This window comes from Massilia sp. DD77, from assembly GCF_036961685.1.
GTDB lineage: Bacteria > Pseudomonadota > Gammaproteobacteria > Burkholderiales > Burkholderiaceae_D > Telluria.
In genome coordinates this window covers 1-57,671 of record NZ_JBAMDH010000034.1, presented here as the reverse complement: position 1 = coordinate 57,671, position 57,671 = coordinate 1, and the positions used below count along the sequence as shown (strand labels likewise).

The 57,671-nt window shown below is 67.1% G+C and carries 49 protein-coding genes and 1 pseudogene (1 of these 50 running past the window's edge); 46 read left to right on the top strand and 4 right to left on the bottom strand.

Annotated elements, in window-relative coordinates:
• The 34 genes from V7778_RS19585 to V7778_RS19420 form a co-directional block, all read left to right on the top strand.
• On the top strand, positions 1-1,857 hold the 3' portion of the coding sequence (locus V7778_RS19585; RefSeq protein ID WP_335558335.1) for an ATP-binding cassette domain-containing protein. Its footprint begins 78 nt before the window's first position; the window shows 1,857 of its 1,935 coding nt (coding positions 79-1,935); its start codon lies off the left edge, out of view; it ends in the stop codon at positions 1,855-1,857.
• Between the two features lie 39 nt (positions 1,858-1,896).
• Positions 1,897-2,625, top strand: a complete 729-nt coding sequence (locus tag V7778_RS19580) for a CAAX prenyl protease-related protein (protein ID WP_335558332.1) — start codon at positions 1,897-1,899, stop codon at positions 2,623-2,625.
• A gap of 34 nt (positions 2,626-2,659) precedes the next feature.
• Positions 2,660-3,871, top strand: coding sequence for an XrtB/PEP-CTERM-associated polysaccharide biosynthesis outer membrane protein EpsL (gene epsL / locus V7778_RS19575; RefSeq protein ID WP_335558330.1), 1,212 nt, complete (start codon positions 2,660-2,662; stop codon positions 3,869-3,871).
• A gap of 47 nt (positions 3,872-3,918) precedes the next feature.
• Positions 3,919-5,301, top strand: a complete 1,383-nt coding sequence (locus V7778_RS19570) for an undecaprenyl-phosphate glucose phosphotransferase (protein WP_335558328.1) — start codon at positions 3,919-3,921, stop codon at positions 5,299-5,301.
• Positions 5,302-5,562: 261 nt separating this feature from the next.
• Entirely contained in the window at positions 5,563-6,678 is a 1,116-nt protein-coding gene (gene gmd / locus V7778_RS19565) for a GDP-mannose 4,6-dehydratase (protein WP_335558326.1), read from the top strand.
• A 2-nt stretch (positions 6,679-6,680) separates the two neighbouring features.
• Positions 6,681-7,676: a GDP-L-fucose synthase gene (gene fcl / locus V7778_RS19560; protein ID WP_335558324.1), complete on the top strand. Its 996-nt coding sequence runs from the start codon at positions 6,681-6,683 to the stop codon at positions 7,674-7,676.
• A gap of 176 nt (positions 7,677-7,852) precedes the next feature.
• The gene (locus tag V7778_RS19555) at positions 7,853-8,911 is read left to right on the top strand and encodes an EpsD family peptidyl-prolyl cis-trans isomerase (protein WP_335558322.1); all 1,059 of its coding nucleotides are present in this window, start codon (positions 7,853-7,855) and stop codon (positions 8,909-8,911) included.
• A gap of 43 nt (positions 8,912-8,954) precedes the next feature.
• Positions 8,955-9,743: a polysaccharide export protein EpsE gene (gene epsE / locus V7778_RS19550; protein ID WP_335558319.1), complete on the top strand. Its 789-nt coding sequence runs from the start codon at positions 8,955-8,957 to the stop codon at positions 9,741-9,743.
• Positions 9,744-9,911: 168 nt separating this feature from the next.
• A complete protein-coding gene (gene epsF, locus V7778_RS19545; protein WP_335558318.1) occupies positions 9,912-11,321 on the top strand; it encodes a chain length determinant protein EpsF in 1,410 nt (469 codons plus the stop codon).
• Between the two features lie 15 nt (positions 11,322-11,336).
• Positions 11,337-12,206, top strand: coding sequence for a chain length determinant protein tyrosine kinase EpsG (epsG, locus tag V7778_RS19540; protein WP_335558316.1), 870 nt, complete (start codon positions 11,337-11,339; stop codon positions 12,204-12,206).
• Position 12,207: 1 nt separating this feature from the next.
• Positions 12,208-13,188 (top strand): exosortase B, encoded by a 981-nt coding sequence (gene xrtB / locus V7778_RS19535; RefSeq protein ID WP_335558314.1) that lies wholly within the window; start codon positions 12,208-12,210, stop codon positions 13,186-13,188.
• Entirely contained in the window at positions 13,185-13,925 is a 741-nt protein-coding gene (epsI, locus tag V7778_RS19530) for an exosortase-associated protein EpsI, B-type (RefSeq protein WP_335558312.1), read from the top strand. The genes xrtB and epsI overlap by 4 nt, the downstream gene beginning before the upstream one ends.
• 22 nt (positions 13,926-13,947) lie before the next feature.
• A complete protein-coding gene (locus V7778_RS19525; RefSeq protein ID WP_335558310.1) occupies positions 13,948-15,411 on the top strand; it encodes an O-antigen ligase family protein in 1,464 nt (487 codons plus the stop codon).
• Positions 15,411-16,937: a lipopolysaccharide biosynthesis protein gene (locus tag V7778_RS19520; RefSeq protein ID WP_335558308.1), complete on the top strand. Its 1,527-nt coding sequence runs from the start codon at positions 15,411-15,413 to the stop codon at positions 16,935-16,937. Before V7778_RS19525 ends, V7778_RS19520 begins: the two co-directional genes overlap by 1 nt.
• Positions 16,938-16,961: 24 nt before the next feature.
• Positions 16,962-18,227: a glycosyltransferase family 4 protein gene (locus V7778_RS19515; RefSeq protein WP_335558306.1), complete on the top strand. Its 1,266-nt coding sequence runs from the start codon at positions 16,962-16,964 to the stop codon at positions 18,225-18,227.
• Complete coding sequence (locus V7778_RS19510; protein ID WP_335558305.1) at positions 18,163-18,936, top strand: glycosyltransferase family 2 protein; 774 nt, start codon at positions 18,163-18,165, stop codon at positions 18,934-18,936. Before V7778_RS19515 ends, V7778_RS19510 begins: the two co-directional genes overlap by 65 nt.
• 299 nt (positions 18,937-19,235) lie before the next feature.
• Positions 19,236-21,470: a DUF4962 domain-containing protein gene (locus V7778_RS19505; protein WP_335558303.1), complete on the top strand. Its 2,235-nt coding sequence runs from the start codon at positions 19,236-19,238 to the stop codon at positions 21,468-21,470.
• Between the two features lie 145 nt (positions 21,471-21,615).
• Positions 21,616-21,741, top strand: coding sequence for a hypothetical protein (locus V7778_RS19500; RefSeq protein WP_335558301.1), 126 nt, complete (start codon positions 21,616-21,618; stop codon positions 21,739-21,741).
• Between the two features lie 5 nt (positions 21,742-21,746).
• Positions 21,747-22,607: a beta-1,6-N-acetylglucosaminyltransferase gene (locus V7778_RS19495; RefSeq protein ID WP_335558299.1), complete on the top strand. Its 861-nt coding sequence runs from the start codon at positions 21,747-21,749 to the stop codon at positions 22,605-22,607.
• 88 nt (positions 22,608-22,695) lie between these two features.
• Entirely contained in the window at positions 22,696-22,830 is a 135-nt protein-coding gene (locus tag V7778_RS19490; RefSeq protein WP_335558297.1) for a hypothetical protein, read from the top strand.
• A gap of 130 nt (positions 22,831-22,960) precedes the next feature.
• Positions 22,961-24,403: an App1 family protein gene (locus V7778_RS19485; RefSeq protein ID WP_335558295.1), complete on the top strand. Its 1,443-nt coding sequence runs from the start codon at positions 22,961-22,963 to the stop codon at positions 24,401-24,403.
• 467 nt (positions 24,404-24,870) lie between these two features.
• Positions 24,871-26,103 carry a glycosyltransferase gene (locus V7778_RS19480; RefSeq protein WP_335558293.1) on the top strand — a complete coding sequence of 411 codons (1,233 nt, stop codon included), beginning with the start codon at positions 24,871-24,873 and terminating at the stop codon, positions 26,101-26,103.
• Positions 26,104-26,107: 4 nt separating this feature from the next.
• Positions 26,108-27,388 carry a phenylacetate--CoA ligase family protein gene (locus tag V7778_RS19475; protein WP_335558292.1) on the top strand — a complete coding sequence of 427 codons (1,281 nt, stop codon included), beginning with the start codon at positions 26,108-26,110 and terminating at the stop codon, positions 27,386-27,388.
• 83 nt (positions 27,389-27,471) lie between these two features.
• On the top strand, positions 27,472-28,581 hold the full coding sequence (locus V7778_RS19470; protein ID WP_335558290.1) for a glycosyltransferase: 1,110 nt from the start codon (positions 27,472-27,474) through the stop codon (positions 28,579-28,581).
• Positions 28,578-30,572 (top strand): heparinase II/III family protein, encoded by a 1,995-nt coding sequence (locus tag V7778_RS19465; RefSeq protein WP_335558289.1) that lies wholly within the window; start codon positions 28,578-28,580, stop codon positions 30,570-30,572. The genes V7778_RS19470 and V7778_RS19465 overlap by 4 nt, the downstream gene beginning before the upstream one ends.
• 30 nt (positions 30,573-30,602) lie before the next feature.
• Positions 30,603-31,709, top strand: a complete 1,107-nt coding sequence (gene wecB / locus V7778_RS19460) for a non-hydrolyzing UDP-N-acetylglucosamine 2-epimerase (RefSeq protein WP_335558288.1) — start codon at positions 30,603-30,605, stop codon at positions 31,707-31,709.
• Entirely contained in the window at positions 31,706-32,479 is a 774-nt protein-coding gene (locus tag V7778_RS19455; protein WP_335558286.1) for a WecB/TagA/CpsF family glycosyltransferase, read from the top strand. The genes wecB and V7778_RS19455 overlap by 4 nt, the downstream gene beginning before the upstream one ends.
• Positions 32,480-32,694: 215 nt before the next feature.
• The gene (gene galE, locus V7778_RS19450; RefSeq protein WP_335558285.1) at positions 32,695-33,693 is read left to right on the top strand and encodes a UDP-glucose 4-epimerase GalE; all 999 of its coding nucleotides are present in this window, start codon (positions 32,695-32,697) and stop codon (positions 33,691-33,693) included.
• A gap of 15 nt (positions 33,694-33,708) precedes the next feature.
• A complete protein-coding gene (locus V7778_RS19445; protein WP_335558283.1) occupies positions 33,709-34,872 on the top strand; it encodes an NDP-sugar synthase in 1,164 nt (387 codons plus the stop codon).
• Positions 34,869-36,287 (top strand): mannose-1-phosphate guanylyltransferase/mannose-6-phosphate isomerase, encoded by a 1,419-nt coding sequence (locus tag V7778_RS19440; protein WP_335558281.1) that lies wholly within the window; start codon positions 34,869-34,871, stop codon positions 36,285-36,287. The genes V7778_RS19445 and V7778_RS19440 overlap by 4 nt, the downstream gene beginning before the upstream one ends.
• Before the next feature lie 141 nt (positions 36,288-36,428).
• Positions 36,429-37,142, top strand: coding sequence for a PEP_CTERM-anchored TLD domain-containing protein (locus V7778_RS19435; protein ID WP_335558279.1), 714 nt, complete (start codon positions 36,429-36,431; stop codon positions 37,140-37,142).
• Positions 37,143-37,249: 107 nt separating this feature from the next.
• Positions 37,250-38,293, top strand: a complete 1,044-nt coding sequence (locus V7778_RS19430) for a TIGR03790 family protein (protein WP_335558277.1) — start codon at positions 37,250-37,252, stop codon at positions 38,291-38,293.
• A 136-nt stretch (positions 38,294-38,429) separates the two neighbouring features.
• Entirely contained in the window at positions 38,430-39,695 is a 1,266-nt protein-coding gene (locus V7778_RS19425) for a Xaa-Pro dipeptidase (protein WP_335558276.1), read from the top strand.
• Positions 39,696-39,711: 16 nt separating this feature from the next.
• A complete protein-coding gene (locus tag V7778_RS19420) occupies positions 39,712-40,149 on the top strand; it encodes a VOC family protein (protein WP_335558275.1) in 438 nt (145 codons plus the stop codon).
• 18 nt (positions 40,150-40,167) lie between these two features.
• Here the strand turns inward: V7778_RS19420 and V7778_RS19415 are convergent, their stop codons facing one another.
• Entirely contained in the window at positions 40,168-40,914 is a 747-nt protein-coding gene (locus V7778_RS19415) for a substrate-binding periplasmic protein (RefSeq protein ID WP_335558273.1), read from the bottom strand.
• A gap of 217 nt (positions 40,915-41,131) precedes the next feature.
• On the opposite strand from V7778_RS19415, the gene V7778_RS19410 reads away from it, so the two are divergent.
• The 4 genes from V7778_RS19410 (at position 41,132) to V7778_RS19395 (ending at position 46,389) form a co-directional block, all read left to right on the top strand.
• The gene (locus V7778_RS19410) at positions 41,132-44,110 is read left to right on the top strand and encodes an ExeM/NucH family extracellular endonuclease (protein WP_335558271.1); all 2,979 of its coding nucleotides are present in this window, start codon (positions 41,132-41,134) and stop codon (positions 44,108-44,110) included.
• A gap of 12 nt (positions 44,111-44,122) precedes the next feature.
• A complete protein-coding gene (locus V7778_RS19405; RefSeq protein ID WP_335558269.1) occupies positions 44,123-44,716 on the top strand; it encodes an NF038129 family PEP-CTERM protein in 594 nt (197 codons plus the stop codon).
• 175 nt (positions 44,717-44,891) lie between these two features.
• Positions 44,892-45,617 carry a winged helix-turn-helix domain-containing protein gene (locus V7778_RS19400; RefSeq protein ID WP_211521945.1) on the top strand — a complete coding sequence of 242 codons (726 nt, stop codon included), beginning with the start codon at positions 44,892-44,894 and terminating at the stop codon, positions 45,615-45,617.
• 16 nt (positions 45,618-45,633) lie between these two features.
• Positions 45,634-46,389 (top strand): LuxR C-terminal-related transcriptional regulator, encoded by a 756-nt coding sequence (locus V7778_RS19395; RefSeq protein WP_335558267.1) that lies wholly within the window; start codon positions 45,634-45,636, stop codon positions 46,387-46,389.
• Between the two features lie 29 nt (positions 46,390-46,418).
• On the opposite strand, the gene V7778_RS19390 is transcribed toward V7778_RS19395, so the two are convergent.
• Complete coding sequence (locus V7778_RS19390) at positions 46,419-46,730, bottom strand: hypothetical protein (RefSeq protein ID WP_335558265.1); 312 nt, start codon at positions 46,728-46,730, stop codon at positions 46,419-46,421.
• Positions 46,731-47,040: 310 nt separating this feature from the next.
• Here V7778_RS19390 and V7778_RS19385 point away from each other — a divergent pair, with 310 nt between their 5' ends.
• Positions 47,041-47,451: a hypothetical protein gene (locus tag V7778_RS19385; RefSeq protein ID WP_335558263.1), complete on the top strand. Its 411-nt coding sequence runs from the start codon at positions 47,041-47,043 to the stop codon at positions 47,449-47,451.
• A 297-nt stretch (positions 47,452-47,748) separates the two neighbouring features.
• Here V7778_RS19385 and V7778_RS19380 read toward each other — a convergent pair whose 3' ends face one another.
• Both V7778_RS19380 and V7778_RS19375 read right to left on the bottom strand, forming a co-directional pair.
• Positions 47,749-50,898 carry a S8 family serine peptidase gene (locus tag V7778_RS19380; protein ID WP_335558261.1) on the bottom strand — a complete coding sequence of 1,050 codons (3,150 nt, stop codon included), beginning with the start codon at positions 50,896-50,898 and terminating at the stop codon, positions 47,749-47,751.
• Positions 50,899-50,926: 28 nt separating this feature from the next.
• Positions 50,927-51,679: an NF038120 family PEP-CTERM protein gene (locus V7778_RS19375; RefSeq protein WP_335558260.1), complete on the bottom strand. Its 753-nt coding sequence runs from the start codon at positions 51,677-51,679 to the stop codon at positions 50,927-50,929.
• Positions 51,680-52,107: 428 nt separating this feature from the next.
• On the opposite strand from V7778_RS19375, the gene gspG reads away from it, so the two are divergent.
• From gspG to V7778_RS19340, 7 genes and pseudogenes are all read left to right on the top strand, one after another.
• Complete coding sequence (gene gspG / locus V7778_RS19370; RefSeq protein WP_335558258.1) at positions 52,108-52,536, top strand: type II secretion system major pseudopilin GspG; 429 nt, start codon at positions 52,108-52,110, stop codon at positions 52,534-52,536.
• Between the two features lie 42 nt (positions 52,537-52,578).
• The gene (locus V7778_RS19365; protein WP_335558257.1) at positions 52,579-53,766 is read left to right on the top strand and encodes a type II secretion system F family protein; all 1,188 of its coding nucleotides are present in this window, start codon (positions 52,579-52,581) and stop codon (positions 53,764-53,766) included.
• Positions 53,767-53,786: 20 nt separating this feature from the next.
• Positions 53,787-55,460 carry a GspE/PulE family protein gene (locus V7778_RS19360; protein ID WP_335558351.1) on the top strand — a complete coding sequence of 558 codons (1,674 nt, stop codon included), beginning with the start codon at positions 53,787-53,789 and terminating at the stop codon, positions 55,458-55,460.
• The gene (locus V7778_RS19355) at positions 55,453-56,274 is read left to right on the top strand and encodes a hypothetical protein (protein ID WP_335558255.1); all 822 of its coding nucleotides are present in this window, start codon (positions 55,453-55,455) and stop codon (positions 56,272-56,274) included. Before V7778_RS19360 ends, V7778_RS19355 begins: the two co-directional genes overlap by 8 nt.
• Positions 56,271-56,819, top strand: a complete 549-nt coding sequence (locus V7778_RS19350) for a PilN domain-containing protein (RefSeq protein ID WP_335558253.1) — start codon at positions 56,271-56,273, stop codon at positions 56,817-56,819. Before V7778_RS19355 ends, V7778_RS19350 begins: the two co-directional genes overlap by 4 nt.
• Entirely contained in the window at positions 56,816-57,415 is a 600-nt protein-coding gene (locus V7778_RS19345) for a hypothetical protein (protein WP_335558251.1), read from the top strand. The genes V7778_RS19350 and V7778_RS19345 overlap by 4 nt, the downstream gene beginning before the upstream one ends.
• A pseudogene (locus tag V7778_RS19340) lies at positions 57,412-57,671 on the top strand (hypothetical protein); the annotation flags it as partial. The gene V7778_RS19345 and the pseudogene V7778_RS19340, both read left to right, overlap by 4 nt.

Genomic DNA, 57,671 nt, shown 5'->3' with positions numbered 1-57,671 from the left:
GAGGCGGGCGAGCGCGTCGGCCTGATCGGCCGCAACGGCACCGGCAAGTCCTCGCTGCTCAAGATTATCTCGGGCCGCTTCAAGCTCGACGACGGCCTGCTCGTCATGCAGCAGGGCCTGAATATCGCCTACGTCGAGCAGGAGCCCGTATTCGATCCCGAGCTCACCGTGTTCGACGCCGTCGCCGCCGGCATGGGCGAGCAGCAGGCGATGCTGACCGAGTACGAGGACATCACCGGCAAGTTCGGCCAGGGCGACGACGAGGCGCTGATGGACCGCATGCACGTGCTGCAGTCGAAACTCGACGCCGTCGACGGCTGGAACCTGGCGAACAAGGTCGATACCACCCTCGACCGCCTGAACCTCGCGCGCGACGCCCGGATGGGCAGCCTGTCGGGCGGGATGCAAAAGCGCGTGGCCCTGGCCGTGGCGCTGGTCTCCAGCCCGGACGTGCTGCTGCTCGACGAACCGACCAACCACCTCGACTTTACCTCCATTAAATGGCTGGAAGGCCTGCTGCGCGATTTCCGCGGCTCGGTGCTGTTCATCACCCACGACCGCAGCTTCCTCGACAACGTGGCCACCCGCATCGTCGAACTCGACCGCGGCCGCCTGTTGTCCTTCCCGGGCAATTTCTCGACCTACCAGGAACGCAAGCGCGAGCTGCTGGCCAACGAGGACGTCGAGAACGCCAAGTTCGACAAGTTCCTGGCCCAGGAAGAAGTGTGGATCCGCAAGGGCGTGCAGGCGCGCCGCACCCGCGACGAAGGCCGCGTGCGGCGCCTGGAAGCGCTGCGCCTGCAGCGCGCGGCGCGCCGCGACCAGCAAGGCCAGATCAGGCTGGACGTGGGCACCGGCGAACGCTCCGGCAAGATCGTGGCCGAACTCGAGAACGTCTCCAAGCGCTTCGGCGAGAAGCAGGTGATCCGCGATTTCAGCGCCACCATCCTGCGCGGCGACAAGGTCGGCCTGATCGGTCCGAACGGCGCCGGCAAGACCACGCTGCTGAAGATCATCCTGGGCGAGGAAACCGCCGACACCGGCAGCGTCAAGCTGGGCACGCGCCTGAACGTGGCCTACTTCGACCAGATGCGCGCCCAGCTCAACGAAGAGGCGAGCCTGGCCGACACCATCGCACCGGGCAGCGACTGGGTCGAAGTCAATGGCCAGCGCAAGCACGTGATGACCTACCTGAGCGACTTCCTGTTCGCGCCGGAACGCGCGCGCTCGCCGGTCAAGTCGCTCTCGGGCGGCGAACGCAACCGCCTGCTGCTGGCGCGCCTGTTCGCCAAGCCGGCCAATTGCCTGGTGCTGGACGAACCGACCAACGACCTCGATATCGACACCCTCGAGCTGCTCGAGGAGTTGCTCGAGGACTACAGCGGCACCGTGTTTCTCGTCAGCCACGACCGTACCTTCCTGGACAATGTCGTGACCCAGGTGATCGTGGCCGAAGGCGAGGGCCTGTGGCGCGAATACGTCGGCGGCTATACCGACTGGGAACGCGTCCGCGCGGCCGGTCCGGTCGTACAGCCTGCCAAGGCGCCGGAGGCGCCAAAGGCCGACTCGACAAAAACAGATGGTATGTCATCTACCGCACAGAGCTCTTCCGGCAAGAAGGTAAAGTTGAGTTACAAGGAACAGCGCGAACTGGAGGAACTTCCTCAGCTGATCGCGACTCTTGAAGATGAGCAGTCGGCGATTACGGCACAGCTGAATTCGCCGGACTTCTACAAGCAGAATCCCGGCGACGCGAAACGCATCAACGCGCGCTACGCCGAGATCGACGAACTGCTGCTCGACGCCTTGGAACGCTGGGAGCGCATCGAAGCTCGCGCCAGGGGAGAGCAGCAATAACGAACCAGGCAAGCAGGCCAGGCGCCTGCCATTGAATACATGACCGAGAACAACGAACCTCACATCGTTTCACAGCCGCCCGCGGCGCTCTCGGTCGATGCTCCTTTCTTCAGCCGCGCCGCCTGGGCGCGGATCCTGCCTTTCGGCACCTATATCTTCTTCATCATCCTTGGCGACATGCTCGAGCGCGCCGGCTTCGCCCGTGCCGAACTGCGCTGGCTGTACCCGGTCCAGATCGCTGCCGTCGCGATCCTGCTCGCCGTGTTCTGGAAACAGTACGCGGAGCTGCGCCGGCCCTTCGTCCCCTTGAAGCAGGCGGCCATTGCGGTCGCCGTCGGCGTGCTGGTGCTGGCGCTCTGGATTCATCTCGACGCGCCCTGGATGGTGGTCGGTTCCAGCCCCGGCTACGACCCGCGCACGGCGGGCGAGATCGACTGGCTGCTGGTCACGATCCGCATCGCCGGCGCGGCCCTGGTCGTGCCCGTCATGGAAGAACTGTTCTGGCGCGCCTTCCTGATGCGCTGGGTCGAAGCCGCCGACTTCGAGCGCGTCGATCCCGCACGCATCGGTCTCAAGGCTTTCCTGGTCCCCGTCGTGCTGTTCGGCTTCGAACACAACCTCTGGCTGGCCGGCATCGTCGCCGGCGTCGCCTACAGCCTGCTCTACATGCGGCACCGCAACCTGTGGTCGCCCGTGCTGGCCCATGCCGTCACCAATGGTTTGCTGGGGATCTGGGTGGTGGCCACCGGCAGCTGGGCGTTCTGGTAATCCGACTGGCGTCACTTTCGAGAAGACAAATAATATGCTGAGTATCCGCTACCGTCCCCTGGCCGCCCTGATCGGCGCCTTGTTCACCCTGCCCGCGGCGACCGCGCTGGCGGCCCCGCCGGAAGAGGGCATGCGCCTCTACGGCGGCATCGGCTGGGCCTACGACGACAACCTGCTGCGCATCCCGGACAATGCGCGGCCTTTCCAGGGCAAGCGTGGCGATTCCTACCGCACCGCCGAGGCCGGTGTCGTCTACAACAAGCGCATCAGCCGCCAGCGCATCGCCGCCGTGGCCAAGGTATCGAAGGTCAAGTTCGACCACTTCGACCAGCTCGACTACGACGGGCGCGACCTGAGCGCCACCTGGAACTGGGAACTCGGCAACAAGCTGGAGGGCAGGGCGGAGGCCAGCTACGCCCAGGTGCTGGCGCCCTATACCGACTTCTTCAGCAACGAGCGCAACCTGCGCCAGCAGCGCCGCCAGTTCTTCGACGCCGGCTACAAGATGCACCCGAGCTGGAAGCTGCGCGCCGGCATGGCGCGCGACAAGTTCACCTACGAACTGCAGGCCCAGCGCTTCAACAACCGTACCGAAAAGGCGGCCGAGGTCGAACTGATCTACCAGCCCAAGAGCGGCAGCTCGGTCGGCCTGGTGGCCCGCCGCGTGGAAGGCGACTACCCCTTCCGCCGTCCCAACCGCATCAACCCGCTGCTGACCGACGACTTCACCCAGGACGAGCTGAAGGCGCGCGTGAACTGGCTCGCCACCGGCTCGACCACCCTGCAGGCCCTGGTCGGCTACGTGCGGCGCGAGCAGCCGTCCTTCGGTGAAGGCAAGACCAGCGGCGTCAACGGACGGGTCACGGCCCTGTACCAGCCACGCGGCAAGATCACCTACAGCGCCTCGGTGTGGCGCGAGTTCGCCCCGATCGAAAGCACCATCGTCAGCTACACCCTGAACAAGGGCGCGATGGTGGGCGCCACCTGGGCGGCCACCGGCAAGATCAAGGTCGACGCCAGCGCCATCTACGAAAAGCGCGACTACAACGCGCGCCGCGAATTCCTCGGTTCGAACGACCTGAGCGACGCGATCCGCTCGGCCAATGTGCGCGCCACCTGGCAGGTCAAGCGCAAGATCCAGGTCCAGGCCGGCTACTCGCACCAGGCGCGCAGCGGCTCGGCGTTGCTCGGCACCAGCCGCTTCGACGCCAACGTGGTGCAGGTCAGCGCCAACGTGCTGTTCTAACGGGAAACTGCTGTTCTGAATGGACACCAAGAGAAAAGACGTGAAACATGACGGTCAACGATATTCCGATTATCTCGTTCTTCCAGCGCGTGCTCGATCCCCTGATCGTCATGGGGACCCTGTATCTTGCCACGCTGGTCTACGGCGAGCCGTTCTCGGGATATTCGCTGGTGCTGATGATCCTCGCGTTCTTCATCTCGTCCTCGGTCTACCAGCACATCGACCCCTACCGCACCTGGCGCAGCGGACGCATGCTGGCCTATGCGCGCGACACCGTGTTCGGCTGGTGCGTGACGATCGCGGTGCTGTACTTCCTCGGTTCCGCGAGCGGCCTCAAGTATTACTATGACGAGCGCGTGCTGCTGGCCTGGTTCATCGCCACGCCGGTCACGATCCTGGTCAGCCACATCGCGGTGCGCCGCGCCACGGGCAGCCGCGACCGCGCCGACGAAGTGCGCTCGATCGTGGTGGTGGGCGCCAACGATGTCGGCATCAAGTTCGCCGGCGTGTGCGACCGCCACCCGAACCTGTTCATGCAGGTGCGCGGCTTCTTCGACGACCGCGCCGACGAGCGCCACCCCAGCACCCTGGTCCATCCGATGCTGGGCAAGATGGCCGACGTGGCCGCCTACGTGCGCCAGCACAACATCAAGATGATCTTCATCAGCCAGCCGATCTCGGCCCAGCCGCGCATCCGCAAGCTGATCGACGAACTGAAGGACACCACGGCTTCGGTCTATTTCCTGCCGGACGTGTATGTGTTCGACCTGATGCAGGCGCGCTTTGATACCGTCGGCGGCATGCCGGTGATCGCGATCAGCGAAACGCCCTTCATGGGCTTCAACAGCGTGCTCAAGCGCGGTAGCGACATCGTGGTGTCCCTGCTGGCCCTGGTCCTGCTGGCGCCCCTGATGCTGGTGATCGCGCTTGCCGTCAAGCTCAGTTCGCCGGGCCCCGTGATCTTCAAGCAGCGCCGCTACGGGTTGTACGGCGAAGAGATCTATGTCTACAAGTTCCGCTCCATGACCGTGACCGACGACGGGCCGGTGGTGGTGCAGGCCAAGAAAGACGACCAGCGCGTGACCCGGGTCGGCGGCTTCCTGCGCCGTACCTCGCTCGACGAGCTGCCCCAGTTCATCAACGCCCTGCAGGGACGCATGAGCATCGTCGGCCCGCGCCCGCATGCCGTGGCCCATAACGAGCAGTACCGCAAGCTGATCAAGGGCTACATGCTGCGCCACAAGGTGCGGCCGGGCATCACCGGCTGGGCCCAGGTGAACGGCTTGCGCGGCGAGACGGCCACCCTCGACAAGATGGAGGCGCGCATCCAGTACGACCTGGACTACCTGCGCAACTGGTCGCTGTGGCTGGACCTGTGGATCATCCTGAAGACGGTGAAGGTGGTGTTTACCCGCGAGAACGCGCATTGATTGGGGCGCCAAGGCAGGGCGCGGCGATACTTCGGTCAATTGCTAAAAGTAATTAATTTGCGCTAAAGCACGCGCATTTTCGTGTGAACACACGCGAACGTACGGCAGGGAAACGTTTTACTTAAATCCTACTTAAATGTGGTGCGCACGATTGCCAGTTCCTTTGCATGACCATGCGTGCTGCGTAAAATCGTTGATGAGTTTGCAAGTTTCCGGCGGGCCGCCTGCCTCTCGGTAAAACAAGAACGAGGACACAAGAACATGAAGAAGGCACTGATCACCGGTGTGACGGGGCAGGATGGCTCCTATCTTGCCGAACTGCTGCTTGCGAAAGGTTACGAGGTCCACGGCATCAAGCGGCGCGCCTCGCTATTCAATACCGAGCGCATCGACCACATCTACCAGGACCCGCATGCGGACAACCCGCGCCTGATCCTGCACTACGGCGACCTGACCGACACCTCGAACCTGACGCGCATCATCGCCCAGGTCCAGCCGGACGAGGTGTACAACCTGGGCGCCATGAGCCATGTGGCGGTGTCCTTCGAGTCGCCCGAGTACACGGCCGACGTCGACGCGATCGGCACCCTGCGCCTGCTGGAAGCCATCCGCTTCCTGGGCCTGGAAAAGAAGACCCGCTTCTACCAGGCCTCCACGTCCGAACTCTACGGCCTGGTGCAGGAAACCCCGCAGCGCGAGACCACGCCTTTCTATCCGCGCAGCCCTTACGCGGTGGCCAAGCTCTACGCCTACTGGATCACCGTCAATTACCGCGAAGCCTATGGCATGTATGCCTGCAACGGCATCCTGTTCAACCACGAATCCCCGCGCCGCGGCGAGACCTTCGTCACCCGCAAGATCACGCGCGCCCTGGCCAACATCGCCCAGGGCCTGGAGCGCGAACTCTACCTGGGCAACCTGGACGCGCTGCGCGACTGGGGCCATGCGCGCGACTACGTCCACATGCAGTGGCTGATGCTGCAGCAGGACAAGCCTGAAGACTTCGTGATCGCGACCGGCCGCCAGTATTCGGTGCGCCACTTCGTCGAGGCCGCCGCCGACGAGCTCGGCATCGAGATTGCCTGGCAAGGGGAGGGCTTGCACGAGCGCGGCCTGGTGGCGCGCGTCCACGGCCACAAGGCGCCCGGCGTGGCGCCCGGCCAGCCGATCGTGGCGATCGATCCGCAATATTTCCGTCCCACCGAGGTGGAGACCCTGCTGGGCGACCCCAGCCGGGCGCGCGAGCGCCTGGGCTGGGAGCCGACGACCAGTTTCGAAGCGATGGTGCAGGAGATGGTGGCGCACGACCTGGAAACGGCGCGCCGCCACAAGCTGCTCGCATCGCATGGCTACAACGTTGCACTTTCACTGGAGTAAACGTGTCGAATTCTTCGCAGCCCCGTATCTATGTCGCCGGCCATCGCGGCCTGGTCGGCTCGGCCATCGTGCGCGTCCTGCGCGCCCAGGGCCACACCAACATCGTCACCCGCACCCATGCCGAACTGGAACTGACCGACCAGGCCCAGGTGCGCGAGTTCTTCCGTACCGGGGGTATCGACCAGGTCTACCTGGCGGCGGCCAAGGTAGGCGGCATCCATGCCAACAACACCTATCCGGCCGAGTTCATCTACGACAACATGATGGTGCAGGCCAACGTGGTGCACGAGGCCTGGCGCGCCGGCGTGCAAAAACTCCTGTTCCTCGGCTCTTCCTGCATCTATCCGCGCCTGGCGGCCCAGCCGATCCGCGAGGAATACCTGATGAACGGCATCCTCGAGCCGACCAACGAGCCCTATGCGATGGCCAAGATCGCCGGCATCAAGCTGTGCGAGAGCTACAACCGCCAGTACGGCACCGACTACCGCAGCGTGATGCCGACCAACCTGTATGGCCCAGGCGACAACTACCACCCGGAAAACAGCCATGTGATCCCGGCCCTGCTGCGCCGCTTCCACGAAGCCAAGACGGGCGGGGCGCCGGAAGTCGTGATCTGGGGCAGCGGCAAGCCGATGCGCGAATTCCTCTACGTCGACGACATGGCCGCCGCCAGCGTCTATGTGATGAACCTGCCGCACGAGGTGTACGCGGCGAACACCGATCCGATGCACTCGCACATCAATGTCGGCACCGGCCAGGACGTCACCATCGCCGAGCTGGCGCGCCTGGTGGGCGAGACCGTCGGCTACCACGGCCGCATCGTGTTCGACGCCGGCAAGCCGGACGGCACGCCGCGCAAGCTGCTCGACGTGTCCAAGCTCGAGGCGCTGGGCTGGCGCGCCAGCACGCCGCTGGCGGAAGGACTGCGCCGGGCCTACGACGCCTATCTGGCGCAACAGGAGGAGAACGCGCCGGAGCCGGCAATGGCCGCGGCCTGACTGTTTGGCAGAGTGTTAATTGACGTACAGAGGCCCAATCGTGCGCTCCCCAGAATGGATGAGTCCAGCGCGCTCAGGCTCGATGAGGGACCAACGAGCGGCAAAACGAGGTTCTTGAATTACGGATACGAATAAAAACAGGGCGGCGGCGCCGCCCATTACGTCGAGGAGTCATCTTGAAAACCTTCCACTTGGCAGCCATGCACACCATCCCATCCACTCCCAAGCGCGCGCTGTGTGCGGCGCTGATCCTGGCGACGGCCGCGCTGGCCGGCTGCGGCGACAAGGAAAAGGCGGCCAAACCGGGCCAGGCCCTGGCCAGCGTCAACGGCGAGGAAATCACGGTGCTGCAGCTGAACGAGGAAATGCAGCGCGCCGGCGTGCCCGCCGCCCAGCAGCAGGTCGCCAGCAAGCAGCTGCTGCAGGCCCTGATCGACCGCCAGCTGCTCGAGAGCGAGGCCGCCAAGGAAAAGCTCGACCGCGATCCCAAGGTGATGCAGGCGATCGAACGCGCGCGCTCGCTGATCATCGCCCAGGCCTACATGCAGAAGCGCCTCGGCGAGCCGGTCCGCCCGACGTCGGCCGAGGTCGAGGCCTACTTCAACAAGAATCCGCAGTTCTTCGCCAACCGCAAGCAGTTCGCCATGAACCAGCTGGTGGTGCCCGCCGCCGCCCTCACGCCCGAGCTGCGCAGCGCCGTGGACAGCGCCAAGTCGCTGGAAGAAGTGGCCGTGCTGCTGGATGCGCGCAAGGTCCAGTACGGCCGCGCCCAGGTCACGCGCAGCACCGCCGACCTGAATCCGCAGGTCGCCTCCAAGCTGCTGTCGATGCCGAAAGGCCAGATTTTCGTGGTCAAGGAAGGCGATCGCGCCCTGATGATCTCGATCGCCGACGTGCGCGACGCGCCGGTCACCCTGGCCATCGCCGCGCCCCAGATCACCAAGTACCTGACGAACCAGAAGAACAAGGAGCTGGCCCAGGCCGAGATCCAGCGCCTGCGTTCGACCGCCAAGATCGAGTACCTGAACAAGGACATGGCCCCGACCGGCAAGGAACCGGGCCTGCCCACCACCGCCCCCGGCGTGGGTGGTCCGGCGGCCGCGCCGGAACCGGCCTCGCTGGCCAATGACGCAGCGCCGGCAGCCGATGCTGCGGCAGCCGGTGCTGCGGCCGCGGGTGCGGCAAACACGACCGACGAAGCCGCGGTGAGCCGCGGCGTGGCCGGTCTCAAGTAAATCAATGATCCGGACGACACAAACTGAACAACAAGGAGCAATCATGAAACGACTCGTGAAGTGGATGATGGCCGCCGCACTCGTGCTGAGCTTTGGCATGGCGGGCGCCCAGGAAGTCAAGCTGGGCGCAGGCGACGTGGTCAAGATGTCGGTCTACGGCAGCCCCGACCTGTCGGTCGAGACCCGCGTCAGCGAAACCGGCAACATCACCTTCCCGCTGCTGGGCCAGGTGGCCGTGGGCGGCCTGTCGGTCGCCGAGGCCGAGAAGAAGATCGGCGGCCTGCTCGAGAAGGGCGGCTACCTCAAGAAGGCGCAGGTCAACATGCTGGTGACCGCCCTGGCCAGCCAGCAGGTCTCGGTGCTGGGCTATGTCAACCGCCCGGGCCGCTATCCCGTCGAGGGCCGGCGCAAGGTGCTCGACCTGCTGGCCATGGCCGGCGGCATGCACGGCGAGGGCGGCGACCAGATCAGCCTGGTGCGCACCCGCGACGGCAAGACCAGCCGCGAGACCATCGACGTGGTCGAGATGGTGCGCAAGGGCGAACTCGACAAGGACTACGAGGTGGCCGGCGGCGACATCATCTACGTCGAGCGCGCCCCGCGCGCCTACGTCACCGGCGAAGTCCAGCGTCCGGGTCCGTTCCGCCTCGAGCGCGGCATGACCGTCCAGCAGGCCGTCTCGGCCGGCGGCGGCCTGAGCCCGCGCGGGAGCAACAACGGCATGAAGATCACCCGCCGCGACGCCAGCGGCAACCCGGTGACCATCAATGTGAAGGCCAGCGATCCGGTCCAGGTGGACGATGTGATTACCGTGCGCGAGAGCTGGTTCTAAATGGACGCCGATAAACCTACTGCGCGTTGCCGTGGCGCGCTGCGATGCTCGATGTACTGCTCGTACATCTGCGCTTCTCGCACGCCACGGCTGCCGCTCGCTACGGTTTCTCGATGTCCATAAGTCCGGCTCGCCGGTTTGTCCCTCTCTGTCGTAAAGGTTTAAGCCATGAACGTACAACAATTCCTCCTGATTCTTCTTGCCAGGAAGAAGATAATTCTGTCGACCCTGTTGGTCACGGTGCTGCTCGCGCTGGGCTGGAGCCTGGTGCAGCAAAAGACCTATAAGGCGACCGCGTCCGTTCTGCTGAACTACAAGGGGGTGGACCCGCTGACCGGCCTGACCATGCCGGGCCAGCTGCTGCCGGGCTACATGGCCACGCAGATGGATATCATCAGCAGCAAGAACGTGGCGCTGCGCGTGGTCGATACCCTGCGCCTGGCCTCCAGCCCGGCGGTGCAGAAGCAGTGGCAGGACGCCAGCGAAGGCAAGGGCAGCGTGCGCGACTGGCTGGCCGACCTGCTGCTCAAGAAGCTCGAGATCATGCCCTCGCGCGAGTCGAGCGTGGTCGAGATCAGCTTCAAGGGCGCCGACCCGGCCTTCGCGGCAGCGGTCGCCAACGCCTTCGCCGAGGAATACCAGAAGATCAGCGTGCAGCTCAAGACCGAGCCGGCGAAGAAAGCCTCGTCCTACTTCAACGAGCAGACCAAGCAGCTGCGCGACAACCTCGAAGCGGCCCAGGCGCGCCTCTCGAAATACCAGCAGGAGAAGGGCATCGTCAGCCTCGACAACAACCGTGTCGACGTCGAGCTGTCGCGCCTGAACGATTTGTCGGCCCAGCTGGTCGTGGCCCAGACCGCCGCCATGGAAGCCAATTCGCGCGAACGCATGGCCGGCGGCGGCGTGAACTCGGCCGACGTCGCCAACAACGCCCTGATCCAGAACCTGCGCGTGCAGATGTCGGGCGCCGAAGCCAAGCTGGCCGAAGCCGGCTCGCGCTACGGCCGCAACCACCCGCAATACCAGGCCGCATCGGCCGAGGTCGGCAAGCTGCGCGCCGAACTCAATGCCGCCCTCGGCACCGTCTCGCGCAGCGTGGGCGCCAACGCCCAGGTGCTGCGCCAGCGCGAAGCCGAACTGCGTTCCGAGCTCGCCTCGCAGAAAGCGCGCGTGCTCGAACTGAACCGCGCCCGCGACGAGCTGGGCGTGCTGCTCAAGGACCTCGACAGCGCCCAGCGCGCCTTCGACTCGGCCAGCCAGCGCTTCTCGCAGACCCGCATCGAGGCCCAGTCCGAACAGTCGGACATCTCGATCCTGAACCCGGCGGTGGCCCCGACCGAGCCCGCCGGCCCGCGCATCCTGCTCAATACCCTGGCCTCGATCCTGCTGGGTACCATCCTCGGCGTCGGCCTGGCCCTGCTGCTGGAACTGCTGAACCGCCCGGTGCGCTCGACCGGCGACGTCAAGGACATGCTGGGCATCCCGGTGCTCGGCACCATCGAATGGCGCCCGGCGCGCCCACGCAGCACCGGCATCCGGTCGCTGATGACGCCGCGCCGCCTGCTGCGCCTGAACTAAGGAGTGGACACGACCATGAACCCATCTGTGCTATCCGCGCTGCCCACGGGCCACGCCGCCGACTCGAGCATGGGCGCGCTGCTGCTCGACTCGGGCAAGCTCACCCCTGAAAGCGCCGAACGCGTGCTGCGCATGCAGAAGGACCTCGGGATCCGCTTCGGCGAGGCCGCCGTGCGCCTCGGCCTGGTGAGCGAGGACGACATCCAGCAAGTGCTGGCGCGCCAGTTCTCCTATCCCTACCTGCAGAAAGGGCAGGCCAACCTGTCGCCCAAGCTGGTGGCCGCCTACGAACCCTTCTCGCCGCAGGTCGAGTCGCTGCGCGCGATCCGCAGCCAGCTGATGCTGCGCTGGTTCGCCCGCGGACGGCGGGCGCTGGCCATCGCCGGGGTCAACCCGGACGACGGCTCCAGCCTGTTCGCGGCCAACCTGGCGGTGGTGTTCTCGCAGCTGGGCGAGCAGACCCTGCTGGTGGACGCCAACCTGCGCAACCCGCGCCAGCAGGAGATGTTCGGGATCAAGCCGCGCCAGGGCCTGTCCGACCTGCTGGCCGGGCGCGCCGACCTCGACGTGATCTCGCGCGTGCCGGCCTTCGTCGACCTGTCGGTGATGCCGGCCGGGACCCAGCCGCCGAATCCGCAGGAACTGCTGGCGCGCGAAGGCTTCCGCAACCTGAACACCCAGCTCGAGTCGCGCTACGACGTGGTGCTGTACGACCTGCCGCCCTTCGCGGCCGGCGCCGATGCGCTGGCGGTGGCGGGGCGCGCCGGCGGCGTGCTGCTGGTGGCCTGCAAGCACCGCACCCGCATCGCCAACATCAGCCGCATGGCGGAGCAGATGACCGAGGCCGGCGCCGAAGTGATCGGCTCGGTGGTGGTGGAGTTCTGAGATGGCGACCCAGGTGCATGCGAACGCCCCGCTGGACCGGGGCAACCCGCCAGGGGCTCACGGGAGCAACCTGCAAGCCGACCTTCGCGGAGCGCTGCCGGAATGGTGGCCCGTGATCGCCGGCCTGGCGATCCTGTTCGGACCGACCTTCTATAGCCTGTTTACCGGCGCCTGGATCGGCGAGGAGCAGGGACACGGCCCCATCATCTTCTTCCTGGCCATGTGGCTGGTCTGGCGCAAGTGGCCCGAGGTGCTGGCAGCTAGCACGCCGCCCGTATCGAGCTGGCTCGGCTGGCCCTTGCTGGCCTTCGGCCTGGCCATCCACCTGCTGGGGCGTTCGCAGAATATCCTGATGTTCGAGGTCGGCTCGATCCTGGCGGTGCTGGCCGCGGTGCTGCTGCTCAAGCGGGGAGGGTGCGCCTTGCGCATCCTGTGGTTCCCCTTCTTCTTCATGCTGTTCATGGTGCCGCTGCCGAGCGAATTCGTGGCCGCCGTGACCATGCCCATGAAGATGGCCGTGTCCTGGGCCACCGAGCACATCCTGTTCGGCCTCGGTTACCCGATCTCGCGTTCTGGCGTGGTGCTGCAGATCGGCCAATACCAGCTGCTGGTGGCCGACGCCTGCGCCGGCCTGCAGACCCTGCTCACCCTGGAAGCCCTGGGCCTGTTCTACCTGAACCTGATGCGCCATCCCTCGGCCGTGCGCAACATCGGCCTGGCGATCCTGATCGTGCCGATTTCCTTCGCGGCCAACGTGATCCGCGTGATCACGCTGACCCTGATCACCTATTACTTCGGCGATGCCGCCGGCCAGGGCTTCCTGCACGGCTTCGCCGGCATGGTGTTGTTCGTCACGGCCCTGGTGCTGATCCTGGCGGTCGACTCCGGCCTGCAGTGGTGGATCAAGCGCAGGGAAGACGGCAACGGGGGCGGCCGCGGCGAGGGCCCCGGCGCGCCCACCGTCATGAAGGAGGCCACATGAACCGCCGTTTCGCCATCAGCCTGATCCTGGGCGCGGCCATGGCCGGCACCTCGGCCCTGACCGGGGCCCTGACGCCCAAGGCGCGCGCGCCCCAGGCCCACGAGCAGTTCAGCCTGGAGCAGATGATCCCGGCCCGCTTCGGCGACTGGGTGCTGGACCCGACCGTGGTCCCGCTGACCCCCGATCCGGAGCAGCAGAGCGTGCTCGAGAAGATCTACGACCAGACCCTGTCGCGCACCTACATCAACCCCCAGGGCCAGCGCGTGATGCTGTCGATCGCCTATGGCGGCGACCAGAGCGAGTCGCTGCAGCTGCACCTGCCCGAGGTCTGCTACGTGGCCCAGGGCTTCGAGATGCTCAAGGAAGGCGACGCCGTGCTGCCGACCCGCTTCGGCGAAGTGCCGGTCAAGCGCCTGGTGGCGCGCCTGCACGAGCGCAACGAGCCGATCACCTACTGGATCACGATCGGCGACCAGACCACCCGGGCCGGCATCCAGCAGAAGCTGCGCCGCCTGGCCTATGGCCTGTCGGGCAAGATCCCGGACGGCATGCTGGTGCGGGTCTCGACCATCGGCGCCAACGACGCCGCCGCCTATACCGTCCAGGACCGCTTCGTGGGCGACATGCTGGCGGTGCTCGCGCCCCGCGACCGCGCGCGCCTGCTGGGCGCCGGCGCGGGCCAGGCCCCGGCCCAGGCGCAGGCCCCCGCTCCGGCTCCGCCTCCGGCGCGCGGCTGACGACGAAGGAAGGACCGCCACCTTGAACGAGATCCTGCCCTATATTTATTACTCGCTGCCCTGGCTGTTCGTGGTCGGCCTGTCGGTCGCGATCGTGGCCGGCTTCGGGATCGGGATGGTGTGGCCGCGCTTCCTGGTCTACCCCTATCTGTGCGTGTTCTTCTGGGTTAATTCGACCAGTTATGGCAACCTCGCCGTGTTCGCCTCGCGCAGCATCTACAGCCGCGGCTCCGGCCTGCTGTATTTCGGCGTCATCCTCTGGTACGTGCTGGGCGCCTGGTGCTGCGCGCGCGTCTCCGCCACCTTCCAGCGCTATCCGACCCCGGCCTGCAACCTGCGGCCCTGGTTCCTGGGCTGGTTCGTGCTGCTGGCCGGCCACGTGGGCGTGGCGGTGGTGTCCGGCGTCAAGCTGTCCGAGGCCCTGGCGCCTTCCGGCTTTTCCAACATCGTCTGGATGGCGCCCCTGGTCTCGCTGATCCTGCTGTCCTTCCGCACCCGCGAGCAGGTGATCGAGCTGTCGCACTTCATCATGCTGGCGGGCCTGGGCCGCGCCCTGTTCGGGCTGGGGCGCTGGGCGGCTTTCGGCGGCGATCCGAACAACGTCTACGCCAACATGAACGCGATCAAGATCCGGCTGACCTTCTTCGACATCAACGACAGCCTGTTGTGCACGGTGGCCTTCGCCATCGCCGCGGTCCACCTGTTCCAGGTGCACAAGACCGACCGGCCCAAGTTCTGGCGCAACATCGAGTGGATGACCCTGGTGTGCACGGCCCTGTGCGTGGTGCTTTCCTACCGCCGTTCGGCCTGGATCGGCTTCATGCTGGCCTTCGTGGTCGTGATGTTCCGGTTCCCGGTCAAGCGCCGCCTGCACGTGACGATGGCCGCCTTGCCCCTGATGGGTGCGGCCCTGGCCTACGTGGCCGTGCGCCGCCTGACCCAGACCAAGGGGGCGGGGGAGGGGCTGTCCGGCCTGATCTACGACATGCAGTCCAACCGCTTCGGTCCGGAAAGCTACCGGGTGCTGGAGCTCAAGCTGGCCCTGGCCGACTTCCTGTCCCAGCCGCTTACCGGCATCGGTTCCTGGGGCCGCTACAACGGCTACCAGGTCATTCCCTGGCAAAACAATCCGGACGGCGGCCTGTTCCTGCACAGCGGCGTGTTGCACATCGCGCTCAAGAGCGGGCTGCTGGGCACCGTCCTGCTGGTCGGCACCATCGCGGCCTTCGTGCTGTTCGCGCGGCGCGCCTTGCGCAACCTGCCGCCGGAACTGCTCGGGGTGGGTACGGCCGGCGTGGCCGGGATCGCCTTCATGATTCCCGACTTCCTGATCGGCACCCCCTTCCCGCAGGTGCGCACCACCCAGATGCTGGCCTTCTGCCTGGCGCTGCCCTACCTGGCGATGGCGGTGGCCAAGCTCGCGCCCGCGCCGGTGCGCGCCGCGCCCAAGTCCTTCGTGCCGCGACCTCACCTGGTGCCTGCCTGATGAACCTGCGTCTCGCCAGTAACGCCTGGGCCAACCTGCTCGGGGCCGCGATTCCCGCGCTGGTCATGCTGGGCACCGTGCCGCTGGTGGTGCGCGGCCTGGGCGAGGCCAACTACGGGGTGTACTCGCTGGTCACCGCCATCGTCGGCTATTTCGCGGTGATCGACATCAATGTCACGGCCGGCTCGGTCAAGTACATCGCCGAGCACAATGCGCGCCGCGACGACAACAAGATCGCCGAGACCTTCAGCTTCGGCCTGGCGACCTACGCCTGCATCGGCCTGCTGGGCGCCTGCGGCCTGTTCCTGGGCGCGCGCTGGCTGGTCACCGGCGTGTTCTCGGTGCCGCCGAACCTGGTCGAGGAAGCGGTGGCCACCCTGGAGCTGGCCGCCCTCGGCTTCCTGCTGGGCCAGCTGCAGAACTACCTGAACAGCGTGCCGCAATCGCTGATGCGCTACGACATCTCGAGCCGGGTCGAGATGGCCTTCGGCACCCTGGTGCCGCTGGCCACGGTAGGCATCCTGATGCTCGGCTACGGCCTGTTCGAAGTGATCCTGCTGCGCGTCGTGGCCAGCAGCCTGCATTGCACGATCCTGTGGCGCGCCATCCACGGCCTGCTGCCCGGCCTGGCCTGGCGCTGGCCGGGCGCACGCATCCGCGCCGAGCTGCTGGGGTTTTCGGCCTATTCCTTCCTGGCCCGCTTCGCCTCGCTGTCCTACGCCTATGCCGACAAGCTGATCATCGGCGCCCTGGTCGGAGTCACGGGCCTGGCCTATTTCACGGTGGCGGCCACGCTCGCCAACCGCGTGCTGAGCCTGACCTTCCGCTTATCGAGCGTGTTCTTCCCCGCCGCCAGCGCCCTGGCCGCGCGCGGCGAGCTGGCGCGCCTGGACCAGGTCTATGTCAAGGCCACGCGCTACGTGGTCTACCTGAACGCGGCCATCCTGGTGCTGGTGGCGGTGTTCGCCCACCAGATCCTGGGCTACTGGATGAACGAGGACTTCGCCCGCCACGGCGCCGTGGTGCTGGCCGTGATGGCGCTCTCGCAATTCATCGATTCGCTCACCAGCCTGCCGTCCCTGGTCAACGATGGCATGGGCCATCCGCGCGTATCGGGCATGTTCGCGCTGGCGCGCGCCGGCGCCGGCCTGGCCATCGTCTGGGCCGGCGTGGCGGGGTGGGGCATAGCCGGCGCCGCCTGGGGCCACCTGGCCGGCTCGCTGCTGTTCACCACCGCCTTCGTGCTCTACGTGCATGGGCGCACAGTGCCGACGAGCCTGGGACGCCTGCTGGCCCAGGGCTATGCGCCGGGCCTGGCGGGCGTGGCCCTGGTGGCGATCGCCGCCACCGCCGCCGAACAATTGTTCGACAACGGTTTACTCGATTTCGTATTCATTCTCGCGGCCACGGTCATGCTGCTGGCAGCCCACGGCTTCCTGTTCGTGATCGAGCGCGACGACCGCCTGCTGGCCTGGTCGCGCGCCAAGGCCATCGTCAAGGCGCGCTGGCAGCCCGCGGGAAGTTGAGAGTCGTTGAAAGAGGGAGTGGCAATGCGGATCTTGATGGTGTCGGAGGATTTGCCGGGCGAACAAATCGGCGGCTTGGGCAAGCATGTGGTGACGCTGGCCAACCGCATGCTGGCGGACGGCCACGAGGTCGAGATCCTCGGACGCGACGACCGCGGCCGCGACGACTGCGCCGGGCAGATCGGCTTCAAGGGACGCTTCCGTCCCGGCTTCGACCAGGCCCGGCCGGGCTGGAAGGAATTGCAGCTGGGCGTGTTCAACCCGCTCAAACGCCCTTATTTCGCGCGCAAGATCGGGCGCGCCATCAACGAGCATGCGCGCGGTTTCGACGTGGTCCACTACCACGGCCACCTGCCCATGGTCGGCCTGCACGTCGACCCGGACATCAATTACGTCCAGACCCGCCACGACCAGGGCAGCGAATGCCTGACCCATTTGCGCTTCCGCGACGGCGCGGTGTGCGACAACCTGGTGCCGGGCGACTGCTCGGCCTGCATCGCGCGCCAGGCCGGCCCGATGCGCAAGACCGTCACCGCGATCGCCGTCAACGGCTACCGCGAGCAGACCGCGCGCGCCTTCGCCCGCCACAAGACGGTGTTCGTGTCGGACTTCCTGCGCCGCCAGTTCCTGCGCGCCGTGCCTGGCGCCGACCTGTCGCGCTGCCGCGTGATCCACAACTTCGTCGACTACCCGCGCCTGAAGGCGGTGGCCGAGGCCGCGCCGGAACCAGCGCATGGCGACGTGGTGCTGGTGGGACGGGTCGACAAGGGCAAGGGCTTCGCCGAATTCCTGGCCGCCGCCGAAGGACGGCTGCCGCCGCACGCCCGCCTGCACATCGTCGGCGACGGCCCGCAGCGGGCCGAGCTCGAGGCGCGCCATGGGGGAGAGCGGGTGCGCTTCCTCGGTTGGCAGGATTATCCCGCCACCCTGGCCCTGAGCGCGCGCGCCCACCTGTGCGTGGTGCCTTCGCTGTGCGAGGAAGCCTGCAGCACCACGGTGCTGGAAGCGCTGGCCCTGGGCCGCCAGTGCGTGGCCCTGGCGCGCGGCGGTACGCCGGAACTGGCGCAATACCAGCTGTACGAGGGCCAGCTGCAGCTGGCCGATTCCATGGACGAGCTGGTCGGGCGCCTGTGCGCCCAGCTCGCCGAACCACCGCGCCGCGCGGAGCCGGCCCCCTTGTTCGGGGCCGACGCCGGGCGGCTGCTACCGCGACTACTGGAGCTGTATGCCGAACAAACCAACCTTCTCGATCGTTACGTGCACCTGGAACAGCGCCGCCACGCTGGCTGACACCCTGGCCTCGGTCCAGTCCCAGACCTGCCAGGACATCGAGCACATCTTCGTGGACGGCGGCTCGACCGACGGCACCCTGGACATGATCGCCGCCTATCCCGGCAACAAGCGGGTCCTGCGCGACGTCGGCGGCGGCATCAGCCGCGCCATGAACCAGGGCATCGAAGCGGCCCAGGGCGAGTACGTCGCCCACCTGCATTCGGACGACTACTACACCGGCCCCGACGTGCTGGCGACCGTCGCGCGCCGCTTCGACGAGGCGCGCGCGGCCGGCCATCCGGTCGACTGGCTGTACGGTAATATCCAGGTATTAAAGGATGGGCAATTGGTGCCACCCTATGCCATGCCGCCGTTCTCCTACCGGTCCTTCGTTGCCGGCCGGGCCTCGATTCCGCATCCGGCCGTGTTCGTCCGCCGCGCCGCCTTCGAGCGGGTCGGCATGTTCGACGAGAAATTGAAATACGCGATGGACATCGACCTCTGGCTGCGCCTCGGCGCGGTGGCGCGTCCGGCCATGGTCGACCGGCCGCTGACCGTGTTCCGCGATCACGCGGGCAGTGTGTCGTCAAGCAACAAGATCAAGGCGAGGCGGGAAGAGTTTGCGGTGCGCAAGCGTTATATGAAGAAGGCGCCGCTGGCCTTCGGCATCTACTGTCTGAGATACATGAAACGCATGCGCGCGCTGGAAGCCGAAGCGCGCCAGTAGCAAAAACGACAGGATTGCCGTTTCGTCTTTCCAGGCATGACACGGACATTATCAGGCAGTTCAGGACCGTTAAAAGCCTGAAAATATTATTCGGCAAAACTTGAAATTTTTGCGTGGCATTTCTGCGAGGCAAGCAAAAAAACTGTGATTTCATCGGGAAATTTCCCGTGTCCAACAAAAGATTGCGGTACCATTCTTTTCGTTGACTAGGCGCATGACGCGTCCGGCACGGTAGGTCACACACGCGCCCGGTCTGCGGCGCCCCTCAGGAAATCTCAAGTTTTATTCGGAGCTTCAGCATGAAATTTCACCGGAATGGTCTCGTCCGCGCGGCGGCAATGGCATCGCTGTTCGTGTGCATGAGCGCACGCGCCGACTGGGTCGAGTCCACCGATCCCCTGATCGTTAAGCCGAGCCCGGCAATGAACCAGGTGCAGGCGCAGAATCCGCCGGGTTTCACCTGGGCGCGCCACGGCACCGGCCCGGCCACCTACGAACTGGAAATCACCCCGGTCGGCGGCACGCCGACCAAGGTCACCGTCGACCGCAACTGGTACCTGCCGTCCAAGGCCCTGGCGCTGGGCAACTATACCTGGCGCGTGCGCCCGGCCGGTTCGAGCGACTGGTCGTCGCCGCGCACCTTCGCGGTCACCAGCAAGTCGAACCTGTTCGAAGTGCCGGACAACACCACCCTGCGCAACCGCATCCTGTCCAAGGCCCGTCCGCGTTCGCTGCCGGCCTCGTTCACTCCGGCCTCGACCTGGAACACCGCCAAGAAGACCGAGCTGGAAGGTTATACCAGCCGCCTCGGCAATGAAGTCAAGGCCCAGATCACCGCCGTGCCGGCCCTGTCCGATGCGCGTTGGTCGATCACGATCAGCGCACCGTTGACCGCGGCCATGGCGTCGCAGCAGACCGACGTGCGCCAGCGCATCAACGAAGCCAGCCGCCAGCTCGAAGCCGCGGCCATCATGTACCGCCTGAAGGGCGAAGCGGTCTACCTGAACGAAGCGCTGAAACGCGGCGACGAACTGGCTTCGCTCGACCCGAACGGCCCGACCAGCTACGCCAATCAGGACCAGGCCACGCGCCAGATCGCCTGGGGCCTGATCAAGGCGGTCGACATCCTGGCCGGCAACCTGGACGCGGGCCGCAAGACCCGCTGGCTGGCCGCGGTCAAGGCGCGCGCGACCGAGATGTTCAACAACCTGGCGGGCGACAACGGCCGCCTGGACCAGTACCCGTTCGACTCGCACGGCAATACCAGCCTGGTCTTCATGGTGCTGATCTCGACCCTGTCGCTGGGCGATATTCCTGAAGCGCAGAAGTGGTTCGACTTCTCGTTCCGCGCCTACGCCAACAGCCCGTCGCCGTGGAGCGGCGCGGAAGGCGGCTATGCCAACGGCACCGCCTACGCCGAATACGCGGCCGGCTACCTGCTGGCCCTGTGGGATCCGCTGACCCATGCCACCGGCGTGAACTTCTTCGCCAAGCCGTGGACCCTGGGCTTCCTCGACTTCGCGATGGAATTCATCCCGCCGGGCGCACGCACCCACGCCTTCGGCGACGCCTCGGAGACCAAGCCGGACGGCCGCGTGTTCCGCGCCTTCGCATCCCGCATGTGGTCGCCGCGAGCCGCCTGGTACGTCCGCAACCTGGGCGGCATGGAAGATTCGCTGTCGCTGCTGCAGGCCCAGTATCCGCTGCCGGTGAGCAGCACCAAGGTCTACCAGGCGCCGTCGAACTCTGCCCACTACCCGAGCACCGGCTGGGTGGCGATGCACAGCGACCTGGCCTCGACCTCGCGCAGCTCGCTGTTCTTCAAGTCCAGCCCGTACGGCTCGTTCAACCACAGCCACGGCGACCAGAACGGCCTGCTGCTGTCGGTCGCCAACCAGCCCCTGCTGGTCAAGGCCGGCTGGTACGACTGGTACGGTTCGCCGTACTGGACCGACTGGTACCACCAGACCCGTTCGCAGAACGCGATCACCTTCGACGGCGGCAAGGGCCAGCTGGTGAACGGCTACCGCGAGCAGCTGCAGCGCAACGGCAAGATCACCGCGTTCTCGGCCCAGCCGTCCTACGACTACACCGAAGGCGACGCGACTCCGGCCTACGGTGGCCAGCTGACCATGGCGAAGCGCCAGGTCTGGCACCTGCGTAACGCCGGCAATGCGATCCTGGTGCGCGACCGCCTGGCGAGCACCGTGGCCCGCACCTACGAGTGGAACATGCACACCCCGGTCATCATGACGGTGGAAAACAGCCTGAACGTCAAGGTGGCGGCCGGCAACCAGATGGTCTGCGTACGTTCGCTGAACACCTCGGCGACCTTCGCCAAGTGGATCGGTCCGGGCGCCAAGGCCAACGTGGTCGAAGACCATGGCGCCTTTTACCTGAAGAACGACGGCAAGTCGATCGCCGAGTTCCTGGTGCTGCTCGACGTCGGCTGCAAGCGTCCGGAAGTCAAGATCGCCACCTCCGGCTCGACCCGTACGGTGACCGTCGGCGGCCAGTCCGTGACGCTCAACTGAACGCTGGCCTGATGCGCGCCGTGCTAGACTCGGCGCGCACCGGCACCAAGTCCCCCTGCGGCTTCGCGCTGCCGGGGGATTTTTATTTGGTGGCGCCGGTTGAATGATCGTAGGGTGGACGGGGTAGTTCGGGCCAGTGGCCCGAATGACAAACGTCCACGCGGTGACAGTCGGCAGCGAGATGATCGCGCCGGTGACCGGCGCCGATAACATTCACCGCGTGGACGGGGACCGCCCCGACACCGTTACCGGGGGAAGCGCGCAGTCGTGACGACCATGAAACAGGCATTCCTGATCCAGGCGCACAAGGACATGGACCAGCTCAACGCGCTGGTCGCCCAGCTGGCCGACCCCGACTTCCTGGTCTACGTCCACCTCGACCGCAAGTGCGCCCTCGACCCGGCCCGGCTGCACCCGGCCGCGCGCCTCATCCAACAGCGGGTCGAAGTGCGCTGGGGCTCCTTTTCGCAGGTCGAGGCGACCCTGGTGTCGCTGCGCCAGATCCTGGCCGAGGCGCCGGACTTCGACAAGCTGCTCTTCCTCTCGGCCCAGGATTTCCCGCTGCTGCCCAACAGCCTGCTCAAGCGCGAGCTGGAACGGATGCGCGAGCGCGAGCTGATCGAGACCGCGCCGATCGGCCCGGACGGCTGGAAGGTGGCGCACCGCTACCAGTACTTCCACCGCGAAGGCGGCAGCCGGCTCGAGCGCCTCGCCTGCGGCCTGGCCAACCGGACCCTGCGCCTGTTGAAGCGCACGCGGCGCCTGCCGCATGGCCTGGCACCGCATGGCGGCTCGTCCTGGTGGGCGCTGTCGCGGCCCTGCCTGGTGGAAGTGCTGCGCCTGGCGGACAGCCATCCGGAACTGGCGCGCTTCTGCCGCACCGTCCAGTGCCCGGACGAACTGTTCTTCCAGACCCTGGTCATGCATTCCTCCTTCGCCGGCCGGGTGCTGCCGGAGAACTTCCGCTACATCCAGTGGCCGGAGCAGGGCGCGCGCAATCCCAAGATCCTGGACGAAGCCGATTTCGAGCGCATCCGCGCCTCGCGCGCCCACTTTTGCCGCAAGCTCGACAGCCGGGCAAGCGCAGGACTGCTGGCGCGCCTGGTGCCCTGGAAGGAGAGCAGGGCGGCGGCATAGCGCCAAGAGGCGCGTGGTGAGGATTCGCGCATTTTTAGCGGCCGTCCGCATGCTAAGGTGGAGTCATCGAAACATTGCCATTATTGCCATGTTGAACCAGAACGCGCTGTGGACTTTCATCAAGATATCGCTCGTGCTCACTGCCGCCTGCCATTTGTTCCTGGCCAGTTACGGCATCGGCGACAAGCTGGGCGCCTTCCTGTACCGCTTGAGCGCCGGCTAAGGTTCCAAGGACGCACAGGCCGCTTCCCGCTTCATGCCGGGGGGCATGGTGGCCTGGCGCACGGTAGCCCAGCGGCGGGTGCGCCATACTGGCCGCTCCACCGCTAGCGGGATGCTTCCCGACCCTGACCATGGCCAGCGACGACATGCCTTTCCTCATCCTGACGCGCGCAGGTTTCGACGATATCGTCGCGCGCATCGAACAGCCCGGCGCCGTGCTGCTGCTGAACCCCGGTATCGCCTCCGAGACTGAATTGGCGCGCCTGCGCGAAGCCGGCGCCACCATCCACCTGCTGCCCGCCGCCATCGCCGCGGGTCCGGCCCCGGGGCTGGACGGCGTGCTGCACGCTGCCGGCGCCGGCGGGGCCGCATGGATCGAGCATGCCGTCGCCACGCCCGGTCCGGTGGCGCCGGCCGTGGAACCCGAGCGGCTGCCGGAGGAGCAATCGCGCGCGCTGCACCATCGCCTGGTGGGCACGGTCGGCAGCCTGGCGGGTCATGCCTTGCGCCGTCTGGGACGCTTCGGACAGGGGGGCAATCCCATGCTGCTGCCCTACCTGGGCTTCGGCAACGCGAACAAGCTCTGGGTCAAGGGCCGCGTGCTCGATGAGGTCGACTTCCGCGAGCAGACCGGGCAGGACAGCGGCTGGCACAACCTGGTGGCCCTGTACCGCCGCCTCGAGTCCGACCAGGTGTCCGGCGCGCGCGTGGTGGCGCGCTTCCAGGACCAGGTGATGGAGACCCATACCGACCGCGGCGGCTACTTCGCCTTCGAGATCCCGTCTTCGGCGCCGCTCTCGGGCGGCTGGCACGAGGTGGAGCTGGAACTGCCGGACAGCGCCACGCGCGACCGCGGCGTCGTGCGGACCGTCGCCCAGGTGAGCGTGCCCGCCGCCTCGGCGCGTTTCGGCATCATCAGCGACATCGACGACACCGTGCTGTGGACGAATGTCACCAACAAGCTGAACATGGCCCTGATGCTGGCGCGCTCGAACGCCCACACGCGCAAGCCCTTCAAGGGCGTGGCCGCCTTCTACCGCGCGCTCAGCGCCGGCGCCTCGGGCCAGGACGAGAATCCGATGTTCTACGTGTCGAGCAGTCCCTGGCACCTGTTCGGGCCGCTGGTCGACTTCCTGCGCGTGCAGGGCATTCCACTGGGGCCGCTGCTGCTGCGCGAGCTGAACATGAGCCAGGTGCTCACGCTGACCAGCCACGGCAGCCACAAGCTGGACAAGATCGAACAGATCCTGGGGTATTACCCGGACATGCAGTTCGTCCTGATCGGCGACAGCGGCGAGCAGGATCCGGAGATCTACACGGAAGTGGTGCGCCGCCATCCCAAGGCGGTGCGCATGATCTATATCCGCAACGTGAACCCGGACCCGGCGCGCATCGATGCGCTGGACCGCCTGATCGCGGAAGTCAGCGCCACCGGCGCCCAGCTGATCCTGGCGCCGGACAGCGTGTTCGCCGCCTCGCATGCGGCGGCCGAAGGCCTGATCCATGTCGACCGCCTGGCGGATGTGCGCTCCGACAAGCGCGAGGACGACAAGCTGCTGCATTCGTCCACCTGATACCACTTTAAATTTTTCTCGGCCAAGTTCCACCAAATTTATTTAACTGGTTTGATCGGAAGTGACTCTTTTGTAAACGTCGCTGGGGAGTCGACGATCATTTTTGATGGGGCAAGAAATTTGTCATATCGCCTGGGTATGAGTATCGCGCGGTCACACGCGCTAGTCCATTGCTGACGCAGGTACGATCACTCACGTTGCGCAATTGGTAAAAAATCCAGGGCTCCGTTTAATGATCGGTTTCTCGTGGGCGGTCGGCCGAACCTGTGCGTCCGACTCGCCGCTCGACGCGGGCTAGGCAATGCCTGCTGCAGCGCCGCGCAGAAGGACAAAAAAAGACAATATGGCCGAGTGTGCTGCATCGCACAGATGGCGCCATATCCTGAACCGTGCGCGCCCAACGCTGCGCTAGAATCGATTGGCCCCCTTGACCCATCGATAACGGTTTTTATCAGTCACGAGCATCCATGCGCAGCAAGCCCTGTTCCATCGCGTTCATCGTGCGCGATCCCTTGCCACCGGTCCGCGCCGATGTGCTGACCCTGTTTGGCGCGGAGATGCCGCGCTATGGGGTGCATACCGAGCTGGTCGGCCAGTCCGGCAGCGCAAGCCATGGCAACAGCGATGATCCGTGGCGCGCCGGCGGCATGCACCTGGTGGGCAGCCTGAAGAGCCGCTTCGCCAGCGTGCTGTCGCCCGTGTGGGACCTGCTGGGCCTGCTCCGTGCGGGCCGCGGCGCCCGCCCGGACTGCATCCAGGTGCGCGACAAGATCGCTTCCGGCCTGCTCGGCCGCTGCGCCGCCGCCGTCCTGGGCGTGCCCTTCGTGTACTGGATGTCCTTTCCCATCGTCGAAGGCTACGCGGTGCGGCGCGACGAGATCGGCCGGCGCGGCAAGGGCTTGACCTGGCTGGCGCATGCGCTGCGCGCGGCCGCCTCGCGCTTCGTGGTCTACCGCCTGGTGCTGCCCGGGGCCCGCCACATCTTCGTGCAGAGCGAAGCGATGGCCGACTGGCTGGCGGCCAAGGGCTATGCGCGCAGCCGCATGACGGCCGTGCCGATGGGCGTGGACGCCGCGTTGTTCGACCGCAGCAAGGTCGAGCCCGCCGTGGATGCGCGACTGGATGGCCGCCGCGTCGTCATCTACCTGGGCAGGGTGGCCCAGGCCCGCAAGTCTGACTTCCTGCTCGACGTCGTCGAGGCGCTGCGCCAGTCCATGCCCGACGTGCTGCTGGTGATCGCCGGCGACGCGCCTTCCGAGGACGAGATGGCCTGGATGCGCGCCGAGATCGCACGCCGCCGGCTCGAGGAGCACGTGCTGCTGACCGGCTGGCTGCCCCAGCGCAGCGCCCTCGGCTATGCGCTGCGGGCCGAGGTCGGCCTGTCGCCGATCCCGCGCGGGGACTTGTACGACGTGTCTTCGCCGACCAAGCTGGTGGAATACCTGGCGCTCGGCATTCCCAGCGTCGCCAACGACATTCCCGACCAGGCCCTGGTGGTGGCGCAGAGCGGGGCGGGCCTGTGCGTGCCGATGGAGGCCGCCGCTTTCGCCGGCGCCACCCGGCGCCTGCTGGAGGACCGCGCCCTTGCCGCCGAGTTCGCGCTACGTGGCCCAGCGTACGTAAGAGGCCACCGGACCTATGCTATTCTGGGTCGGATAGTTGCTGAAACGTACACAAAAATCCTGCCCGACCGGACGTGACCCGATGTGGACCTACTCGCTGAAATGCTCGCTGCGCTCGCTGGTCCGTGAACTGGCGCGCAACCTGTGGGGCAGGATCCTGATCTATCCGGTGCTGGCCCGCAACGAGCGCTCGGCCGCCAGCCTGAACGGCTACATCGCGCGCCGCGCCCGCGCCCTGCGCGTGCCGGTGCCGCCCGACGGCACCCGGCTGGTGTTCGCCAGCCCCGGCGCCAGGCTGCTCGCCAAGGCCGAGGTCAAGCAGCATCCCGGGCGCTTCGTCCGCCCGCGCAAGCTTGGCACCCTGATCCGCAACACCATCAAGACCAGCGGCACCTCGGGCTCGCCCCTGACCCTGGTGCAGACCCTGGGCACGGTGATCCGCGAGGAAGGCTTCGTCTACCGCCAGCTGCGCTGGATCGGCTTCCGCCACGGCCAGCGGCGCGCCTGGATCCGCGGCGACATCGTCTGCGACGACCAGCCGAAGGATGGCCGCTACTGGTGCCGCGACTGGGTCGGCAACATGCTCATGATGTCCTCCTACCACCTGTCGAACGCCACCATCGGCGCCTATATCGACGCGCTGGAACGCTTCGATCCCGTCGTCATCCATGCCTATCCGTCCTCCATCGCCGCGCTCGCCAACTGGCTCAACGCCGCCGGCCGCACCTATCAGGGCAAGGCGCTGCGCGGGGTGATGACCTCGTCGGAGACCCTGGAGCCGGACGTGCGCGAGGCCGTCATGAAGGCCTTTGGCGTGATCGTGTTCGACTGGTACGGCCAAGCCGAGCGGGTGTCGGCCATCGGCACCTGCGAGCAGGGGCGCTACCACCTGCTGACCGATTACGCGGGCGTCGAGCTGCTCGACAAGGGCGAGGGCAGGGCCGAAGTGGTGGGCACCACCCTGAACAATGCGGCGATGCCGCTGGTGCGCTACTGCACCGGCGACACCGTCGTCCCGGACGGCGAAGCCTGTCCCTGCGGCCGGGTGTTCCCGACGCTCAAGGCGATCGTCGGCCGCCAGGAAAAAATACTGACCTTGCCGGACGGGCGCATCGTGGCGCGCCTGGACCGCATCTTCCAGGGCCACGACCGCAGCCTGGTCGAAGGCCAGGTGCTGTACCACGGCGACGGCCGCTTCACCCTGCGCGTGGTGACCACCGAGGGCTTCACGGCCGCCGACGAAGCGGCGCTGAAGGACAAGTTCCTGCTGCGCGTGCCCGGCGTGCCGGTCGAGGTCGCCCGGGTGCCGGCGATTCCGCGCGGCCCGAACGGCAAATTCGAATTTATTGCCGTGGAATTCTGAATCGTGCGCTTCCTCAAGAAAACATTGTTGTACTATTTAAAACAGTTTCTTATGTGCAGGTTTCTGACCAAAGGGCAGGCGGCATGAAGCAGACATCGCATCCGGCGGTGCCGGCGGCGGTAGTAGACACTGCGCCGCGGGTGCTGATGCTGGGCACGGCGCCCGGCGGGCGCGGCGGTGTCGCGACCGTGGTTTCGCTGCTGCGCCAGGACGGCCTGTTCGAGCGCGAAGGGGTGCGCTACGTCCCGACCCATACCGAGGGCAGCCGCATCGACAAGGCGCGCGCCGCCCTTGGCGGCCTGGTGGGCACCCTGGCCTGCCTGTGGCGCCGTCCCCGACTGGTGCATGCCCATGCGGCCTCGAACGCCAGCTTCGTGCGCAAGTCGCTGTTGCTGGCGCTGGCGCGGGCGCGCGGCTGCAAGACCGTGTTCCACCTGCACGGCGCCTGTTTCGACAGTTTCAATGAACATGCCAGCGCCCCGATGCGTCGCTGGATCCGCCATACCCTGGAGGCGAGCTCGGTCGTGATCGCGCTGTCCGAGCGCTGGGCCGGTTTCCTGCGCGGGATCGCGCCGCGCGCCCGCATCGTGGTGATCCCGAACTCGGTGCCCCTGCCGGCGCTCGGCATCGAAGAGGAACAGCCCGGGCGCATCCTGTTCCTGGGCCAGATCGAGCAGCGCAAGGGCATCCATGAACTGGTGGAAGCGCTGGCGCGCATCGCACCGCGCTTTCCACAGGCCGTGCTGGCGATCGGCGGGCAGGGCGAGCTGGAACAGGTGCGGCGCCGCGCCGCCGAACTCGGCATCGCCGACCGCATCGAGCCGCTGGGCTGGGTCGACGCCCGCCGCAAGGCCCAGGAACTGGCGCGCGCATCGGTGTTCTGCCTGCCTTCGCACGCCGAAGGCTTGCCGATGGCGATGCTCGAAGCCATGGCCGCCGCCAAGCCCATCGTGGTGACCCCGGTGGGCGGCATTCCGGACGCGGTGCGCGACGGCGACAACGGACTGATGGTGGCCCCGGGCGACGTGGAGGCGCTGGCCGCCGCCCTCGCCAGGCTGCTGGGCGACGCGCAGGAGCGGCGCCGCCTGGGCGCGCGTGCCCGCGCCACGATAGAACAAGAATACGAGTCCGGCGTCGTGATCGGGCGCATCTCGGCGGTTTATCGACAACTTGGCACGGCGGGGGGGCAATGAACGCAACAGTTCGCATGGTATGGCTGGTCAACCGGCTGCGTTGCATGTCGGTGGCCGAGCTCGGCTACCGGGTCAGGCAGGCGGCGGCGATCCGGATGGGACGGCGCCTGAGCGGCCGCCAGGCGCCGCCCGCGCCGCCGCCCCTGCCGCGCGCGCTGACCCTGGCCGCCGACGGCGTCCCCGCGCTCGACCCGCAGGAGATCGACGCCCTGCTGCTGGACGCCGACCGCATCTGCGCCGGCCATGTGGTGCTGTTCGCCGAACGCCGCTTCGACGTCGGCGTTCCCACTGCCTGGAACCGCGATCCCGAGACCGGCGTCACCGGCCCCGCCATCTATGCCGGCGACATCGCCATCACCAACCGCGAACTGGTGGGCGACATCAAGCACGTGTGGGAGCTGAACCGCCACCTGCACCTGGTGCGCCTGGCCCAGGCCTGGTCGCTCACGCGCGACCTGCGCTGGCTGCACGCGCTGGAGCAGCAGCTGCGCAGCTGGCTCGACCAGTGCCCGCCGCTGACCGGCCCCAACTGGACCAGCTCGCTCGAACTGGGCATCCGCCTGATCAACTGGAGCCTGGTGTGGCAGCTGGTGGGCGGCGAATCCGGCACCCTGTTCGCGGGCGAGGCCGGCCAGAAGCTGCGCGCCGACTGGCTGGGCAGCATCCACGCCCATTGCCGCACCATCGCGCGCCATCTGTCGCGCCATTCCTCGGCCAACAACCACCTGATCGGCGAACTGGCCGGCCTTTACGTCGGCGCCACCACCTGGCCGTGCTGGAAGGAGTCGGGCGAGTGGGCGGAGCAGGCGCGCCGCGAGCTCGAGCACGAGGCCGTGGCCCAGTTCTCGCGCGACGGCGTCAACCGCGAGCAAGCCTTCGCCTACCACATCTTCTCCAGCGAATTCCTGTTCGTGGCCGGCCTGCTGGGGCAGGCCGCGTCCAGCGCGAACCGCCCCGCGTTCTCGCGCGGCTACTGGGCCGCGCTGCAGCGCGCGCTGCGCTTCCTGCGCTCGGTGCGCGACGTCGGCGGCCACGTGCCCATGGTCGGCGACGCCGACGACGGCTGCGTGTTCCGCCTCGATGCTTCCGGCCTGGACCGCGCCGGCCAGCTGCTGGCCCTGGGCGACACCGTGTTCGGCGGCCAGGCCGACCAGCACCCCGGCGTGCGCTGGCTGCTGCACGCCTTGCCGGGCGGGCGCCCGGATTGCGATCCGCATGAAACCAGTTCGGGCAACAACAGCGGCTGGGCCTTCCCGGACGGCGGCTATCTCCTGTTCGGCAACCACTTCGGCGAAGAGCGCGAGATCAAGGGCATGCTCGACTGCGGCCCGCTGGGCTACCTCGGCATCGCCGCCCACGGCCATGCCGACGCCCTGGCGCTGACCCTGTCGGTGGCGGGCGAGGAATGCCTGGTCGATCCGGGCACCTATTCCTACTGGCAGGAGCAGAAGTGGCGCGACTACTTCCGCGGCACTTCCGCGCACAACACGGTGCGCATCGACGGCCAGGACCAGTCAGTCAGCGGCGGGCGCTTCATGTGGCTGAAAAAAGCCCGCGCCAGCATCGAACGCATGCCCAGCTCGCCCCACGAATTCGAGTTCCGCGGCTCGCACGACGGCTACCAGCGCCTGTCCGACCCGGTGCGCCACGTGCGCAGCGTGCGTTTCGACGGCGCCAGCAATACCCTGGTGGTGCGCGACGAGGTTTCGGCCCGCAAGCCGCACAAGGTGGAGCTGTTCTGGCATTTCGCCCCGGAACTCGACGTGCGCCTGTCCAGCCATGGGCTGTCGGTGCGCGGCAAGCGCTTCGTGCTGCAGATGCAGGCCAGCGGCGCCGACCTGCAGCTGGAGCTGGTGCGCGGGGCCGAAAATCCGCCGCTCGGCTGGTATTCGCGCACCTACGAAAGCCGGCAGCCGTGCGAAGTATTGCGTGTCACGACCGTATCGTCCGCCATTCCGGTCGAATGCAGGTTTACAATAACGTTTTTTTAATAACAAATATTTATCATAGGGAAAGTCCTCATGCAGATTTACCTCGTCGCCGGTGCCCGTCCGAACTTCATGAAAATCGCGCCGATCGTGCGTGCCCTGCAGGCGCAGGATGCACTGTCGTTCAAGATCATTCACACCGGACAGCACTACGACCGCGAGATGAACGACGTCTTCTTCGAAGAACTCGGCATCCCGCAACCCGATGTCTTCATGGCCGCCGGCGGCGGCAGCCATGCCCAGCAGACCGCCAAGATCATGGTCGCCTTCGAGGAACTGTGCGTGGCCGAGCGCCCGGCCGCCGTGCTGGTGGTCGGCGACGTCAACTCGACCCTGGCCTGCTCGATCGTGGCCAAGAAGCTGAACATCCCGGTGGCCCACGTCGAGGCCGGCCTGCGCAGCGGCGACATGACCATGCCGGAGGAAATCAACCGCCTGGTCACCGACAGCATCTCGGACTGGTTCTTCGTGACCGAGCCGGCCGCCCTCGAGCACCTGCGCCGCGAAGGCAAGGCGGACTCCGCCGTGCACTACGTGGGCCACGTCATGGTCGACAACGTCCTGTACCAGGCCGAGAAGCTGAGCTCGGCCGATACCTCGGCCTTCGAGACCAGCGCGTTCAAGGCCGCCCAGCAGGCCGCCGGCGGCCGCTATGGCGTGGTGACCATGCACCGTCCGAGCAACGTCGACGAGCCCGAGACCTTCGCCCGCATCGCCGGCGCGCTCAAGGAGATCGCTGCCGAGCTGCCGCTGATCTTCCCGGTGCACCCGCGCACCCGCGCCAACATCGAGAAATTCGGCATCGACCTGGGCCCGAACGTGACCCTGGCCGGCCCGCAGGCCTACATGGCCTTCCTCAACCTGTGGAAGGACGCGGCCGTGGTGCTGACCGACAGCGGCGGCCTGCAGGAAGAAACCACCGCGCTGGGCGTGCCCTGCGTGACCATCCGCGAAAACACCGAACGCCCGGTGACGGTCGACGAAGGCTCCAACGTGCTGGCCGGCACCGATCCAGTCGCCATCGTGCGCGAAGCCCGCAAGGTGCTGCGCGGCGAAGGCAAGCAGGGCCGCCGCCCGCACCTGTGGGACGGCAAGGCGGCCGAGCGCATTGTCGCCATCTTGGCAAAGGAACTTGCATGAATGAACGGGTCGCGGCCAAAGGCGCCGCACAAGAACGCATCACGCTGATGGGCTGCGAAGTCGACAACCTGTCGATGGAAGAAACGCTGGGACGGATCGAAGGTTTCATCGGGTCCGGCCAGCCGCACCAGCACGTGGTGGTGAATGTCGACAAGCTGGTCAAGGCCAGCCGCGACCCGGAACTGCGCCGCATCATCAATGAATGCGCGCTCATCAATGCGGACGGCATGCCGGTGGTGTGGGCCTCGCGCCTGCTCGGCAAGCCGCTCAAGGAACGGGTCGCGGGCGTCGACCTGTTCGAAGCGCTCATGCGGCGCGCCGGCGAGAAAGGCTGGCGCGTGTTCCTGCTGGGCGCGAAGGAAGACGTGGTCGGCAAGGTGGCCGAGACCTACCAGCGCAAGTATCCGCGCCTGGTCCTGGCCGGCTGGCGCAACGGCTACTGGAAGGGCGAGCACGAGGAAGCCGAGGTCGCGCGCCAGATCCGCGACAGCCGCGCCGACCTGCTGTTCGTGGCGATTTCCTCGCCCAAGAAAGAGCAGTTCCTCGGCAAGTACCAGGCCGAGATGAAGATCCCCTTCGCCATGGGCGTGGGGGGCACCTTCGACGTGGCGATCGGCAAGGTGAAGCGGGCGCCGGTCTGGATGCAGAAGTCCGGACTGGAATGGTTCTACCGCTTCCTGCAGGAGCCGCGCCGCATGTTCCGCCGCTACTTCATCGACGACATGGCCTTCGTCTGGCTGTTCATCAAGGAAGCGGCCAGGGGCAGGTAAGGGCCGGCAGGACGAGCAGGCGACAGGATGACCCAACAGGGATGAGGCGGCCACGGAAAGCCGCCTGACAGCACGACGGCGGCCGCAGAAGCCGCCCTGACACAAGACCATGGGCCGGCGCGCGCCGCCAGACGAGGCGCCTCCGCCAGCCATTGCCCCACCCGGGACCCGCCGGACGCGGACCCGGTCCATTACATACACAGAGAGCGAAAGACATGAAGATTCTGGTTACTGGCGGTGTGGGCTACATCGGCTCGCATACCGTCGTCGAGCTGCAGAATGCCGGGCACGAGGTGGTCGTGGTCGACAACCTGTCCAACGCCCAGGCCTCGGTGCAGGAGCGCGTGCAGCGCATCACCGGCAAGCCCTTCGCGCTGGTCGAGGCCGACATCCGCGACCGCGCCGCGATGGAAGCGGCCTTCGCCGCACACAAGGTCGAGGCCGTGATTCACTTCGCCGGCCTGAAGGCGGTCGGCGAATCGGTGGCCCAGCCGCTGCGCTACTACGACAACAACGTCTCGGGCAGCGTGGTGCTGTTCGAGACCATGGCCAAGTTCGGCGTCAAGAAGCTGGTGTTCTCCTCGTCGGCCACGGTGTACGGCGACCCGGCCTCGGTGCCGATCCGCGAGGACTTCCCGCTGTCGGCCACCAATCCCTACGGCCGCAGCAAGCTGATGATCGAAGACATCCTGCGCGACCTGTCCAAGGCCGAGCCCGACTGGCGCATCGCGCTGCTGCGCTACTTCAACCCGGTGGGCGCCCACGAGAGCGGCCTGATCGGCGAGGAGCCGTCCGGCATCCCGAACAATCTGGTGCCCTATATCGCACAGGTCGCCAACGGCCAGCGCGACAAGCTCTCGGTCTTCGGCGGCGACTACGACACCCCGGACGGCACCGGCCTGCGCGACTACATCCACGTGGTCGATCTGGCGATCGGCCACGTCAAGACCCTGGACCGCCTGGACAAGGGGCCGGGCATCCTGACCTACAACCTCGGCACCGGGCGCGGCAACAGTGTGCTGGAAATGGTGAAAGCCTTCGAGGCGGCCTGCGGGCGCCCGATTCCCTACCAGATCGTCGACCGCCGCCCCGGCGACGTGGCCAAATGCTATGCCGATCCGACCCACGCCCGCGAAGAACTGGGCTGGGCCGCCGAACGTGATGTCGCTCAAATGTGCGCCGACGTATGGCGCTATCAAACCACAGCTAAATAAACCAAGGACGGTCTAATGAAAGCCATGATTCTCGCTGCAGGCAAGGGCACGCGTGTTCGCCCGCTGACCTATGACCTGCCCAAACCAATGATTCCCCTGCTGGGCAAACCCGTGATGGCCTACCTGGTCGAGCACCTCAAGAAGCACGGCGTGACCGAAATCATGGTCAACGTCAGCTGGCTGCACGACAAGATCGAAGAATTCTTCGGCGAAGGCGAGCAGTTCGGGGTGCAGATCGGCTACTCCTTCGAGGGCTATACCAAGGACGACGGCGAAGTCGTGCCGGAACCGATCGGCTCGGCCGGCGGCATGAAGAAGATCCAGGAATTCGGCGGCTTCTTCGACGACACCACCATCGTGCTGTGCGGCGACGCCCTGATCGACCTCGACCTCAAGGCGGCCCTGCTCGAGCACCGCCGCAAGGGCGCCATGGCCACCGTCATCACCAAGGAAGTGCCCTGGGACAAGGTCTCGTCCTATGGCGTGGTGGTCACCGACGAACAGGGCCGCATCATCGAGTTCCAGGAAAAGCCCAGCCAGGACATCGCCAAGTCGAACTTCATCTCGACCGGCATCTACATCTTCGAGCCGGAAGTGATCGACCTGATCCCCTCGGGCGTCGAGTTCGACATCGGCTCCCAGCTGTTCCCGCTGCTGGCCGAGCGCGGCCTGCCGTTCTACGCCCAGGGCCGCCCCTTCAACTGGCTCGACATCGGCACCATGAGCGACTACTGGGAAGTGCTGCAGACCGTCCTGACCGGTGAAGTCAACCACATGGACGTGCCGGGCATCCAGATCAAGCCGGGCGTGTGGGTGGGCCTGAACACCAGCATCGACTGGGAGGGCACGACCATCGAAGGGCCGGTCTACATCGGCTCGGGCGTCAAGGTCGAGGCCGGCGCGCGCATCGTCGGGCCGACCTGGATCGGGCACGGCAGCCACATCTGCGAGGGGGCCGATATCGTGCGCAGTGTATTGTTTGAATACACACGGGTGTTGCACGATGTAACATTGCATGAAATGATAGTTTTTAAGGATTACAGTGTCGACCGCAAGGGCGAAATGAAGCACGCGTCCGAGTACTCCTCCGAGGAGTGGCTCAACGCGCGCGATCGCCGCCGCTCGCGGCGCAAGGAATTCGCCAGTCAAAACAACGAGCTAGAGAAAGTAAGCGCATGAAAATTTACCCAGTCATCCTCTCCGGCGGCGCCGGCACCCGCCTGTGGCCGCTGTCGCGCGCCGTGCTGCCCAAGCAGCTGCTGCCGCTGGTGGCCGACAAGACCATGCTGCAGGAAACCGCACTGCGCGTGGCCAACTGGCCGGGAGTGATGGCGCCTTTGGTGGTCTGCGGCAATGACCACCGCTTCATGGTGGCCGAGCAGCTGCGCGAGATCGGCATCACGCCGCTCAGCATCCTGCTCGAGCCGGTCGGCCGCAACACCGCCCCGGCGGTGGCCGCGGCCGCCCACCACCTCAAGGCGATCGACCCGGAAGCCATCATGCTGGTGCTGCCGGCCGATCACGTGATCGAAAACAACGCCGCCTTCCGCGAGGCCGTCGAGCGCGCCATCACCCTGGTGGGGCAGGGCGCACTGGCCACCTTCGGCATCGTGCCGAAGACCCCTGAAACCGGCTACGGCTACATTCGCCGGGGCGAGCAGGTCGCCAACTGCGGCGAGTGCTTCAAGGTGGCGCGCTTCGTCGAGAAGCCCGACCTCGAAACGGCCCAGGGCTTCCTGGCCGAAGGCGGCTACTACTGGAACAGCGGCATGTTCATGTTCCAGGCCGACCGCTTCCTGAGCGAACTGCAGCAGCACGCGCCCGGCATCGCGGCGAGTGCCGAACAGGCCATGAAATCGGCCTACCGCGACCTCGATTTCTGCCGCCTTGACGAGACCAGTTTCTCGGCTTGTCCGTCGGACTCGATCGACTATGCGGTGATGGAACATACCCGCGACGCCGCCGTGGTGCCGGCCGACATCGGCTGGAACGACGTCGGCTCGTGGTCGGCGCTGTGGGAAGTCCAGCCCAAGGACGAGCAGGGCAATGCCCAGCGCGGCGACGTCTACCTGGACGGCGTCAAGAATTCGCTGGTGCGCGCCGAAAGCCGCATCGTGGCCGTGGTCGGCGTCGAAGACCTGGTCGTGGTCGAGACCCAGGACGCGGTGCTGGTCGCGCACAAGGACCAGGTCCAGCGCGTCAAGCAGGTGGTCGACCACCTCAAGAGCAAGGCGCGCACCGAGCACCTGCACCACACCCGCGTGTACCGCCCCTGGGGCCATTACGAAGGCATCGATGCGGGCGACCGTTTCCAGGTCAAGCGCATCACGGTCAAGCCGGGCGAGAAGCTGTCGCTGCAGATGCACCACCACCGCGCCGAGCATTGGGTCGTGGTGTCGGGCACCGCGCGCGTCACCTGCGGCGACACGGTCAGCCTGCTGTCGGAAAACGAGTCGACCTATATTCCGATCGGCATGAACCACCGCCTGGAAAATCCGGGCAAGCTGCCCCTGCACATCATCGAAGTGCAATCCGGCAGCTACCTCGGCGAGGACGACATCGTCCGCTTCGAGGACATCTACAAGCGTTCCTGATCCGCCGGGGACCAGGAAGCAGGCACGGCGCTCCGTCCGCGGAGCGCCGTGCCTGCTTGCGTCCTTGCCCAAACGAACCGTGCGGACGGCCGTCCGACCGTGGCATACAATGAACCGACGAGAAACCGAGCGAGGTTCATCATGAAGAAGATCGTTGCTGCGGGCGCGCTGGCCGCGGCCTTGGCGGCCTGGACATCTCCGGCGCTGGCGCAGACATCAAGCCCCTCCCTGTTGGATCCCGTCCTGCACGGCCAGCTCGAACGCTGGCTCGGCGCAGGTCCCCTCTACCTGGAAAACATCTACACACGGCAGACCGGCCACTTCGCGGTCGACTTCCACGCGGCCGCCGACGGCAAGGGCGACACCTTCACCCTGATGCGCGTGAGCGACGAGGAAGGCGGCAGCTGGCTGGTGGGCGGCTACAACCCGCAAAGCTGGTCCTCGACCGACGGTTGGCATGTGGCGGCGCGCGACTGGCAGCGCACGGCCTTCCTGTTCAACTACACCGATCCGGCCGTCCTGCGCCCGGTCCCTACCAGCTATATCCTGCCCAGCCAGGGCTCGCTGCTGACCTACAACTGGCCCGACCACGGACCGACCTTCGGCCAGGGGCCCGACCTGTTCGTCAACAACGCGCTCGACACGGCCCTGGCCTGGCAGCTCACCTATGGCGATCCGGCCTTCCAGGGCCGCAGCTTCATCGACGGCAGCGTCGACGGCCAGTTCATGCGCATCGACGCGCTCGAAGTCTATTCGGTCGCCCTGATTCCCGAGCCGCAAACCTGGGCCATGCTGGTCGGTGGACTGGGCGTGGTGGGCTGGGCGGCGCGGCGGCGCTCGCGCGCCAAAGCCTGACGCCGACGCGTAACAGGGCCTGCGGCCGGGCTATGGCATGATGAGGGGGAACCCGCTCGCCTCCGTCGTGGAGGCGAGGTTTTCCCTTGCCAGAGCCCGACCCATCCATGACCCTGCATCCTCGCTTTCCCTTGCGTGTCCGTGTCCTCTGTTTCCTGATCTTCCTGTGCGCCACCGGCGCCTTGTCCATCCCCGAGGCCGCCGCGGCCCTGCGTCCGGAGCAGTTGGCCATCGTGATCAACGACGCCGAGCCGAACAGCGTGGCCGTCGGCGAGTACTACCGCAAGCGCCGCAACATCCCTGCCGCCAATGTCGTGCATGTGAACATTCCCGGCAAGCCGCAGCGCATCGGCATTGAACGCTTCCGCCTTCTGAAGGAAGAGATCGACGCCAAGCTCAAGCCCGGCGTGCAGGCGGTGCTGATGGTCTGGACCGCCCCCTATGCGGTGGACTGCAATTCGCTGACCGGCGCCTACACCCTGGGCTTCGACGCCTCCCAGTGCAGCAAGACCTGCGCCGCCGGCAATCCCAGCCCCTATTTCAATGCGAAATCGAATGCGCCCCTGGGCGAGCACGCCATGCGCCTGTCGATGCTGCTGCCGACCGAATCGGTCAAGGAGGCCAAGGCCCTGATCGACCGCGGCGTGGCGGCCGGTTTCCGCACCGTGCCGGCCACGGCCTACTACCTGGCGACCTCGGAAAAGGCGCGCAACACGCGCGCCGGGTTCTTCCCGCCGCAGGGCAGGGTGGCGGCGCGCCGCCTGACCACCAGGATCATGCAGGCCGACGTGCTGGAAGGCGCCCAGGACGTCCTGATCTACCAGACCGGCATGGCCCACGTGCAAAAGCTCGAGACATTGCACTTCGTGCCGGGCGCGCTGGCCGACCACCTGACCTCGCTCGGCGGCGACCTGCTCGGCACTGCCCAGATGAGCAGCCTGCGCTGGCTGGAGGCGGGCGCCACCGCCAGCTACGGCACCGTGAGCGAGCCTTGCAACCACTGGCAGAAATTCCCCAATCCCTCGGTGTTGCTGCGCCGTTACCTGTCGGGCGACACGGCCATCGAAGCCTACTGGAAGAGCGTGGCCTGGCCGGCCCAGGGCCTGTTCATCGGCGAACCCCTGGCCGCGCCTTACCGCGGCCGGCGCTGAACCTTTCCCCACAATGCGCGCTGGACGCGGGCCGCGCTTGGCGGTATAAAGTTGCATTTTGTCCATACTTGATACGAAACCGGGGGATCACTTGAAACGTACGACTGGGTTGAGATTGCGGGCCGCAGCACTGTGCATGCCCATGCTGGGCTGGTCGGCAGCACAGGCTGCCGACGTCCTGATCACCGCCGACCGCCTGCTGGACGTGCGGGCGGGGCGCATGGTCCAGCACCCCGAGATCCTGGTGCGCGATGGCCGCATCGTCAGCATCAAGCGCGATGCGGGCATACCGGCTGCGGGCGCACAGGCTCCCGGCGACGGCGTCACCCGCATCAGCCTGCCGGGCATGACCCTGGTTCCCGGCCTGATCGACATGCACGTCCACCTCGATTCGGACCCGACCTACGGCGGCTACAGCTATCTCGAATATAACGACCGTTTCTGGTCGGCGCTCAGCGTCGTCCACGCGGGCAAGACCCTGGACGCCGGCTTCACGACCGTGCGCAACGTCGGCGCCTCGGACTGGAACGACGTCGGGCTGGGCCAGGCCATCGGCGCGGGCAAGGTGCGCGGGCCGCGCATCGTTCCCGCCGGCTGGTCCTTCGGTCCAACCGGCAGCCACTGCGACAGCACGTATTTCCCGCCCTCGATGGAAGAGAAGGGCCCGTACAACGCCGACGGCCCGGACGAAGTCCGCAAGTCGGTGCGCGCGCTGCGCAAGTACGGCGCCCAGGTCATCAAGGTCTGCGCCACCGGCGGTGTATTCTCGCGCAATACCGAGCCGGGCCAGCAGCAGATGAACCTGGCCGAGCTGCGCGCCGCCGTCGAGGAAGCCGGCCAGTGGGGCCTGAAGGTGGCCGCCCACGCGCACGGCGCGGCCGGCATCAAGGACGCGATTCGCGCCGGCGTGACGACCATCGAGCACGCCAGCCTGATCGACGACGAAGGCATCGCGCTGGCGAAGAAGCATGGCGCCTGGCTGTCGATGGACATCTACAACGGCGACTACACGGCGGCCGAGGGCAAGAAGAACGGCGTCCTGGAAGACAACCTGAGGAAGGACCGCGAGGTCACCGAGGTGCAGCGCCAGAACTTCAAGCGCGCGCATGCGGCCGGCGTCAAGATGGTCTACGGCACCGACGCCGGCGTGCATCCGCATGGCGGCAACGGCAAGCAGTTCGCGGTGATGGTCAAGTACGGCATGACGCCGCTGCAGGCGATCCAGGCCGCCACCCTCAACGCCTCCGAGGCGCTGGGCAGCAAGGACGTGGGCGTGCTCGAGGCGGGGCGCTACGCCGACATGGTGGCGGTGCAGGGCGACCCGACCGTGGACGTGCGCCTGCTGGAAGCGCCGGCCGTGGTGATCCAGGGCGGCGCCGTGGTCAAGCGCAGCGCTCCTTGAACGAAAGGGGGGCATCGTGCGCCAGTCCATCGTCCACATCGCCCTCGTGGTGCGCGACTACGATGAAGCCATCGCTTTCTACGTCGGCAAGCTCGGTTTCGAGCTGATCGAGGACACCTACCAGCCAGCGCAGGACAAGCGCTGGGTGGTCGTCGCGCCGCCTGGAGGCGCGGGCACGACCCTGCTCCTGGCCAAGGCATCCAGGCCTGAACAGCAGCCTTTCGTCGGCAACCAGGCGGGCGGGCGCGTTTTCCTGTTCCTGAACACGGACGATTTCTGGCGTGACTACGAGCGTATGCGCGCCCAGGGTATCGTGTTCGTGCGCGAGGCGAAGGAAGAGGACTACGGCACGGTGGCGGTGTTCGAGGATGTGTACGGCAACTTGTGGGACTTGCTGCAGCTGCGCCCCGGCCATCCGGTCGCGGCGCGCATGGCGCTGCAGCTTGCAGAGTGAGTGGTCGACCGGGCCGGTTCAGGCCAGGCCGTACTGCTTGAAGATCCTGCGCTGGGTGCCGTCCGCCACCAGGTCCGCCATCGCCGCGCGGTAGCGCCGGGCCTCGGCCTCGCCGATATCCAGGGAGCCCGCCAGCCAGGCCTGGGTCGAGCGCACCGTCTCGCTGAGGCGGAAGCGTTTTTCTTCGCCCCGCGTGAACAGCGAGCTATGGATCATGGCGCGCTCGCCGAAAACGGCATCGGCCATGCCCGCCACCAGGTAGCGGTGGATGTCGTCGATCGACGAGGCCTCGACCAGGCGCCGGAAACCCAGTTCGCCCAGGATGGCGGACTGGGAGGCTCCACGCAGCAAGGCGATCCGCTTTCCCGTCATGTCCTGGGGGCGCCGCACATCGAAGCCGCTGCCCTGCGGCGCCATGAAGATATAGTTTTCCTTGTAGAGCGGCGCCAGCCAGCGGAATTGGGCTTCCCGCTCGTCCTGCCGGGTCAGGGGGAAGATGGCGGTCCGCGGCATCGTGGCCGCCAGGTGCAGCGCGCGCTTCCATGGCATGAACCCGACCTCGGGCGCCACACCCACGCGGCGGCAGAGAACGTCCACGAGTTCGCGCAAGGCGCCCGCTTGCTCGCCCCCGGGCTCCATGACCAGGGGCGGCAGGTGCGAGGTCACGATGCGCAAAGGCGCCGTGCCCTCGGCTTCCCCGCCGGCATGGGCAAGGCTGCTCCCGACCGCGCCCAACGCCAATGCCAGCACATTCCGTCTATCCATTAGCCACTCCTGTCTGGTTCAGCCTCTCATCGTAACGCAGCCGGCGGCCAAACAAGAAGACGGCTGTGGTGCAGCCCGTAATCTTTCTCACGAAAATCACCAATTAGTCCAAACGGACTAAGCCATGGTCATCATGTTGTCAATTTGCGCATTTAATATGCATTTTGTTAATTTTCTCAGCAGTGTGTACATCCGCGTCCCCACCACAGGAACTCCCATGACGACTCTCGCAGCTCTTCCAATCCCGCGCCGCACCTTGCTGGCCACCCTGCTGGCCGGTTTTGCCGCTTCCGCCTTCGCCGCGCCCGGCGGCAACGTCGTGATCAGCCAGGTCTACGGCGGCGGCGGCAACAACGGCGCCACCTGGAACCGCGACTACATCGAGCTGTTCAACCGCAGCGGCGCGCCGGTCAGCCTGGCCAACATGAGCGTGCAGTACCAGTCGGCCGCCGGCACCACCTGGCAGGCGATCGCGCTGCCGAACGTGAGCTTGCGGGCAGGGGAGTACTTCCTGGTGACGGCCGGCACCAATAACGCGGCTGTCGGCGCCAACCTGCCACTGGGCGACCAGACCGGCGGCATCAACCTGTCAGGCACCACCGGCAAAGTGGCGCTGTCGCGCATTCCGACCGCGATGCAGACCGCCGATGGCGGCACCGATGTGCTCGACCTGGTCGGCTTCGGGAGCGCCAACCGCTTCGAAACCGCGGTCGCGCCGGCGCCGTCGAACAGCACGGCCCTGCACCGCGCCGACCTCGGCTGCACCGATACCGACAACAACTCCACCGATTTCAGCGCCGTGACCCCGACCGCGCCGCGCCGCTTCGGCACGCTGCACAGCTGCGGCGGCCCTGTCGTCGCACCGATCGTCCTGAGCTGTCCGGCAGGCATCGTGACCCAGCACGGCAACGCGATCACGGCCCTGCTGTCGGCCACCGACAGCGACAGCATCGTCAACAGCGCCGTCATCCTGTCGGGGGCCGCGTCCGGCATCAGCCTGGTGGGCGCGACCCCGGCCGGCAGCGCCGGCGGCAAGATGGAAGTCACCCTGCAGGTCGACGCGTCGGTGGCGGCTGGCCGCTACCCGGTCAAGGTCCAGTTCGGCAACAGCGACAGCCAGCTTGAGTCCTGCACCGTCAACGTCAGCGTGGCGGGCGAGGCCACCATTTCGCAGATCCAGGGTTCGCAAGCCGCGAGCGACTACAACGGCGTGGTCATGACCACCAAGGGCGTGATCACCGCCAAGGTCGGCAGCGGCTTCTTCCTGCAGGACCTGAACGGCGACGGCGACCCGTCGACCTCGGACGCGATCTTCGTGTTCGGCGCCCAGACGCCGGCCATGGTCGGCGACCTGGTCCAGGTTACCGGCACCGTCGATGAATACAAGCCGAGCGGCGCGACCCGTACCTACACCGAGTTGAAGGACGTTTCCGCCGTGACCAAGCTCAGCGCCGGCCATACCATCGCCCCGACCAACATCGGCCTGCCGAACGCCGACCTGGCCAGCGTCGAGGCGATGCTGGTGCGCTTCACCACGCCGCTGACCGTCAACCAGAACAAGTACCTGGGCGGGCGCGGCGAGCTGACCCTGGCCCATGGCCGCCGCGAGAACCCGACCAACCGCTTCCCGGCCGGTTCGCCGGAAGCCGCGGCCTTGGCCGCCGAGAATGCCGCCAACGAGCTCGTGCTCGACGACGGCGTGTTCACCACCCCGGCCACCATTCCCTACCTGGCGGCGGACGGCACCGTGCGCGCCGGCGACACCGTCACCGACCTGACCGGCGTGCTCGACTTCGGCGCCATCGGCGGCGGCGGCGCGGCCTTCAAGCTGCAGCCGACCGAGACCCCGGTGTTCTCGCGCACTAACCCGCGCCTGCCGGCGCCGAGCCTGCCGGCCGGCGTCAAGGTCGCCAGCGCCAATGTGCTGAACTTCTTCACCACTTTCACCGACGGCAAGGATGCCTGGGGCCGCAGCGGCCAGGGCTGCACCATCGGCAGCCGCACCAGCGCCGGCGAATGCCGCGGCGCCGACAACATGGCCGAGTTCGAACGCCAGCGCGACAAGATCGTCGCCTCGCTCAAGAACCTGGACGCGGACGTGGTCGGCCTGATGGAAATCCAGAACAACGGCGACATCGCCGCCACCTACCTGGTCGAGCAGCTCAACGCCGCCTACGGCAAGGCCACCTACGCGGTCGTGCCCAAGCCGGCCGCGACCGGCACCGACGCGATCCGCGTGGCCATGATCTACAAGCCGGCCGCGGTCTCGCTGGTGGGCGCCGCGCTGTCGGACGGCGACAGCGTCAACAACCGTCCGCCGATGGGCGCAAGCTTCAAGTCGGTCGCCAATGGCGGCAAGTTCTCGGTCATCGTCAACCACTTCAAGTCGAAGGCCAGCTGCGGCGGCGCCGGCGTGGGCGACACCGACCCGGGCAACGGCCAGGGCTGCTGGGACAAGACCCGCACCGCCCAGGCGCAGCGCCTCGCGACCTACTTCATCCCGCAAGTGGTGGCGGCGGCCAACGATCCGGACGTGCTGGTGATCGGCGACCTGAACGCCTACGGCTTCGAAAACCCGATTAACTACCTGACCGGCAGCGCCGGCCTGGTGAACCAGATCGAGCGCTTCGTGCGTCCGCACGGCACGCCGTACTCCTACGTGTTCGACGGCCAGTCGGGCTACCTCGACCACGCGCTGGCGAGCGCCTCGCTGAGCGGCCAGGTGGCCGGCGCGGCCGAATGGCATAACAATGCCGACGAGCCGGAGGCGATCGACTACAACCTGGGCGACACCCCGCAGGACCAGTTCACGATGGACCCCTACCGTGCCTCGGACCACGACCCGGTCGTGATCAGCCTGGCCCTGACCCCGACCTTCGCCGACATCAGCAGCTCGGTCAAGGTGGCAGTGGGCGGCTACAGCATCAATCGCCTGACCGGCAAGTACAGCGGAACGGTGACCATCACCAACACCAGCGGGCAGGCCATCAGCGGTCCGCTGCACTTCCTGCTGCAAGGTTTGCCGGCCGGTGTGACGCTCGACAACAAGAGCGGCATGCAAGGCGCATCCCCGTACATCAGCCTGCCGAACGCCGCGATCGCGGCCGGCGCGTCGGTGAGCGTGGGCACCACCTTCAGCAATCCGGGCAAAGTCAGCATCACCTATTCGCCGAAGCTGTTCAACGGCACGTTCTAAGGAAACGACACCATGTTCAATATGAAAGCACTCTTCCTGCGCGCCATGCTGGCGCTGTCCATGGCGCTCGGCGCATCCGGCGCCATCGCCGGCCCGACCTACCATGTCACCCTCGACACCTCGGCGTGGAAAGGCACGACCGGCTACCTCGACCTCGGCTACAACGGCCCGGGCGACGCGGGTCCGGCCGTGGCGCGCGTCAGTAACTTCGTCGGCAATTTCTTCGGCGACGCCATACTGTTCGATGGCGCGGCCGGCGACGTCGACACTGGCGTGACCATCACCAACCTGGGCGGCTTTAACTTCTTCGACAAGGCCATCGTGTTCGATGACGTACTGAGCTTCGAAGTGATGCTCGACGAACTGGCCGCCGACAACGGCATGCTGTTCAGCGTGGCGCTGTTCAACGCCGATTTCAGCGCCTACCTGGGCGGCGAAGGCAACCTGCTCGAGATCTCGCTGATCCCGGGCGTGCCGGATGCCGTGTTCGTCGCGCCAGGCGCGCCGCTGGACGTGACCGCCGTGCCGGAACCAGGCGATTGGGCCCTGGTCCTCACCGGACTGTTGCTGATTGGCTTCACCCGCCGCGCCCAGCAGCGCCGCTGATCCGGGCTTCGGAGCCGTCTGTCCAGACACCTGCCCTAGGGCAGGTGTTTCTATTTGTGCAACTTATTCGAAAAATGTCTTAATTATTAAGCGAAATTGTATTGTTCAGCTGACATCGCATTTGGCATATTCGGCCCATTGCCGTTATGGCCGTGTCTTCCAGACCGTGTGTACCATGTCAGCCCAAGTATTCGTGGTCGATCCCGACGCCTTCACCCAGCAGTTGCTGACGCAGAACCTGACGAGTGCCGGGCACGCGGTCGCCTGCTGCCCGGACGCCGAATCGGCCCTGGTCCTGCTGGACGAGCAACTGCCCGACCTGCTGGTGCTGGAGTGGGAGCTGGACGGCCAAAGCGGCGAGACCCTGGTGCGCCGCCTGCGCGGACGTGCCCGCACGCGCGACCTGCCGATCATCATGCTGACGGCGCGCGCCGCCGAGCACGACAAGATCATGGCGCTCGAATCGGGCGCCGACGACTACCTCACCAAGCCCTTCAGTCCGCGCGAACTGCTGGCGCGCATCGGCGCCGTGCTGCGCCGCCGCGGTCCGCCGCTGCCGGCCGAGGACACGATCCAGCTGGCCGGGTTGCGGCTCGACCCGGCCACCCAGCGGGTCACGGCCGGCGCGCGCCGGATTCCGCTCGGGCCGGTCGAATTCCGGCTGCTGAACTTCCTGATGCACCATCCCGAACGGGTGCATACCCGCTCGCAGTTGCTCGACCAGGTCTGGGGCCGCCATGCGGTGCTGGACGAACGCACCGTCGATACCCACGTCGGCCGCCTGCGCAACGCACTCCAGGCCAGCGGCCACCAGCGCCATATCGAGACCGTACGCGGCACAGGCTACCGTTTCGTGGCCTGGAACGTGCAGGCCCGGCTCGGCTGGCCGACAGCGGCCTGAACCCATCGCTTGATCCGTGGTCATCCTCAGTAAACTGGAGCAGGAATACCTGCTGCGCACGATCGAGTCCGGCATGGAGCTGGCCGACCTGCGCCAGCTGTTCCTGTGGGCGCAGGGCCCGCTGCAAGCGCTGCTGCCGCACGAGGCCCTGTTGTGCATGCAGGTGGACGGCGCCGGCCAGGTGCGGCGCAGCGAATGCCTGCACCGCAGCTTGCTGGACGCGGCCGCCTTGCGGCTATTGAACGGGGAAGTGGGACCGCGCCTGGCCCAGGCCTGGCGCGCCGCCCGGCTGCAGCCGGCCGTGCTGGATACGGAGGAAGGCGGGGCGGAAGAGGGCGGCGCCGCGCTGGCGGCCTGCCGGCCCTGGCTGCGCCGGAGCGGTTTCGAGAATGCGCTGGTGCATGGCAGCGCGCCCTTCGAAGGCGCGGCGACCGTCTTCGTGCTGCTCGGCCTGCCTTTCAGCCCCGGGGGGCGCCATGCCTACTTCCTGCGCTTGCTGCTGCCTTACCTGCACCTGGCGCTGCTGCGCGTGCCGGCCGGGAAACCCGCAAGCGTGCAGCCGGGCAGGGCCGCGCCTTCACGGGCGCTGTCGGCGCGCGAAGTGGCGATCCTGGATGGGGTGCGCGCGGGACGCACGAATGAGGAGGTGGGGCAGGCTCTCGGGATCAGTGCGCTGACGGTGAAGAACCACCTGCAGCGCGTCTACCGGGTGCTGGGCGTGGGCAACCGGGCCCACGCGGTGGCGCGCTGCCTCGAACTGCGCCTGCTGTGAGGGCGGTCCGGGCCGGCGGCCGGGAACAATCAGGCTTGGGGCAGGCTGGCCTGCAGGGCATCGCGGCGCTGGGCGTCGATGCGGAAGGCTTCGGCGTTGCCGTCGATGATGCGCAGGCTGCCGCAGCCTTCGGCAGCGCAATCCGGCGCCGGCATGTTGGCCGAGACGACCGGGGCGACCGGAGCACCGGTGCTCGGCGCCGCTTGCTCGGCGACCGAGGCGCTGCTGGCGCCGATCGACGCGGTCTGGGTCGCGTGGATTTCCTGGGTGCCGGCGCCGCAGGCGGTCAGGAGGACGGTCATGGCGATGGCGGCGACGGTACGGAGGCTGGAGAAGTTCATGATTGTGTCTTAGGAGCAAACTCGTCTGTAACGCTGCTTATTGTAGTGGGTAAATTTTTTCCAGTGCTCAATTTTTTCCGTTATTTAACAGGAAACGTTGAAGTATTGAAATAAAAATCGGCGAACTTCGGAACAGATGAGCGACGATGCGCAATCTATCCTTGCGGCAATAAAAGTTCTTCAAGGAAAAATTTCCACAGGCAATCTAGTTGCCGCGTGGCATTATCGCGACAAAGAAGACGACGTCTTTTCAGCTTGTCCAGGGAAGTGATTCGCTTGACCACACCGCGTCGCGGCGCGAAGATGAGGCATGAACAAAATCCTCCTCATCCTCTTGCTCGGCTGCGCCGCCTGCACGACCCAGGCGCAGGATCCCCACCCACCTGCGCCCGCCGCGCCGGCGGCTGTTCCGAAGGCGCCGTCCGAGCTGCTGGCCAAGATCCGCGCCCTGACGGCGGACACGACCTGCAGCGACAGCGGCCAGTGCCGCAGCCTGCCGGTCGGGGCCGTCGCCTGCGGCGGTCCGTCCGATTACCTGCCGTACTCGACCTTGCGTACCAACGAGAAGGAAGTACGCGAACTGGCCGAGCGCTACAAGGCCGAGCGCCAGGCCCAGATCGTCCGCAGCGGCATGATGTCGACCTGCCGCCACCTGCCCGATCCGGGCGCGGTCTGCGTGGCCGGCACCTGCCAGCTGGGAGCGGGCGCAGCGGCGCGCTGAGCCGGTTTCTTCTTTCTCCACGACGGGGGCCGCTGCCGGAAGGCTGCGGCCTTTTTGCTTTTTGCTTGTGTGACAAGGGCATAGCGCAGTGGCGGCACCAAAAAAAACGGTGCTGTCACCGCTGCGTGGTGAAATGGGACTGTCGAGCTGTATCCCGGTCCAACCGCGCTCTTGCACTTAACGGAGGCGGGCATGGAAACCAGGCGTTTCGCGAAATTCCTGCTCTAGCCGCCCAAAAAAAAACGCGCGCCGAAGCGCGCGTTCCCGGAGCAGGGACCGCGAAGGTCCCGTCACCTATCAGATGTCGCCGTTGGCGGTCGGGCTCTGGCGCGGGGTCAGTTCGCCCACCGGCACCGGATTGTTGGTCTCGACCTGGAACACGGTGACGCTTGCCGGGGCCTTGTTCTGGTCCAGCAGTTGCACCGCACCCATGAAGCGCTTGCCTGCCGGCAGGCCCGACCAGCTGGCGCTGACGGTTGCCGAGCTGCCTGCGACGACCTTGGCCGGCAGCAGCACGCGGAAGTTGCCGCCGCGTTCAGTCTTGTCGACCACCACCGAATGCAAGGCGAACTGGGTCGGCTGGCCGTTCGAGGTACGGTAGCCGATGGTGCAGGCCTTATACGCGCCGGCGGCCGGGGCGTTCAGCGTGACCAGCTCGTTCGAGGTCTGGTTACCCGAGTAGGCCACCAGCTTGCCGGCCGGCGACAGCAGCGCCAGGTCGAGGTCGTCCTTGCCGTTGCCGGTGGTATCGCGGTCGAACAGTTCGAACTGCATCGTCAGGGCGCCCGCCGGGACCGTGACCGGAACCACGTGCACGCCTGCGGCGCCGCTGGCGCATGCCGCCTCGACTTGCGCCGTGGTGCCGACCGAGCCGCTGGCAGCCTGGGGCACCTCATACGAGGTGCGCGCGATTTCCTTCAGGCCGCCGAAATTGGCGGTCATCACGCCCGAGAAGCCGGTGGTGACGGTCATCGGCTTGCTGCCGTTGACACGGTCGCTCTGGATGAAGCTTGGTGCCACGATCGGCTTGCCGGAACGGGCGATGATCGGGCTGCGCACGACGTGGGTGCCGTCCTTCCAGAGCAGGTTGCCGAAGTACCACTTGTTTTCGGTCGCGCCATTGCGGGTCAGGGTGACCGTGAACGAGCGGGTCGCGCCGGCCGGGATCGACAGCGTGGCCGGGTTGACGGTCACGTTGTAGCCCGGCATGGTGACTTCCGCCTTGTAGGTGGCGTCCGCGCCGCCCACGTTGGTCACCGAACGGGTGACGGTGGTGGCGCCCAGCACGTTGTTGAGCGAGATCGACGGCAGGTTCAGGTTATAGCCCTGCATGGTGCCGCCCGCGCACTGGCTCGCCACGCCGGCGCCGCACATGTACTTGCGGTAGTCGGCTTCGACGATGTTGTAGACCAGGCCAGGATTGGCCGCGCCGTTCGGGTTGGCATGGCCGGCGCCCTGGCCGAACGGCAGGATGCCGCGGGTGTCGCCGGAAGCGATGGTGTCCGGGTAGGTGTCGGTGGCGCTGGTCATCAGGGCCGACTTGATCATTGCCGGGGTCCAGGTCGGGTACTGCTGGCGCAGCAGCGCGGCCATGCCGGCCACGTGCGGGCTCGCCATCGAGGTGCCCTGGTAGGAAGCCCAGGCCGCCGGCGGGGTCAGGGTGCCGTTGACGACGTCGGCGCGCTGCGACTTGCTCAGGGCCGGCGAGACGCCGGCGATCACGTCCACGCCAGGTGCGGCGATGTCCGGCTTCATGACGTTGCCGTCGTAGCGGTTCGGGCCGCGCGAGGAGAAGTCGGCCACGACCGGCGCGTTCACGGCCGAGGTGCCGACCACGAACTTGGTCAGCGACGCGCTCGCGCCGGCGGTCTTGGCGTAGGCCACGATCAGGGCGCCGTCTTCGGCGCTGACGTGCACGGTCGGGACCGAGTGGATCTCGGCCACCAGGCCGCCGGTGGTGTTCACGTGGACCATGCCGACGCCGCCGGCTTCCATCACCGCCAGGCTCTTGTCGACGCGCGCGGTGATGCCGCGGGTGCAGACCACGATCTTGCCGGCCACCTTGGCCGGATCGAGGACCGGAACGCCCTTGTTCTCGACGCTGCTGTAGCAGAGCTTGACGGCTTCCGGATCGGCGCCCGCCATGCCGGCGTCTTCCGCCAGGATCAGCGGTGCGCTCGGCAGCGGTGCGTTGTTCATCGAGGCGCCGGTGTAGCTCGCGCCGTTGCCCAGCACGACCTTGGCCTGCAGCTCGCGGTTATGGGTCGAGGCGGCCACGGTGGCTTGCCACGGGCTGATGTGGGCCACGGTGTTCGCCGGGCCGCTGTTGCCGGCCGATGCGGCGACGAAGACGCCGGCGTTGGAGGCGTTCAGGAAGGCCTGCTCGACCGGATCGGTGATCGAGGTGCCGCCGCTGATCGAGAAGTTAATCACGTGCACGCCGTCGGCCACCGCTTTTTCGATCGCCGCCACGCTGTCGCCGGTGAAGCAGCTGTTCTTGGCGCCGGTGGCTTCGGCCGGGTCGTCGTACGACCAGCACACCTTGTACGAGGCGATGCGCGCGCGCGGCGCCACGCCCGACATCTCACCGACGGCGATGCCGCCGATGACGGCTTCGGCGCCCGCGTTGCCGCCGGCGGTGGTCGAGGTGTGGGTGCCGTGGCCGCCTTCACCCATGTTGCCGCCGACCGAGTCGCGCGGCGAGCGGAATTCGCTCCAGTGGGTCGATTCGCCGACCGACCGGTAGGTCGCGTCGAAGAAGCGCGCGCCGATCAGCTTGTTGTTGCAATGGGCGGTGGTGAAGCCTTCGCCGGTTTCGCAGTCGCCTTTCCAGCGCGACGGCGGCGCGTCGTAGACCAGCTCGTCGCTCGGGTTGAAGCTCCACTTGCCGTTGCTGTCCTTGCGGTCGGCGAAGGACGGGCTTTCCGGCCAGACGCCGCCGTCGACGATGCCGATGATGATGTTTTCGCCAGCCTTGCCCTTGCCGCCCAGCTGGTCCCACAGTCCGCCCGCCTTGCTCAGGCCCAGGAAGGCCGGGGTGTAGGTGGTGCTCAGGGTGCGCGGGGTGTCGGCGGTCACGGCGGCGACGTCGGTGCGCGCCATCAGGGCGCGCACTTCGGCGTCGGTCAGCATGGCCGCGAAGCCGTTCAGCACGACGCTGTAGTTATGCAGGATGGGCGCGCCGGCGACCGACGACATCACCACCTGCTGCTTGTTCTCGAGATAGCCGTTGTAGAGCTGGACGTCGGACGATTCCAGGTCCAGACGCTGGCCGGCGGCCGGCTGGGTGGCGGGCATGCCCTCGACGCCGCCGCTGTAGGAAGCGATCGGCTTGTCGGCCAGTTGCACGATGTAGGGACGGCGCAGGCTATCGGCGCTGGCGCTCAGGGCCAGGCAGGACAACGACAGCAGGACGGCCGCGGAAAGGGGACGGAGTTTCATGTTCATCAGGATTTCCTCGTTCTGTCGTGTGCGTTCAGGCTGCTTTGCGGCGGCGGGCGGCGACCAGGCCGGCGATGCCGAGGCCGAAGATCAGGGCGCTGGCGGGTTCCGGCACGGCGGTCAGCTCGATGTTGTCGACGCCGAACTGGCCCTGGTTGGTCTGGAAGGCCTTGCAGCTGCCTGCGCTGTCGCACACGAAGCCGAACAGCAGCGCTTCGACGAACTCGTTCGCGGCGAAGGCGGCGGTCATGTTGTAGTGGCCGAACTGGAAGCCGCCGGCGGCCGGCTTGCCGAAAATGACGTCCTGCAGGGCCGAGCTGCCGTCGGCGCGGAAGCCCTGGATGCGCAGGAAGCCGGCGACGGCCGGGTAGCTGCCCAGCACCGGCGAGGCGCCGATGAAGCTGGCGTCGATCGACTTGATGTTGAAGCGCTGGCCGTTGGTGCTGGAAGTGATGTCGATGTAGCTGTCGTTGAAGGCGCCGTAGTACATGCCGGGATTGTTCACCGGGCACGCCATGCTGACGCAATAGGTCGGGTCGCTGCCGTCGATGAACTCGCCGACCAGGGCGCCGGCGCCGCCGCCGGCCACGTTGGCATAGAAGCCGAGATTGAAACCGCTCTCCGTATACACATCGGTGCCTGCGACCGGGCCGTACCAGCCGTCGAAACCGATCACGCCCGCCTGCGCGGGCGCGGCCGCGAAGGCAGCCGCGCCCAGGGCGGCGGCGGCAAGTTGTTTGAAGGTCCCGCTGGGGGAAAATGCTGCGAGGTGCGATTTCCGGATCATGGTTCTTCTGCCTTTATGGTTGGGTCTTGTCACGCCTGGATGGGGCGGGGCGAGCTTGTCTTGTGCTCATGCACCTGAACGGTCTCAGGATGACAATAAATATATCAATGGAAACAACAAAAGTGGAAAAAATTTCAACGAGGAAAATTTTGATTTTGAAACATTTGCGTAACAAAATTCGGTTTCCTCTATGAAAATGTACGTTCGCAATCAAGAACACACGTTGCGTATGCGCAGCGGATTGTTGTCAACATGTCAGTTCGCAAGCTTGTACAGGGCAGGGAGGACGGCAACAGCGGATCCCCTGTGTCGCCAGGCGCAGCAAGCGGGGCGCAAACAACAGTTGTCGGCGCGGGGAAGGGCGTGGTAGCCTTCACCGCCGAAGCTTTTCATAAGAGCAATTTAGGAGCAGGTCGATGGTTTGTGGAATGAAACAGAGAACCGCCGCACAGCGCCAGGCGGGGTTCACGCTGCTGGAACTGCTGGTGGTCATCGTGATCATCGGCTTGCTGGCAGCCTATGTCGGCCCGAAATACTTCTCCCAGCTGGGCAAGTCCGAAGTGACCGTGGCCAAGGCCCAGATCGAAGCGTTCGACAAGTCGCTCGATACCTACCGCCTCGACGTCGGCCGCTATCCGAGCGCCGAGGAGGGCCTGGGCGCGCTGATGACCGCGCCGCCGAGCGCGGGCGCCAAGTGGAACGGCCCTTACCTGAAGAAAGGCGTTCCCCAGGATCCTTGGGGCCGCGCCTATATGTACCGCTCGCCAGGCAGCAAGTCCGAGTACGAAATCCTGTCCCTGGGCAAGGATGGCCAGCCGGGCGGCACCGGCGACAACGCCGACATCTCGTCGCAATAACGCCTTCGCGCCACCTTTCCTCACGCAGCAGCCGGGCCACCCATGCAGTTCGCCGTACGCACCCTCGCGCCCGACATGTCGATCGCCAATATCGTCGTCGACGCGGCCGACGCGCTCGATGCGCGCCGGCAGGTCGAGGCGCGCGGTCTGTTCGTCAGCAGCATCGAGCCCGCCGGCGGCGCGCGCCTGGCGCGCCAGCGCGGCGGCAAGCTGTCGCTGGTGCTGTTCAGCCAGGAACTGCTGGCGCTGCTAAAAGCCGGCCTCGGCATCGTCGAAGGCCTGGAAGCCCTGCTGGAGAAGGAAGCGGCGCCGGGCGCGCGCGGCGTGCTCGAACGCCTGCTGGGCGGCCTGCGCGAAGGCAAGCGCTTCTCCGCCGTGCTGGCCAGCCAGCCCGACCTCTTTCCGCCCCTGTACGTGGGCATCGTGCGCGCCGCCGAAGGCACCAGCGACCTGCCGCGCGCGCTTGCGCGCTACATCGACTACCAGCAGCGCATCGACACCGTGCGGGCCAAGATCGTCAGCGCCTCGATCTATCCCGTGATCCTGCTGATGGTGGGCGGCGGCGTGAGCGCCTTCCTGATCGGCTACGTGGTGCCCAAGTTCGCCGAGGTCTACCACGGCGCCGGGCGCAACCTGCCGTGGATGTCGCAGCTGCTGCTCGACTGGGGCCAGTTCGCGGCCGGCCATGGCAGCGCCATCCTGGTCGCCGCGCTGCTGCTGGCCGGCGGCGCCGTGGCCGGCGTGCGGCGCCTGCTCCAGACCGGCGGCATGGCGCGGCTGCTGGCGCGCCTGCCCGGCATCGGCGAGCGCGCCCGCATCTATGAACTGTCGCGCCTTTACCTGACCCTCGGCATGCTGAGCGAGGGCGGCATCACCATCGTCAACGCCATCGAGACGGTGCAGCCGATGGTGTCCGGCACCGTGCGCAAGGGCCTGGCGGCGGCACGCGCGGCGATCGAATCGGGCCAACCGCTCTCCACCGCCTTCGAGGCCAACGGCCTGACGACGCCGATTTCGCTGCGCATGCTGCGCGTGGGCGAGCGCACCGGCGAAATGGGGCCGATGCTGACCCAGTCGGCGGCCTTCTACGACGGCGAGATCGGACGCTGGATCGACCGCTTCACCCGCACCTTCGAGCCGCTCCTGATGGCCGCCATCGGCCTGGTGGTGGGCGCCATCGTGGTGCTGCTGTACATGCCTATTTTCGACCTTGCCGGAGACATGTCTTGAACGCCCCGGAATCTCCCGCAATGCTCGACGCCGCCATGCTGGCGCGCGCCCGCGCCCAGGCCCGGGCCTCCCAGCGCGGCCTGGTGGCCGAGCTGGAAGCGCTCACCGGGCAGGATGCGCGCCAGCTGGTGCGCGCCCTGGCCGCGCCCTTCGCCATGCCGGTGATGGAAACGGCCGACATGCTGGCGCTGGCGCCGGCCTTCGACCTGCTGCCGCTGGCCCAGGCCCTGTCGCGCCACTGCGTGCTGCTGCGCGCGCCGAACGGACGCCTGACCGGGGTGCTGGCCGACCCCTTCGACCTCGACCTGCAGACCTGGCTGGGCGCGCAGGCGCGCGCCACCCTGCGCGCGCCGCTCGACCTGTGCCTGGCGCTGCAGGCCGATATCCAGGCCTATCTCTCCAAGCAGGAGGAATCGGCGCGCGCCGTCGACAGCCTGGTGGGCGGGGCGGGCGATTCCCGGCGCGACGGCAAGACCGCCGCCGTGCTGTCCTTCGCCACCGTGTCCGAAGCCGGCAGCCCGGCCGTCAAGCTGGTCAACTCGACCTTGTACGACGCGCTCAAGGCCGGCGCCTCCGACATCCACCTGGAAAGCACGGCCGGCGGCCTGTCGGTCAAGTACCGCGTCGACGGGGTGCTCGACCACGCGACAACGGTCGGGGGCATCGAGCTGGCCGAGCACATCATCTCGCGCCTGAAAGTGCTGGCCGAACTCGACATCGCCGAGCGGCGCGTGCCGCAGGACGGCAGCTTCCGGGTCGAGTCCGGCGGGCGCGACATCGACCTGCGCGTATCGATCATGCCCAGCATCCACGGCGAGGACGCGGTCATCCGTATCCTCGACAAGCGCGCCATGATCGAGTCCTACGGCGCGCTCACGCTGGAGGCGCTGGGCTTCGACGCGCCCTCGCTGGCGACCCTGCGCATGCTGGCCCAGGAAGCCTACGGCATGCTGCTGGTGACCGGCCCCACCGGCTCGGGCAAGACCACGACCCTGTACGCGGCCCTGACCGAGATCCATAACGGGCGCGAGAAGATCATCACCATCGAAGACCCGGTGGAATACCAGCTGCCCGGCATCCTGCAGATCCCGGTCAACGAAAAGAAGGGCCTGACCTTTGCGAAGGGGCTGCGCTCGATCCTGCGCCACGACCCGGACAAGATCATGGTCGGCGAGATCCGCGACCGCGAGACCGCCGAGATCGCGGTGCAGTCGGCGCTGACCGGCCACCTGGTGCTGACCACGGTCCACGCAAACAACGTGTTCGACGTGTTCGGGCGCTTCACCCACATGGGCATCGATCCGTATGCCTTCGTGTCCGCCCTGAACGGCATCTGGGCCCAGCGCCTGATCCGCATGAACTGCCCGCACTGCGGCGAGCGCTACGACCCGAGCGAGAGCGAACTCGCCTCGGTCCACCTGGAGCGGCGCGAAGTGGCCGACTACGTCTTCATGCGCGGCAAGGGCTGCGGCGATTGCCGCGGCACCGGCTACCGCGGGCGGCGCTCGATCGCCGAGATCCTCACGCTCAATGACGAGATCCGCGAGCTGATCGTCGACAAGCAGCCGATCCGCCGCATCAAGGCCGCCGCCCACGCCAACGGCACCCGCAGCCTGCGCCTCGCGGCGCTCGACCTGGTCCGGCGCGGCGCCACCACCATCGACGAAATCAAGCGGGTGACCTTGCATGCGTAGGCGAATCGGACAATCCCTGCGCATCGGGCTGGCCGCCCATGGCGCGGCCCTGGTGCGCACCGGCCGCATGCTGGGCGGCGAGCCGCTGGCCCTGGCCGAGCGCCATGCCGACCTGACGGCCCCGGACGGCATCGTCAACGCGGTCGGCGCGCTGTTCGCCGACGATCTCGCGCCAGCCGGCTGGCCCGTCACCGTCGTGCTGGCGGACGAGCTGGTGCGCCTGTGGCAGGTGGCGCCGCCGCCCGGCGCCAGCCGCATGGGCGACCTGCAGGCGGCGGCCGCGCTGCGTTTCCAGCACCTGTTCGGCGGCGCCCTGGGCGACTGGCGCCTGAGCGCCGACTGGGACGCGGCGCGTCCCTTCCTGGCGGCCGCCGCGCCGGCGTCCCTGCTGGCCCAGCTCGAGTCTGCGGCGCGCACCCACCGTTTCCACCTGGTGGAAGTGGTGCCGCAGTTCGTGGCCGCGATGAACGCCTGGCGCCGCGAGCGCCGCAGCGGCGCCTGGTTCGGGCTGGTGCAGGGCGGGGTGCTGTCGCTGGCTGCCTACGAGGGCCGCAGCCTGGCGGCGGTGCGCACCGCCGTGATCCCGGACGGCGCCGACCGCGACTGGCTCGAAGCCCATGTGGCGCGCGAAGCGCTGCGGGTCGGGGTGGGGCGGCCGGAACGCCTGCAGCTGTGCGGCGCCGCACCGAGCGGCTGGGCCAGCAGCATCGGCCGCCTGAAATTCGCCTGCACCCTGTTCGAGAGCGACGCCAGCGAAGGGCAGCAGGGCTGGACCGAACTGGCGCGCCTGGCGCGCACCGGGAGCGCGGCATGAGGCGCACCCGCATCGATTTCGCGCCGCGCAGCCTGCGCCGCCTGCTGTTCCAGACCCCGCCGCGCATGCTCGGGCCGCTGGCGGGTGCCGTCGCCGCCTGCGCGCTGGCTGGCGTCTACGCCTGGGATTACGCCGAGCAGCGGCGCGAGCTGGACGCGTTGCACGCCGCGCTGGCCGCTCGCGCCAGCGCGGCGGCGCCCGCGCCCGCCGCCGCGCAGCGCAAGATCGCCGTGCCCGAGCAGCAGGCGAACGCCGTCAACGACGCCGTCCTGCAGCTGAATCTGCCGTGGCGCGAGCTGTACGACGCGGTGCGCGCCGCCACCCCGGCCTCGGTGGCGCTGCTGGCGCTCGAACCCGACGCCAAGCGCCGCACCCTGCGCCTGACGGCGGAAGCGAAGAACAGCGACGACATGTTCGCCTACATCGGCAAGCTGCAGGAGCAGGCCTGGTTCACCAGCGTGGTGCTGACCCGCCACGAGGTGGCCGAGCAGGATCCGAACCGGCCGCTCCGTTTCCAGCTCAGCGCCCAGTGGGGGGGCCGATGAATCCGAAGGCGATGAACCTGTCCTCGGCCTGGCTGCGGCTGCGCCTGGCGCTGCGCCGCGTGAACCCGCTGGTGGTCGCCGTCATGGCCGCCCTGCTGGGCGGGGCCCTCGCGGCCGGCGCGCTCCTCGGCGCGCGCGACCGCCTCGGCGAGGAATATGCGCAGGCGCGCCGGCAGGCCAGGGCGCCCGCTCCGGTGGCGCCGCCGCCGGCCCCGCCCAGCAGCGACCAGAACCTGTCCGCCTTCTATGCCGTGCTGGGTGAACGGCGCGGCGCCGAGCGCCAGCTCAAGGAAGTGTTCGCGATCGCCGCCAAGCATGGCCTGAGCCTGCAGCAGGGCGAATACCGCAGCAGCTACGATCGTGTCGCCAAACTGTACACCTACCAGGTCAATTTGCCGGTGAAGGGCAGCTATGGCGCCATCTGGCAGTTCGCCTTCGACACCTTGCGCGCGCTGCCGCACGTCTCGCTGGACGACGTCAGCTTCCGCCGCGACAGCATTGGCGACGCGAACGTGGAGGCGCGCCTGCGCATGACCTTCTATCTGGCGGCGGCGCCGGGTGTGCCGCAGGCGGGACCGGCAGGAGCCTCACAATGAAGCCCCGCCATCTCGCCATGGGCGCGGCCCTGCTGCTGGCCGCCGGGCTGGTGGTCTTCGGCGACAGCACGCCGGAGACCGAGCTTGCCGAACCGGTCGAACGGGCGTCGGACCCGGTCCAGGCGTCCGCAGCTGCGGCCGCACCCGCGCCCGCAGCGAAGAACGAGGAGGGCCCGGTGGTCCAGCGCCTGATTCCGCGCGAGACCCTGATCGGCGGCAGCGAGGACCGCTTCGGCGCGGCCGAAGGCGAGGGCGG

Bases quoted from the DNA above. Each gene is read 5' to 3' on its own strand.
- V7778_RS19580 (WP_335558332.1), top strand. From the start codon at position 1,897: ATGACCGAGAACAACGAACCTCACATCGTTTCACAGCCGCCCGCGGCG.
- epsL (WP_335558330.1), top strand. From the start codon at position 2,660: ATGCTGAGTATCCGCTACCGTCCCCTGGCCGCCCTGATCGGCGCCTTG.
- V7778_RS19570 (WP_335558328.1), top strand. From the start codon at position 3,919: ATGACGGTCAACGATATTCCGATTATCTCGTTCTTCCAGCGCGTGCTC.
- gmd (WP_335558326.1), top strand. From the start codon at position 5,563: ATGAAGAAGGCACTGATCACCGGTGTGACGGGGCAGGATGGCTCCTAT.
- epsE (WP_335558319.1), top strand. From the start codon at position 8,955: ATGAAACGACTCGTGAAGTGGATGATGGCCGCCGCACTCGTGCTGAGC.
- epsF (WP_335558318.1), top strand. From the start codon at position 9,912: ATGAACGTACAACAATTCCTCCTGATTCTTCTTGCCAGGAAGAAGATA.
- epsG (WP_335558316.1), top strand. From the start codon at position 11,337: ATGAACCCATCTGTGCTATCCGCGCTGCCCACGGGCCACGCCGCCGAC.
- xrtB (WP_335558314.1), top strand. From the start codon at position 12,208: ATGGCGACCCAGGTGCATGCGAACGCCCCGCTGGACCGGGGCAACCCG.
- epsI (WP_335558312.1), top strand. From the start codon at position 13,185: ATGAACCGCCGTTTCGCCATCAGCCTGATCCTGGGCGCGGCCATGGCC.
- V7778_RS19520 (WP_335558308.1), top strand. From the start codon at position 15,411: ATGAACCTGCGTCTCGCCAGTAACGCCTGGGCCAACCTGCTCGGGGCC.
- V7778_RS19515 (WP_335558306.1), top strand. From the start codon at position 16,962: ATGCGGATCTTGATGGTGTCGGAGGATTTGCCGGGCGAACAAATCGGC.
- V7778_RS19510 (WP_335558305.1), top strand. From the start codon at position 18,163: ATGCCGAACAAACCAACCTTCTCGATCGTTACGTGCACCTGGAACAGC.
- V7778_RS19505 (WP_335558303.1), top strand. From the start codon at position 19,236: ATGAAATTTCACCGGAATGGTCTCGTCCGCGCGGCGGCAATGGCATCG.
- V7778_RS19500 (WP_335558301.1), top strand. From the start codon at position 21,616: ATGACAAACGTCCACGCGGTGACAGTCGGCAGCGAGATGATCGCGCCG.
- V7778_RS19495 (WP_335558299.1), top strand. From the start codon at position 21,747: ATGAAACAGGCATTCCTGATCCAGGCGCACAAGGACATGGACCAGCTC.
- V7778_RS19490 (WP_335558297.1), top strand. From the start codon at position 22,696: ATGTTGAACCAGAACGCGCTGTGGACTTTCATCAAGATATCGCTCGTG.
- V7778_RS19485 (WP_335558295.1), top strand. From the start codon at position 22,961: ATGGCCAGCGACGACATGCCTTTCCTCATCCTGACGCGCGCAGGTTTC.
- V7778_RS19480 (WP_335558293.1), top strand. From the start codon at position 24,871: ATGCGCAGCAAGCCCTGTTCCATCGCGTTCATCGTGCGCGATCCCTTG.
- V7778_RS19475 (WP_335558292.1), top strand. From the start codon at position 26,108: ATGTGGACCTACTCGCTGAAATGCTCGCTGCGCTCGCTGGTCCGTGAA.
- V7778_RS19470 (WP_335558290.1), top strand. From the start codon at position 27,472: ATGAAGCAGACATCGCATCCGGCGGTGCCGGCGGCGGTAGTAGACACT.
- V7778_RS19465 (WP_335558289.1), top strand. From the start codon at position 28,578: ATGAACGCAACAGTTCGCATGGTATGGCTGGTCAACCGGCTGCGTTGC.
- wecB (WP_335558288.1), top strand. From the start codon at position 30,603: ATGCAGATTTACCTCGTCGCCGGTGCCCGTCCGAACTTCATGAAAATC.
- V7778_RS19455 (WP_335558286.1), top strand. From the start codon at position 31,706: ATGAATGAACGGGTCGCGGCCAAAGGCGCCGCACAAGAACGCATCACG.
- galE (WP_335558285.1), top strand. From the start codon at position 32,695: ATGAAGATTCTGGTTACTGGCGGTGTGGGCTACATCGGCTCGCATACC.
- V7778_RS19445 (WP_335558283.1), top strand. From the start codon at position 33,709: ATGAAAGCCATGATTCTCGCTGCAGGCAAGGGCACGCGTGTTCGCCCG.
- V7778_RS19440 (WP_335558281.1), top strand. From the start codon at position 34,869: ATGAAAATTTACCCAGTCATCCTCTCCGGCGGCGCCGGCACCCGCCTG.
- V7778_RS19435 (WP_335558279.1), top strand. From the start codon at position 36,429: ATGAAGAAGATCGTTGCTGCGGGCGCGCTGGCCGCGGCCTTGGCGGCC.
- V7778_RS19430 (WP_335558277.1), top strand. From the start codon at position 37,250: ATGACCCTGCATCCTCGCTTTCCCTTGCGTGTCCGTGTCCTCTGTTTC.
- V7778_RS19425 (WP_335558276.1), top strand. From the start codon at position 38,430: ATGCCCATGCTGGGCTGGTCGGCAGCACAGGCTGCCGACGTCCTGATC.
- V7778_RS19415 (WP_335558273.1), bottom strand. From the start codon at position 40,914: ATGGATAGACGGAATGTGCTGGCATTGGCGTTGGGCGCGGTCGGGAGC.
- V7778_RS19410 (WP_335558271.1), top strand. From the start codon at position 41,132: ATGACGACTCTCGCAGCTCTTCCAATCCCGCGCCGCACCTTGCTGGCC.
- V7778_RS19405 (WP_335558269.1), top strand. From the start codon at position 44,123: ATGTTCAATATGAAAGCACTCTTCCTGCGCGCCATGCTGGCGCTGTCC.
- V7778_RS19400 (WP_211521945.1), top strand. From the start codon at position 44,892: ATGTCAGCCCAAGTATTCGTGGTCGATCCCGACGCCTTCACCCAGCAG.
- V7778_RS19390 (WP_335558265.1), bottom strand. From the start codon at position 46,730: ATGAACTTCTCCAGCCTCCGTACCGTCGCCGCCATCGCCATGACCGTC.
- V7778_RS19385 (WP_335558263.1), top strand. From the start codon at position 47,041: ATGAACAAAATCCTCCTCATCCTCTTGCTCGGCTGCGCCGCCTGCACG.
- V7778_RS19380 (WP_335558261.1), bottom strand. From the start codon at position 50,898: ATGAACATGAAACTCCGTCCCCTTTCCGCGGCCGTCCTGCTGTCGTTG.
- V7778_RS19375 (WP_335558260.1), bottom strand. From the start codon at position 51,679: ATGATCCGGAAATCGCACCTCGCAGCATTTTCCCCCAGCGGGACCTTC.
- gspG (WP_335558258.1), top strand. From the start codon at position 52,108: ATGAAACAGAGAACCGCCGCACAGCGCCAGGCGGGGTTCACGCTGCTG.
- V7778_RS19365 (WP_335558257.1), top strand. From the start codon at position 52,579: ATGCAGTTCGCCGTACGCACCCTCGCGCCCGACATGTCGATCGCCAAT.
- V7778_RS19360 (WP_335558351.1), top strand. From the start codon at position 53,787: ATGCTCGACGCCGCCATGCTGGCGCGCGCCCGCGCCCAGGCCCGGGCC.
- V7778_RS19355 (WP_335558255.1), top strand. From the start codon at position 55,453: ATGCGTAGGCGAATCGGACAATCCCTGCGCATCGGGCTGGCCGCCCAT.
- V7778_RS19350 (WP_335558253.1), top strand. From the start codon at position 56,271: ATGAGGCGCACCCGCATCGATTTCGCGCCGCGCAGCCTGCGCCGCCTG.
- V7778_RS19345 (WP_335558251.1), top strand. From the start codon at position 56,816: ATGAATCCGAAGGCGATGAACCTGTCCTCGGCCTGGCTGCGGCTGCGC.